54 protein-coding genes, 5 tRNA genes, 4 riboswitches and 2 other annotated features (2 of these 65 cut by a window edge) are annotated in these 57,671 nt (G+C 28.7%); of the genes, 20 read left to right on the top strand and 39 right to left on the bottom strand.

The genetic code is table 11. From position 1 onward, the window contains the following. From EJL03_RS07810 to sleB, 5 genes are all read right to left on the bottom strand, one after another. Positions 1–381: the 5' portion of a lysophospholipid acyltransferase family protein gene (locus EJL03_RS07810; RefSeq protein ID WP_125153410.1), read on the bottom strand. It extends 321 nt beyond the left edge of the window; only the first 381 of its 702 coding nucleotides appear in the window; the start codon lies at positions 379–381; its stop codon lies beyond the left edge, outside the window. Positions 382–419: 38 nt separating this feature from the next. Then, complete coding sequence (gene queG / locus EJL03_RS07805) at positions 420–1,403, bottom strand: tRNA epoxyqueuosine(34) reductase QueG (RefSeq protein WP_125153409.1); 984 nt, start codon at positions 1,401–1,403, stop codon at positions 420–422. A gap of 23 nt (positions 1,404–1,426) precedes the next feature. Then, positions 1,427–1,990 (bottom strand): serine O-acetyltransferase EpsC, encoded by a 564-nt coding sequence (gene epsC / locus EJL03_RS07800; protein ID WP_125153408.1) that lies wholly within the window; start codon positions 1,988–1,990, stop codon positions 1,427–1,429. 18 nt (positions 1,991–2,008) lie between these two features. Further along, positions 2,009–2,920: a cysteine synthase A gene (gene cysK, locus EJL03_RS07795; protein ID WP_125153407.1), complete on the bottom strand. Its 912-nt coding sequence runs from the start codon at positions 2,918–2,920 to the stop codon at positions 2,009–2,011. Positions 2,921–2,975: 55 nt separating this feature from the next. Then, positions 2,976–3,206 (bottom strand) — a binding site (T-box leader). Positions 3,207–3,268: 62 nt separating this feature from the next. Next, entirely contained in the window at positions 3,269–3,973 is a 705-nt protein-coding gene (gene sleB / locus EJL03_RS07790; protein ID WP_125153406.1) for a spore cortex-lytic enzyme, read from the bottom strand. A 186-nt stretch (positions 3,974–4,159) separates the two neighbouring features. On the opposite strand from sleB, the gene EJL03_RS07785 reads away from it, so the two are divergent. Then, a complete protein-coding gene (locus EJL03_RS07785) occupies positions 4,160–4,984 on the top strand; it encodes a MerR family transcriptional regulator (RefSeq protein ID WP_125153405.1) in 825 nt (274 codons plus the stop codon). Between the two features lie 600 nt (positions 4,985–5,584). Next, positions 5,585–6,781 carry an MFS transporter gene (locus EJL03_RS07780; protein ID WP_125153404.1) on the top strand — a complete coding sequence of 399 codons (1,197 nt, stop codon included), beginning with the start codon at positions 5,585–5,587 and terminating at the stop codon, positions 6,779–6,781. A gap of 115 nt (positions 6,782–6,896) precedes the next feature. On the opposite strand, the gene EJL03_RS07775 is transcribed toward EJL03_RS07780, so the two are convergent. Further along, entirely contained in the window at positions 6,897–8,162 is a 1,266-nt protein-coding gene (locus EJL03_RS07775; RefSeq protein ID WP_125153403.1) for a magnesium transporter, read from the bottom strand. 354 nt (positions 8,163–8,516) lie between these two features. Then, positions 8,517–8,685: riboswitch (M-box (ykoK) riboswitch) on the bottom strand. 200 nt (positions 8,686–8,885) lie between these two features. Beyond that, the gene (locus EJL03_RS07770) at positions 8,886–11,279 is read right to left on the bottom strand and encodes an ASKHA domain-containing protein (RefSeq protein WP_125153402.1); all 2,394 of its coding nucleotides are present in this window, start codon (positions 11,277–11,279) and stop codon (positions 8,886–8,888) included. A 132-nt stretch (positions 11,280–11,411) separates the two neighbouring features. On the opposite strand from EJL03_RS07770, the gene EJL03_RS07765 reads away from it, so the two are divergent. Together EJL03_RS07765 and EJL03_RS07760 are read left to right on the top strand one after the other, a co-directional pair. Next, positions 11,412–12,050: a cobalamin-dependent protein gene (locus EJL03_RS07765; RefSeq protein WP_125153401.1), complete on the top strand. Its 639-nt coding sequence runs from the start codon at positions 11,412–11,414 to the stop codon at positions 12,048–12,050. A 148-nt stretch (positions 12,051–12,198) separates the two neighbouring features. Further along, entirely contained in the window at positions 12,199–14,055 is a 1,857-nt protein-coding gene (locus EJL03_RS07760) for a YgiQ family radical SAM protein (RefSeq protein WP_125153400.1), read from the top strand. A 45-nt stretch (positions 14,056–14,100) separates the two neighbouring features. Here the strand turns inward: EJL03_RS07760 and EJL03_RS07755 are convergent, their stop codons facing one another. Next, positions 14,101–15,039 (bottom strand): YegS/Rv2252/BmrU family lipid kinase, encoded by a 939-nt coding sequence (locus EJL03_RS07755; RefSeq protein ID WP_125153399.1) that lies wholly within the window; start codon positions 15,037–15,039, stop codon positions 14,101–14,103. 108 nt (positions 15,040–15,147) lie between these two features. Further along, complete coding sequence (locus EJL03_RS07750) at positions 15,148–15,576, bottom strand: CBS domain-containing protein (protein ID WP_125153398.1); 429 nt, start codon at positions 15,574–15,576, stop codon at positions 15,148–15,150. Positions 15,577–15,741: 165 nt separating this feature from the next. On the opposite strand from EJL03_RS07750, the gene pssA reads away from it, so the two are divergent. Then, positions 15,742–16,254 carry a CDP-diacylglycerol--serine O-phosphatidyltransferase gene (gene pssA, locus EJL03_RS07745; RefSeq protein WP_125153397.1) on the top strand — a complete coding sequence of 171 codons (513 nt, stop codon included), beginning with the start codon at positions 15,742–15,744 and terminating at the stop codon, positions 16,252–16,254. Positions 16,255–16,291: 37 nt separating this feature from the next. Here the strand turns inward: pssA and EJL03_RS07740 are convergent, their stop codons facing one another. The 4 genes from EJL03_RS07740 to EJL03_RS07730 form a co-directional block, all read right to left on the bottom strand. Next, complete coding sequence (locus EJL03_RS07740) at positions 16,292–16,624, bottom strand: hypothetical protein (RefSeq protein ID WP_125153396.1); 333 nt, start codon at positions 16,622–16,624, stop codon at positions 16,292–16,294. A gap of 80 nt (positions 16,625–16,704) precedes the next feature. Further along, positions 16,705–16,872 carry a hypothetical protein gene (locus EJL03_RS16045; RefSeq protein ID WP_164509036.1) on the bottom strand — a complete coding sequence of 56 codons (168 nt, stop codon included), beginning with the start codon at positions 16,870–16,872 and terminating at the stop codon, positions 16,705–16,707. A gap of 3 nt (positions 16,873–16,875) precedes the next feature. Then, entirely contained in the window at positions 16,876–17,421 is a 546-nt protein-coding gene (gene rbr, locus EJL03_RS07735; RefSeq protein WP_125153395.1) for a rubrerythrin, read from the bottom strand. Between the two features lie 63 nt (positions 17,422–17,484). Beyond that, positions 17,485–19,137 carry a nucleoside kinase gene (locus EJL03_RS07730; RefSeq protein WP_125153394.1) on the bottom strand — a complete coding sequence of 551 codons (1,653 nt, stop codon included), beginning with the start codon at positions 19,135–19,137 and terminating at the stop codon, positions 17,485–17,487. Between the two features lie 122 nt (positions 19,138–19,259). On the opposite strand from EJL03_RS07730, the gene EJL03_RS07725 reads away from it, so the two are divergent. The 3 genes from EJL03_RS07725 (at position 19,260) to fba (ending at position 21,446) form a co-directional block, all read left to right on the top strand. Then, positions 19,260–19,937, top strand: a complete 678-nt coding sequence (locus EJL03_RS07725; protein WP_125153393.1) for a DUF421 domain-containing protein — start codon at positions 19,260–19,262, stop codon at positions 19,935–19,937. 16 nt (positions 19,938–19,953) lie between these two features. Further along, entirely contained in the window at positions 19,954–20,334 is a 381-nt protein-coding gene (locus EJL03_RS07720) for a DUF4363 family protein (protein WP_125153392.1), read from the top strand. A gap of 167 nt (positions 20,335–20,501) precedes the next feature. After that, positions 20,502–21,446: a class II fructose-1,6-bisphosphate aldolase gene (gene fba, locus EJL03_RS07715; RefSeq protein ID WP_125153391.1), complete on the top strand. Its 945-nt coding sequence runs from the start codon at positions 20,502–20,504 to the stop codon at positions 21,444–21,446. Between the two features lie 39 nt (positions 21,447–21,485). On the opposite strand, the gene EJL03_RS07710 is transcribed toward fba, so the two are convergent. Next, the gene (locus EJL03_RS07710) at positions 21,486–22,520 is read right to left on the bottom strand and encodes a nucleoid-associated protein (protein WP_125153390.1); all 1,035 of its coding nucleotides are present in this window, start codon (positions 22,518–22,520) and stop codon (positions 21,486–21,488) included. Between the two features lie 148 nt (positions 22,521–22,668). On the opposite strand from EJL03_RS07710, the gene EJL03_RS07705 reads away from it, so the two are divergent. Then, entirely contained in the window at positions 22,669–22,872 is a 204-nt protein-coding gene (locus EJL03_RS07705) for a cold-shock protein (protein ID WP_125153389.1), read from the top strand. Positions 22,873–23,000: 128 nt separating this feature from the next. Here EJL03_RS07705 and EJL03_RS07700 read toward each other — a convergent pair whose 3' ends face one another. Then, positions 23,001–23,279 (bottom strand): spore coat protein, encoded by a 279-nt coding sequence (locus EJL03_RS07700; protein ID WP_125153388.1) that lies wholly within the window; start codon positions 23,277–23,279, stop codon positions 23,001–23,003. Between the two features lie 25 nt (positions 23,280–23,304). Further along, on the bottom strand, positions 23,305–23,511 hold the full coding sequence (locus EJL03_RS07695) for a hypothetical protein (protein WP_125153387.1): 207 nt from the start codon (positions 23,509–23,511) through the stop codon (positions 23,305–23,307). A 215-nt stretch (positions 23,512–23,726) separates the two neighbouring features. On the opposite strand from EJL03_RS07695, the gene EJL03_RS07690 reads away from it, so the two are divergent. The 7 genes from EJL03_RS07690 (at position 23,727) to leuS (ending at position 30,320) form a co-directional block, all read left to right on the top strand. Next, positions 23,727–24,272: a class IV adenylate cyclase gene (locus EJL03_RS07690; protein ID WP_125153386.1), complete on the top strand. Its 546-nt coding sequence runs from the start codon at positions 23,727–23,729 to the stop codon at positions 24,270–24,272. Positions 24,273–24,275: 3 nt separating this feature from the next. Then, positions 24,276–25,160, top strand: a complete 885-nt coding sequence (locus EJL03_RS07685) for a DUF5685 family protein (protein WP_125153385.1) — start codon at positions 24,276–24,278, stop codon at positions 25,158–25,160. After that, positions 25,144–25,755 (top strand): J domain-containing protein, encoded by a 612-nt coding sequence (locus EJL03_RS07680; protein ID WP_125153384.1) that lies wholly within the window; start codon positions 25,144–25,146, stop codon positions 25,753–25,755. The genes EJL03_RS07685 and EJL03_RS07680 overlap by 17 nt, the downstream gene beginning before the upstream one ends. A gap of 22 nt (positions 25,756–25,777) precedes the next feature. After that, positions 25,778–26,293, top strand: a complete 516-nt coding sequence (locus tag EJL03_RS07675) for a hypothetical protein (protein WP_423243338.1) — start codon at positions 25,778–25,780, stop codon at positions 26,291–26,293. A 169-nt stretch (positions 26,294–26,462) separates the two neighbouring features. Further along, positions 26,463–26,538, top strand: a tRNA-Gln gene (locus tag EJL03_RS07670). A gap of 109 nt (positions 26,539–26,647) precedes the next feature. Beyond that, a riboswitch (TPP riboswitch) is annotated at positions 26,648–26,757 on the top strand. A gap of 81 nt (positions 26,758–26,838) precedes the next feature. Next, the gene (gene thiT, locus EJL03_RS07665) at positions 26,839–27,522 is read left to right on the top strand and encodes an energy-coupled thiamine transporter ThiT (protein WP_125153382.1); all 684 of its coding nucleotides are present in this window, start codon (positions 26,839–26,841) and stop codon (positions 27,520–27,522) included. A 91-nt stretch (positions 27,523–27,613) separates the two neighbouring features. Continuing rightward, positions 27,614–27,821, top strand: a binding site (T-box leader). A gap of 60 nt (positions 27,822–27,881) precedes the next feature. Further along, on the top strand, positions 27,882–30,320 hold the full coding sequence (gene leuS / locus EJL03_RS07660; RefSeq protein ID WP_125153381.1) for a leucine--tRNA ligase: 2,439 nt from the start codon (positions 27,882–27,884) through the stop codon (positions 30,318–30,320). A 39-nt stretch (positions 30,321–30,359) separates the two neighbouring features. On the opposite strand, the gene yjbM is transcribed toward leuS, so the two are convergent. Further along, positions 30,360–31,148, bottom strand: a complete 789-nt coding sequence (yjbM, locus tag EJL03_RS07655; protein ID WP_125153380.1) for a GTP diphosphokinase — start codon at positions 31,146–31,148, stop codon at positions 30,360–30,362. A gap of 170 nt (positions 31,149–31,318) precedes the next feature. Here yjbM and EJL03_RS07650 point away from each other — a divergent pair, with 170 nt between their 5' ends. After that, on the top strand, positions 31,319–32,194 hold the full coding sequence (locus EJL03_RS07650) for a DUF2225 domain-containing protein (protein ID WP_125153379.1): 876 nt from the start codon (positions 31,319–31,321) through the stop codon (positions 32,192–32,194). Between the two features lie 269 nt (positions 32,195–32,463). Here EJL03_RS07650 and EJL03_RS07645 read toward each other — a convergent pair whose 3' ends face one another. The 5 genes from EJL03_RS07645 to EJL03_RS07625 form a co-directional block, all read right to left on the bottom strand. Then, positions 32,464–33,150, bottom strand: coding sequence for a metallophosphoesterase (locus EJL03_RS07645; protein ID WP_125153378.1), 687 nt, complete (start codon positions 33,148–33,150; stop codon positions 32,464–32,466). A gap of 5 nt (positions 33,151–33,155) precedes the next feature. Next, positions 33,156–33,422, bottom strand: coding sequence for an EscU/YscU/HrcU family type III secretion system export apparatus switch protein (locus tag EJL03_RS07640; RefSeq protein ID WP_125153377.1), 267 nt, complete (start codon positions 33,420–33,422; stop codon positions 33,156–33,158). 23 nt (positions 33,423–33,445) lie between these two features. Beyond that, entirely contained in the window at positions 33,446–35,023 is a 1,578-nt protein-coding gene (locus EJL03_RS07635) for a hypothetical protein (protein ID WP_125153376.1), read from the bottom strand. A gap of 107 nt (positions 35,024–35,130) precedes the next feature. Further along, positions 35,131–35,745: an ECF transporter S component gene (locus EJL03_RS07630; protein ID WP_125153375.1), complete on the bottom strand. Its 615-nt coding sequence runs from the start codon at positions 35,743–35,745 to the stop codon at positions 35,131–35,133. A 90-nt stretch (positions 35,746–35,835) separates the two neighbouring features. Then, positions 35,836–35,950: riboswitch (FMN riboswitch) on the bottom strand. An 83-nt stretch (positions 35,951–36,033) separates the two neighbouring features. Beyond that, positions 36,034–38,193: a Tex family protein gene (locus EJL03_RS07625; RefSeq protein WP_125153374.1), complete on the bottom strand. Its 2,160-nt coding sequence runs from the start codon at positions 38,191–38,193 to the stop codon at positions 36,034–36,036. 223 nt (positions 38,194–38,416) lie between these two features. On the opposite strand from EJL03_RS07625, the gene EJL03_RS07620 reads away from it, so the two are divergent. Continuing rightward, complete coding sequence (locus EJL03_RS07620; protein ID WP_164509034.1) at positions 38,417–39,652, top strand: M28 family metallopeptidase; 1,236 nt, start codon at positions 38,417–38,419, stop codon at positions 39,650–39,652. An 18-nt stretch (positions 39,653–39,670) separates the two neighbouring features. Here the strand turns inward: EJL03_RS07620 and prfB are convergent. From prfB to EJL03_RS07565, 11 genes are all read right to left on the bottom strand, one after another. Next, a protein-coding gene (prfB, locus tag EJL03_RS07615; protein ID WP_125153372.1) for a peptide chain release factor 2 occupies positions 39,671–40,778 on the bottom strand; the annotation gives its coding sequence in 2 pieces (ribosomal slippage) (positions 39,671–40,699 and positions 40,701–40,778; 1,107 coding nt in all). A 90-nt stretch (positions 40,779–40,868) separates the two neighbouring features. Then, positions 40,869–43,379, bottom strand: a complete 2,511-nt coding sequence (secA, locus tag EJL03_RS07610) for a preprotein translocase subunit SecA (protein ID WP_125153371.1) — start codon at positions 43,377–43,379, stop codon at positions 40,869–40,871. A 163-nt stretch (positions 43,380–43,542) separates the two neighbouring features. Continuing rightward, complete coding sequence (gene hpf / locus EJL03_RS07605) at positions 43,543–44,073, bottom strand: ribosome hibernation-promoting factor, HPF/YfiA family (protein WP_125153370.1); 531 nt, start codon at positions 44,071–44,073, stop codon at positions 43,543–43,545. A 431-nt stretch (positions 44,074–44,504) separates the two neighbouring features. Then, positions 44,505–45,110 (bottom strand): ComF family protein, encoded by a 606-nt coding sequence (locus EJL03_RS07600; RefSeq protein WP_243108675.1) that lies wholly within the window; start codon positions 45,108–45,110, stop codon positions 44,505–44,507. 44 nt (positions 45,111–45,154) lie between these two features. Next, complete coding sequence (locus EJL03_RS07595; protein ID WP_125153368.1) at positions 45,155–46,180, bottom strand: hypothetical protein; 1,026 nt, start codon at positions 46,178–46,180, stop codon at positions 45,155–45,157. A gap of 56 nt (positions 46,181–46,236) precedes the next feature. Next, complete coding sequence (recD2, locus tag EJL03_RS07590) at positions 46,237–48,465, bottom strand: SF1B family DNA helicase RecD2 (RefSeq protein WP_125153367.1); 2,229 nt, start codon at positions 48,463–48,465, stop codon at positions 46,237–46,239. Between the two features lie 151 nt (positions 48,466–48,616). Then, a complete protein-coding gene (metK, locus tag EJL03_RS07585) occupies positions 48,617–49,792 on the bottom strand; it encodes a methionine adenosyltransferase (protein WP_125153366.1) in 1,176 nt (391 codons plus the stop codon). Positions 49,793–49,865: 73 nt separating this feature from the next. Continuing rightward, positions 49,866–49,968: riboswitch (SAM riboswitch) on the bottom strand. Between the two features lie 161 nt (positions 49,969–50,129). Continuing rightward, a tRNA-Tyr gene (locus tag EJL03_RS07580) sits at positions 50,130–50,215 on the bottom strand. A 5-nt stretch (positions 50,216–50,220) separates the two neighbouring features. Beyond that, positions 50,221–50,296: transfer RNA gene (locus EJL03_RS07575), tRNA-Thr, on the bottom strand. 18 nt (positions 50,297–50,314) lie between these two features. Beyond that, positions 50,315–50,400 (bottom strand) — tRNA-Tyr (locus EJL03_RS07570). 5 nt (positions 50,401–50,405) lie between these two features. Beyond that, positions 50,406–50,481 (bottom strand) — tRNA-Thr (locus tag EJL03_RS07565). A gap of 340 nt (positions 50,482–50,821) precedes the next feature. Here EJL03_RS07565 and EJL03_RS07560 point away from each other — a divergent pair. Both EJL03_RS07560 and yyaC read left to right on the top strand, forming a co-directional pair. Beyond that, positions 50,822–51,541: a PP-loop family protein gene (locus EJL03_RS07560; protein ID WP_125153365.1), complete on the top strand. Its 720-nt coding sequence runs from the start codon at positions 50,822–50,824 to the stop codon at positions 51,539–51,541. Between the two features lie 48 nt (positions 51,542–51,589). Then, positions 51,590–52,132 carry a spore protease YyaC gene (gene yyaC / locus EJL03_RS07555; RefSeq protein WP_125153364.1) on the top strand — a complete coding sequence of 181 codons (543 nt, stop codon included), beginning with the start codon at positions 51,590–51,592 and terminating at the stop codon, positions 52,130–52,132. Positions 52,133–52,275: 143 nt separating this feature from the next. Here yyaC and mreB read toward each other — a convergent pair whose 3' ends face one another. The 6 genes from mreB to EJL03_RS07525 form a co-directional block, all read right to left on the bottom strand. After that, positions 52,276–53,307 carry a rod shape-determining protein gene (mreB, locus tag EJL03_RS07550; protein WP_125153363.1) on the bottom strand — a complete coding sequence of 344 codons (1,032 nt, stop codon included), beginning with the start codon at positions 53,305–53,307 and terminating at the stop codon, positions 52,276–52,278. A 99-nt stretch (positions 53,308–53,406) separates the two neighbouring features. Further along, a complete protein-coding gene (gene spoIIID / locus EJL03_RS07545) occupies positions 53,407–53,661 on the bottom strand; it encodes a sporulation transcriptional regulator SpoIIID (protein ID WP_125153362.1) in 255 nt (84 codons plus the stop codon). A gap of 108 nt (positions 53,662–53,769) precedes the next feature. Further along, on the bottom strand, positions 53,770–54,495 hold the full coding sequence (locus tag EJL03_RS07540; RefSeq protein ID WP_125153361.1) for a M23 family metallopeptidase: 726 nt from the start codon (positions 54,493–54,495) through the stop codon (positions 53,770–53,772). A 288-nt stretch (positions 54,496–54,783) separates the two neighbouring features. Then, a complete protein-coding gene (spoIID, locus tag EJL03_RS07535) occupies positions 54,784–55,821 on the bottom strand; it encodes a stage II sporulation protein D (protein ID WP_125153360.1) in 1,038 nt (345 codons plus the stop codon). Positions 55,822–55,905: 84 nt separating this feature from the next. Continuing rightward, a complete protein-coding gene (gene murA / locus EJL03_RS07530) occupies positions 55,906–57,165 on the bottom strand; it encodes a UDP-N-acetylglucosamine 1-carboxyvinyltransferase (protein WP_125153359.1) in 1,260 nt (419 codons plus the stop codon). A gap of 24 nt (positions 57,166–57,189) precedes the next feature. After that, positions 57,190–57,671 carry the 3' portion of a YwmB family TATA-box binding protein gene (locus tag EJL03_RS07525; RefSeq protein WP_125153358.1) on the bottom strand. It continues 205 nt past the right edge of the window, so 482 of the gene's 687 nt are visible here — the last part of the coding sequence; the start codon falls outside the window, past its right edge — the gene reads right to left on this strand; its stop codon occupies positions 57,190–57,192.

Raw genomic sequence — 57,671 nt, 5'->3', positions numbered from 1 at the left:
GAATATTAATATATTATTTCCACCTTTTAAAGTTTTAATTATTCTTGAAATTGCATCCTTATCTGCAGTATTAGGCTTTATAGGTATGGTTTTAGTCATGTTTATCCCTAAACTTGTAAGAGGATTATTAGAAAGTTTTATTCCTGCTACAAAAGTTATATCATATTCTTTTAAAACTTTATTTAAAACCAAAGCATCTGAGTTACTTAAGTGGTTACATATAAATAATATTGGTTTTTCTATATTTTTTATATTTTCTATTCCATTTACTTTTAAATTTGCATATTTATTTATATATCCATATAATACTTTCTTAGATACAACTTCCAATAATCCCTTTGGTAAACAAGAAATTAATTTTATTGCTGTAGGCGATATCATAAATGCTCCACCTTTCATTATATCAATCTATAATTAAATTATAATTTGTAAACCCTCAAAAGTCTACTATAATAATCGTTTAGGTATTCTGACTTAAAAGGTTTATTTTCAGTAGTATTAACTTTATCTTTAGAAATTTTATTTATTAATGCATTCCTAATAAGTATATTCTTACCTCTCCACCCACAAGAAGTTTTAGCATATTTATTTTTAAAACTTTTATTGTCCATTCTTATTAATTCATCTACATCTATATTCTCCATAAAATCATAGGGAGTAAAATCATTTATATTAGAATAAGATACTTCTCTATTATATGGGCATATATTTTGACATGTATCACATCCAAAAATTCTTCCATTAAATTTATCAAACCAAATATCCTCTATATTCTTTCTTTGAGTAATATATGACAAACATATATTGGTATTACATGTATTAGTATTTATAGCCTTTGTAGGACATTTATCTATACATAATTTACAGGTCCCACACTTGCAATAAATTTTTTTATCTTCTTCTAAATCTATATCCGTAATTATTTCTCCTAAAAATACATAGGATCCATATTTCTTAGTTATTAGCATATTATTTTTCCCAATAAATCCAATACCACAAAGATTAGCTATGTATCTCTCAGGTAATGCATTACTGTCAACAAAATATTTTGCCCTTCCTCCTATACTCTGTATATATATACATATCTTATTTAAATAATTTGAAACTACTCTATGATAATCCATGCCTAAAGTGTATTTCGAAAAATACATATTTTTTTTATTAATACTATTAGTGAATATATAAGGAAAGGCAATAGAAATTATTGCCTTTCCTCCATAAAAATACATATTAGGATTTATCCTTTTCTCTATATTCTTTTCTTCAAACTCATTTTCTAAACCCTTATCTTTTCTATATAAAAGTAGCTTTTCAAGTTCTACAAGTTTTCTACACTTTGTAAATCCTACTGTATCTAAACCTAAAGTAGTACAGTATTTTATAATTTTTCTCTTAAGTTCCATTTTTTCATCTCCAATAAACTTTATTAGTTTATATTTGATCTATACTCATTCATTTTAACAACTATATCATTATTATTCTTTTTTACTACCTTCCCCGGAATTCCTACTACCGTACAGTTATCAGGTATATCTTGAAGTACTACAGAGTTTGCACCTACCTTTGAATTGTTTCCTATATATATAGGTCCTAATACTTTTGCTCCACTACCAATTAAAACATTGTTTCCTATTGTGGGATGTCTTTTACCTTTATTTTTACCAGTCCCCCCTAGAGTTACTCCATGATACATTACTACATTATCACCTATTTCAGCCGTTTCTCCTATTACAACTCCCATACCATGATCTATAAACAATCCCTTACCTATTTTAGCTCCTGGATGAATTTCTATACCTGTAAAATGTCTTGAGATTTGAGAAATAAGTCTTGCCATAAAATACATTTTATATTTATAAAAAAAGTGAGCTATTCTATGATTTATTAATGCGTGGACACATGGATATAATAAAAATACCTCTAGTCTATTTCTAGCTGCTGGATCATTCTTCATTACAACATCTAAATCATATTTTAATTTTTTAAACATAGAAACCTCCCTTATCTACTAATCGTAGATTCCCGTGGATAAATATTTTTCTCCCCCATCTGGTGCAACGGTAACTATTTTCTTACCTTTCCCTAACTTTTTAGCCAATTTTAAAGCTATAGCTATATTAGCACCAGAAGATATTCCTACTAATATCCCTTCTTTTATTCCCATATATTTAGCATACTTAAATGAGTCTTCATCTGACACAGTAATAACTTCATCCACTATATCACCATTATATATCTCTGGTATAAAATTTGCTCCTATTCCCTGTATTCCATGTGCGCCTGCTTTACCACCAGAAATAATTGGAGACTTTACAGGTTCCACTGCTATGACTTTTATATCTTTATTAAATTCTTTTAGTCTTTTCCCAATTCCTATTAAGGTGCCAGCCGTCCCAACTGATGCTATAAATGCACTCATATCTGGAATATCTTTTATTATTTCCTCAGCAGTAGTTTTATAGTGTTTTTCAGGGTTGGCTAAATTTGAAAACTGTTGAGGAATAAAATATCCTTTTTTCCCTTTTATTATCTCTTCCGCCTTTTCTATTGCTCCCTTCATACCATACTGTGCCTCTGTAAGAATTAACTGTGCTCCATAGGCCTTAATCATATTTCTTCTCTCAACACTCATGGAATCAGGCATAACTATTATTACTTTATATCCTTTAAGTTTTCCCACCATAGCAAGTCCTATGCCTGTATTACCGCTAGTAGGCTCTACTATTGTATCTCCTTTAGATATAATACCCATATCTTCTGCCTTTTCAATCATTCCAAGTGCAGCTCTATCTTTTATACTTCCACCTGGATTAAATTTTTCCAATTTTATATAAACCTCTGCCATATCCTCATCAACTAAATTATTTAGTTTCAAAATTGGAGTATTGCCTATCATATCTAATGAACTTTCATATATCATAAATAACTCCCCCTTGTTTTACTATTTTAAGTTAAATAAAAACTCCGCCTCTAATAATAGAGACGAAGTATATCTTCGCTATTCCACTCTAAAAAAATATGGACTAGAAATTCAAGCACAAATCATGCTCTATCACTATAACGGGTGATACCGATGCAGCCTACTAACGTTCGGTGCACTACTCCAGAGGGCACTTCATATACATTATTTATAGAAATCCTTTCAGCTTATAGATTTCCTCTCTGAATATTTTATGTACATTACTTTCCTCTTTCAATGTATTTCAGACTAATTTACTATGATTTCATATTTTCATTATATTAAAAATTTTAAATTTGTCAACCCTAATTATTCGCAAAATCTATGTTTTCCTATAACTTTTATTAAAGGTCTAGACCATATCCAAGAACTGGTAGCTGTTACAGGGTTAAAATAATACATTGCACCACCTGACGGATCCCATCCATTTAAAGCATCTATAGCCGCTTTAACAGAAGATTGCTGTAGTTCTGCATTTATTTGGCCATCAGCTATAGCAGTAAATGCTCCTGGCTGATAAATAACTCCAGCTATACTTGATGGAAATCTTGGATCTCTAGTTCTATTAAGTACAACCGCACCTACTGCAACCTGACCCTCATAAGGTTCTCCCCTGGCCTCTCCATTTATAAGTCGTGCAAGTAAATTCACGTCCTGATTATTAGTTGAATTTCCTGAAGATCCTCCCGTGGTACTAGATTCATTTATCCCGAGGGCAGCTAATGTTGCATTTCCTGTTATTCCATCTGCTGTCAAACCATTTTTAGATTGAAATTTCTTTACTGATGTGAAAGTTTCATATCCATATATTCCGTCTACATTTCCACCATAATAACCCCAATTTTTTAATCTCTTTTGTATTTCATATACACTTCCACCTCTAGAACCATAATAATATGTTGCAGCCTGAAGTGCTCTACCATATGGAATAAAATATACATATACACCTACGAAAGATATGATAGCTATCATAGTATACATGATTGCTCTTTTAAACGTAAAATATTTTTTCATAATAATACACCCCTCAACTAATGATGCTGTATTTCTTACATTATTTTTACCTAAGAATTAAAAAAAATACATATAAATTGTATTTAAAATTATTTATAACATTTTATTTTTTCTCTTGACTCTTAAGTAGCTAGAGGGTTTATTATTGTAGTATAACAAATATAGGCCTATAGGAGTGTTTTAATTATGTTTAAAATTGGTGAATTTTCAAAGCTAAATAAAGTATCTATAAATACACTAAGATACTATGATGAAATTGGCCTTTTAAAGCCAATAAAAACAGATATAGAAAGTGGATATAGATACTACTCTGCAAAACAACTTCCTAAATTAAATAAAATAATTGGGTTAAAAGATTTAGGTTTTTCACTAAACGAAATTTTAAGAATAATAAACAACAATGCAAATAAAGAAATAATATTAAATATGCTTGATCAAAGAGAAAAGGAAATTACTAGCACCATGAAAGGTGAACAAATAAAACTTAGTAAATTACATTATATAATTAAAAATTTAAAATATGAGGAGGGAGTTACTATGTTAAACTCTAATGTTATTATAAAAGAAATTGAACCTTTGAAGGTAATTTCTCATAGAAAAATAATTAATGATTATTCCTGTCAACATAACTTATGGATTTCCCTTAAAAAATTTATAAATGAAAATAATTTAAAAGTATCCTCCCCTTGGTTATCTATTTATCATGATGAAGGATTCAAAGAAAAAAATGTAGACATAGAAGTATCTGTCAATTTAATAAGTAATACTACAGGAAATACTGAATTTATAGTAAAACAATTGGAACCTATAAAAAAAATGGCCTGCATTATCCATAAAGGGAGTTATGAAACTTTATCTGAAAGCTATAGTATACTTCAAAATTGGATAGAGGATAATGGCTATATAATCTTTGGTAATAATAGGGAATTATATTTTGAAGGGGAATGGTCCACTAAAAGTATTGATGAATATATTACAGAAATTCAAATACCAATAAATAAAAAATTATAAAATTATAATTTATCCTATTAACTTAATAAAAAAGATTACAAAAATAAATTAATTCTAAAATTACATTTTATATAAATCCCATTTTAAAAAACTATAAACAAATTATATTTATAATTAAATAAAGGTATATCCTTCTAATTAGGATATACCTTTTCATTTTTATTGTTAATTAATTCTATTTTATAAGAATATTAAATTATACTTAGATAAGTATTATACTAAAAATTTAATATTATTTTTTTATTTGTTAAATTATAAATATACCTATATAAAACTTTTAAAATTCAAAAAGTTAATATAATTACAATAAATGAATCAATGAAAATTTAATCAATTTACCCTATATTTTTACATTGTTTTTCATTTTCATGGTGCTAAAATAAAAATATATAAATTACTTAATAGTTAAAAAGAGAATACTATTTATATGTATAATAGATACTATATAACTACAATAATATATTTGTTAAAACTTATATAATTACAAATTTTTTAAAATGTTTCTACTCTGTTTAATTACAATAACTTTTTAATGTATCACTCAATATTTTAGAATAACTTTTATTTAAAAATAAAAATATAGGAAGTGTTTAAAAAAATATGATGAAAAAAAGATTATGGACTAAGGACTTTGTCCTGGACACTATGATAAACTTTTTAATTTATCTTGCGTGTTATCTTTTATGGGTAATAGTAAGTTCATATGCAATGAATAACATGCATGCATCTACAAGCATTGCAGGACTAGTCTCCGGTATTTTTATCGTCGGTGGGGTAATAGCACGTATTTTGACAGGTAAATTTGTTGATCAAATAGGAAGAAAACAGGTTTTAATTTTCGGTATTATTTTTTATTTTATTACTACTTTACTTTATTTAGTCTCAGATAATATTATTGTGTTTATTGTCGTACGTTTTCTACACGGTATTGGCTTTGGTATATCTTCTACCACTGCTGGAACTATCGTGGCAGATATAATTCCCCCTGAAAGAAGTGGGGAAGGTATTGGATATTATGCACTTAGCGTTACCTTGGCAACTGCCATTGGTCCTTTTATAAGTATGATGCTTATGCAATATGCAAGCTTTAACGTAATCATAGTTTTATGTTTAATAGTTATTATTATTTCTGGCATAGCTACCTACCTTTTAAATGTACCCCAGCCAATACTAACAGAAGAACAGATAAGCGCTATGAAACAATTCTCACTTAACAGTTTCATTGAGAAAAAGGCTGTTCCTATTTCTATTGTTACGATTTTTGTAGGTATTTGCTATTCAAGTATACTAAGTTTTCTTGATCCATTTACACAAAATGAAAATTTACAAAGTGCAGGAAATTTATTTTTCATAGTCTATGCAGTTTTTATTTTAATTTCCAGACCAGTTACAGGTCGTATGTTTGACAAGAAAGGTGAAAATTTTATTCTCTATCCTGCTTTTATTATGTTTGCTTTGGGCTTAACTTTTGTAAGTTTAGCAAATACCGGTTTACTCCTTCTTATTGGTGCTGCTTTTATTGGTCTTGGTTATGGAACATATACTCCGTGTGGTCAAACAATTGCAGTACAATCATCACCCCGCCATAGAATGAGTCTTGCTACCTCTACTTTTTTTGGCGCATTAGATGTTGGTACTGGAGTTGGTCCTTTATTATTAGGATCCATTATACCATATGTAGGATTCCGAGGCATATTCAGATTTACTGCAGTGGAAGTTATTATTTGTTTAATTTTATACTATTTTTTACATGGTAAAAAAAACAAATTAAATAAACCTGAAAAAAGAATTATTTAATTTAAACATCTATCTATTATAAAATTATTACTTTTAACTCTATATTAAAAAGGCTTTATATCAAAATTAAATTTTGATATAAAGCCTTTTATTTTTGATAAAAGTATATTATAAATTATCCTGCTCTTTTGAATCTTTTTTTCCACGTCGGGGCCAACACATCCTCTATTATATCATTAATTACTACTATTCCACATAACTTATTGTCTTCAGTTACAACTGGTATTGATAATAAATCATACTTTATAGCTACCTCAACGGCATCATCTATACTCTGATTATCATTTATTTTTATGGTATCTTCGCTCATTATATCTAACAATTTCTTATCTGTAGGTGCAACAATTAAATCTCTAAGTGAAATCATTCCTTGCAACTTTTCAAATTCATCCACTATATATATATAATAAATTACCTCATCGTCTGGTTTTATTTCTCTTAAAAGTTCTATAGTTTCCTGCGTTGTTATATTAATATTAAAAGATATAAAATCTTTATTCATTATACTTCCCACAACTTCTTCCTTATAACCCATCAGTTCTCTAACTTCTTCTGCATCATCTTTTTCCATGGTAAGTAGTATTTTTTCTTTAGTCTCCTCATCTACTTCCTCTAAAATATCTGCAATTTCATCATTTGGCATACTTTCCAATACCTCTGCAGTCTTAGATTCACTAAGATTTTCTAAGATATCTGCCTGAACTTCTGGCTCAATCTCTTCTAATATATTTGCTGCTAAATCCTCGTCGATAGTTTCAAATATTTTTTTCCTATATTTTGTATCCATTTCCTCAAGTATATCTGCTACATCTGCAGGATGTAATTTAGATAATTTTTTATATGATACTGAGAGTTTTAATCTATCATCAATCATATCTAAAGACTCTACATTATCCCATATTATCAAACTATCACTTGGCTTTGATCTAAATACTTTATATAATCCCTTTACTACTGATTCTAATCCAATTCTTCTACCTAGTGCTAACATCCCTGTATCAACAGCTATAACCTTTAAATCCCCTGCTATTTTAGCAATTCTTAAGTCATTAACTCTAACTAATTTCTTACCATTTATATCTACTATTTGTTTATCTAATAACTGTTTAGATAAAAGATATGAATAAGTTCTAGGGATTATTTCTCTAGCACCCTTTACCTTAATAGACATTTTTCCATTTTCGTCTTCATAAAAATCTATAGCTTTAAATTCATAGTTGAAAATTTCTCCACTCTTCTTAAGTTTATAACCTATTGCTCTTGGTAGACCTTCATCAGTTATAACATAAATATCCCATAATTTACCTATGTTATCACCAAAATCATCATATACCTTTTTATAAAGAATTTTACTTAAGAAGAAACTTCCTACTTTTTTCATAATTCTCCCCCCTCTTTGTAGAAGGACATTTATTATGAATAGTAGATAATTATTCATTTAAAACAATCATCAAATACATCTATAATTTTATACAAACCTTTTTTAATATACTTTTCATATAAAATTAAGAAAAATTTATTCTTAAGGTTAATATTTTTTATATTTAATATAGAAATTTGTCATTAACCCTTTAGAATAACACTTACTATATTAATAAGTGTCCCCCTACAAAACATATTAAATTTTTAAAATTTGTCCGACCACTACGAGGGCCACTTTCCATTTAAATTCACCACCTATAAAAATAGATAAATAAAAAAAGAGCTCTAAAAGGCTCACTAAAACAACTTTAAGTAATAAAATACTCGTTGAGTTTTAGCACTATATAGCTTTAGATAAAAACTTATCCAGCTACATTAGATAGAACCTTAATCCGGTAATACCTGCTAACCCATTGGCATCTCTCGATGTTTCCGGGCAGTAGCGTATATCTATATAGGAGCCTCACCTAACTAAAATAATTGTATCGAAATTTTTACTCTATATTCTATTATATTACTTAGTAAATAAAAATCAACTCTATAATAGTAAATTTATTTAAATTTCTTCATTATCTCTACTTAGTGACATGTTCCTTTTTAATTACTTCAAATTCTATATTATTTTTCTGATTTACTTAACAAACCGTAATTTGACTTAATAAAATTATTAATACATTACAATTTAAAACAACATATTATCAATAAATAAATCATTAAAATTCTTTTCTCTAGAAATATCTACATAATGAGTTTTACTTATAATTTCTTTTAAAGTCTGGTTATGATCTTTATTTAATATATACTGAATACAACCACCTAAAGAAGTATTTCCATACAATTTTACCTTCTTCTCTAACTTGCAAGGAATTATCCCTATATTTATAGCACTATCTATATCAATACTATTTCCATATCCTCCTGCTAAATAAATATTAGATATATCTTTATACTCACATCCATATTTTTTTATTAATATTTCAATACCAGACCTTATTGCAGACTTAGCCAATTGTACTTCTCTTATATCTTTTTGTGTAAATACAATACCATTTTCTTTAGATATAACTAAAGTCTCATTACCAATCAACCTCCCGGTTTCGTCTATAATATCATTTTTAATCCCTTCCGAAACTATATCAATAACTCCTGATCCACATATTCCTATTGGTTTTTTATTATTTATAGTAATATTCTCAAATTTATTATCCTTGATCTTTGCTTTATATATAGCCCCATCTACCGCATCCATTCCACAATATATATTTCCACCTTCTAAAGCTGGTCCCGCAGCTACAGACGTACACAATATTCTCTCTTTATTTCCAATAACTATTTCTCCATTAGTACCTATATCTATAAGTATAGATATATTATCATCCCTATACATTCCGCTATTTAGTATTCCACAAACCACGTCTCCACCTACAAAAGCTGAGATATTTGGTAAAATTGTTATCTCTCCATTTACTATATCTTTAAATAAATCCTTGCATTGTATATTTATTAAATCTTTAGTAACTATATTAAAAGGATATTGTCCCATGCTTTCACAAAATAAACCTAAAAATAGATGTACCATTGTTGTATTTCCTGAAACAGCTATATGATATATTTTATCTAATTTAATATTAGAGGAATGACTTAATTTTTCTATTCCTTTTTTTATACTATTTCTTATAGCTTCGGTAAGCTTTTCTAAGTTTTTTCCACTATACTGTATTCTAGATATAACATCTAATCCAAAACTCCTTTGTGAATTTATTATAGTACTATTTGAAACAACTTCTCCTTTTTGAAGATTTATTAAACTTAAGGCTATTGTAGTTGTTCCTAAGTCTACTGCCACTGCAAATACTTTTTCATCTTCCTTTGAAAATACATCCAAAACCCTTTTTTCCCTTACCAAAAGGATTAAATTTTTTTTATTATATAGTGAATTTTCACATTGATCTTTGGATTTTTCATTTATAATTGTGGATAATTTCTTTAAAACATTTAAATTATAAACATAATCAACAGCCAATTTTGAATTTATCCACTTTGTTAAGCTTATTCCTTTTATATCCTCCATATTTATAAAAATATCCTTTGTTTCTATATGAGGTCTTATAATAAGGTCTTTGTGAATAATACTTGTTAGTATATTAAACCTTTCATTAGGTATTTTTATTGTAATATCCTCCTTTAAATATGATCTACATGCAAGACAAATACCCTCATCTAATTCCTTTCTAGAAAGTTTATTAAAATTTTCCTCTCCAAGCTTTACTACACCTTTCACCACAGTAACCTTGCATTTACCACAATTGCCTTCTCCTAAACATGGGAATTTATACTGTATTTTTTTATCCAATAGTATATCCATTATCGTATCGTTTTTTTTACCCTTAAAAAATATTCTCTCATCGTTATTTTTAATAATGGTTACATCTACTAATTCATTATATGCTTTTTTCCTATATGTGCACTTATTATTGTTACATTTTATACAACTATTATCTACTTGAATACTCTCTTTATAAGTAGCCACACCATATACCCCTGCCATAGACTTAATAGGATTTAACATATAACCTTCCGTCAAATTTATTCCTATACTTTTACCATTCACTTCATTAAATATATAACTTTGATATTCTAAAGGCATTCCTTCATCCCCAGGACATTTATAAGATATAATCTCCAGCCCTTTTTCTTCTAATTCTTTACGTATATTTTCAAATATTATATTTTGAAAATTAAATAAAGCTTCCACACATATACTATCTAATAAAATAGCTTTAGTGTAATCTTTAAAATCAAAATACTTCTGAATTTGTTTACTCAAATCTTCTCCGAGAGTAATTAAGCTCATATATAAACCAACACAATTTTTAAATTCATTTATACTTTTTAAATTATTATAATTAAAATATTTATATATAGCTTTAGGTTTTATTAAATCTTTAAATACGTTAATAACCTTGGTATACTCTCTATCAATTATTGTGTAACTTTCATTTCCTTTTATACAACCTATATTTTTAAAAACATTTTCCTTTTCTATAATAATATTAAACTCATAATTTCTTTTCATATAAATCACCTACACAATTATTATATTACGAATTTTACTATATTAAATAGTTTTTTCTATACAATAACTTTCATGTATACTAAAATTAAATTGAATTAGGATTTTGAAATCATGTAAAAGGAGAAGATTATTATGGATATATCTGAGATTTCTAAATATGTACAAAGGGGACGCTGTAAAACGGTTAAAACATTAGTAAACCAAGCTTTAGAAGAAAACATGGATGTGAAAATCATATTAAATGAAGGCCTTATACATGGTATGGGGATTATTGGTGAAAAATTTAAAAGAAATGAAATATTCCTTCCAGAAGTTTTAATAGCATCTAAAGCTATGAATAGTGGCATGGAAATATTAGAACCTATCTTATCAAAAACTGGAGTGAAACCTATAGGCAAAGCTGTAGTAGGTACAGTTAAAGGGGATATTCACGATATAGGAAAAAATTTAGTTAAAATGATGCTAAAAGGAACTGGTATTCAAGTAATAGATTTAGGTACAGATGTATCTTCTAATATGTTTATAGATAAAGCTAAAGAAATTAACGCAGATATAATATGTATGTCTGCTTTATTAACTACTACTATGCCTAGTATGAAAGTTGTTATTGATGATTTAAAAGAACTTGATTTAAGAAATAATTTTAAAATTATGATTGGTGGTGCACCTGTAACACAAGAGTACGCTAAAATTATAGGTGCAGATTTTTATACTTCTGATGCCGCTACTGCCGCAGAAACTGCCAAAAATATTATCTTAAATAATTTTTAAAAATATTATAATAAAAATTTTTATATTATTTATTAATTGTTACTGTATATTTCCTACATGATTATGTTATTTATTATTTGATTATGTTAATATTATTAAATGAACCCTTTAGGTATAATAATATTTTTAGAATGGAGATATAATTTTTATGAATTCAAGCAATAAATTTTTGCCCATATGTAAAAAAGATCTAATGCAAAAAAATATTAAGCAATTAGATTTTATAATAATAACAGGTGATGCATATGTAGATCATCCTTCTTTCGGCACTGCAATAATAAGTAGAGTATTAGAAAGTCAAGGATACTTAGTAGGTATAATTTCTCAACCTGATTGGCAAAATGTATCTAGTTTTAAAATCTTAGGAAAACCAAAATATGCGTTTTTAGTAAACTCAGGTAATATAGATTCAATGGTAAATCATTATACTACTTCTAAAAAAAAGCGACATAAGGATTTATATTCCCCTGGAGGAGAATCAGGCCATAGACCAGATAGAGCCGTTATAGTGTATAGTAATAAAATTAGAGAAGCTTATAAAGATGTTCCTATTATAATAGGTGGAATCGAAAGTAGTCTTAGAAGATTTTGCCATTATGACTATTGGGATGATAAAATAAGAAGAAGTATTCTCTTAGACTCTAAAGCAGATCTGTTAATATATGGTATGGGGGAAAAAACTATAGTTCAAGTTGCAGATTTATTAAAATATGGTATGCCTTTTTCAAACATTACTAATGTAAAAGGAACTGTTTATCTAACGAAAGATATAAGTAATATTAATGATTTTATAAAAGTTCCCTCTTATGAAGAATGTGTAAAAGACAAAAAAGCTTACGGAGAAAGCTTTAAACTTCAATACTATGAACAAGATGCTGTTAGGGGTAAAACCTTAGTTCAAAAACATGGCGATAGATATATAGTTCAAAATCCTCCTCAGATTCCATTAACCACTGAAGAAATGGATGAGGTATATTCTTTACCCTATGCTAGAACCTATCATCCAATTTACCAAACAAAAGGTGGAATACCAGCTATACAGGAAGTTAAATTTTCAATTACTAGTCATAGAGGTTGCTTTGGCTCCTGCTCCTTTTGTGCATTAACCTTTCATCAAGGAAGGGTTATTCAAAACAGAAGTCAACAATCTATAATAGATGAAGCAAAAATTCTAACAGAAATGGAAGACTTCAAAGGGTATATTCATGATATAGGTGGTCCAACTGCAAACTTTAGACATAGAGCATGCAAAGTACAAGAAAAAGTAGGTACCTGTAAAGATAGACAGTGTATGTTTCCAAAACCTTGCAAAAATCTTATTGTAGACCATAAAGAATATTTAGATCTTTTAAGAAAAGTACGAAAACTTCCTAATGTTAAGAAGGTATTTATACGTTCTGGAATAAGATTTGATTATCTTATTTTGGATAAAAATCAATCCTTCTTTGAGGAATTATGCAAATATCATATAAGTGGTCAATTAAAGGTAGCTCCAGAACATATAAGTGATAAAGTTTTAAAACTCATGGGGAAACCTACTAAGGATGTATACGAAAAATTTGCTAAGCGATACCTTACTATAAATAAAAAAATCAATAAGAAACAATTTTTAGTTCCCTATCTAATGTCAAGTCATCCAGGTTGTGAACTAAAACATTCTATTGAGTTAGCAGAATACATAAAAAAAATGGGATATACTCCCGAACAGGTTCAAGATTTTTACCCAACGCCAGGTAGTCTATCAACGGTAATGTATTATACCGAGTTTAATCCTTTAACTATGCAACAAATTTATGTACCCAAAAAACAAAAAGAAAAAAATATGCAAAGGGCATTATTACAGTTTACTATCCCTGATAATTATAAACTAGTAAAAGAAGCCTTAGAAAAAAATGATAGATTGGACTTAATAGGAAATAGTCCTAAATGTTTAATTAAAAATACTGCCAACTACCATAAAAATACTAAAAAAAGTTTTTCTAAAAAGAAACTAAATAAAAAATAATAATTAAAGCGTACAATAAATGTACGCTTTAATTATTATTTAAAACTATATATGAATAGACTTAATTAATTTGGGTCTTTTAGGATTTATTCTTTCCTTTGTATTTACAACACCTAAAATTTTTAATCCACCCTTTATACATTCTATAGTTAAAGGAAAGTCTGGACCCCTTTCACCATCTATATCTGTTACAATGTTTTCATGACACTCTATATGAAGCTTATCAGTCTTAAAATATAAAAGGCAATTTACATCTTCTAAATGGTCCCCTCTTAGCATCTTTATAAACAAAGGAATAATATCTATAATCATAGTTGCTTTTATGATTATAACATCTAAATATCCATCATCTATTTCAGCTTTATAAGCTAGATTGAAATTTCCAGCCGTTTGTCCATTGAATACAAGCATCAAATACATATCGCCATCAAAATTTTGGTGATCAGATTCTACTTTAATTTTTAACTTCCTAAAATTAGGTAATTGTTCAATACCTTTTACATAATAAGCTAATTTCCCAATAGTATTTTTTAAATTAACATCAGTTTTTTGTGACACATCAGTAAATAAACCAGTGCTTGCCACATTTAAAAAATATTTATCATTTATTTTCCCTATGTCCACTTCTTTTGGCCTAGTATTCAAAATTTGTTCACAGGCTTCTTCAATATCTTGAGGCATACCTATAAATTTGGCAAAATCATTAGCAGTACCAACAGGTAATATAGCTATAGGTATTTCTATACCTAGTCCCTTCATATGATTAACTACATTATCTACGGTGCCATCTCCTCCTGCTACTAAAATATACTTATAACTATCATCAATGTCTTCAAAAGCTTTACATAAATTATACTCCATACTTATTCTATAAGGTATTACAGTATATCCATATTTTTGATGAATCATTATCACCTTGTCTATATCTGTTATAATGGCATTTTCTCCTGAATATGGATTGTAAATAAACTTTACTTTGTTCATACTATAACTCTCCTGTTTTCGTAATATGTACACTTACTATTTATTATAACATTATATACAATAAATCCACAAGATTACTAAAAAAGTATCTCCTGTGGATTTACTTTTTTAGATATTTGGACTACTTGGTTCTGATATACTACTTAATGCCTCTCCTGCATTATCGCATAAATTAGGTTCTACTGAAATATCCCCTAAGGAAACCATTCCTGATATATTGTTATTTTCTACTACTGGTAATCTTCTTATCTGTCTTTCACTCATAATTCTCGCTGCTTCGTGTACATCCATATCTGATTTAATAGTAACAGGATTTGAAGTCATAATATCTCTAACCGTTTGTTTCTGAACATTTTCTCCCTCTGCTGCAGATCTTATAGCTATGTCTCTGTCAGTTATAATACCTATGACCTTTTCACCGTCACATACTGGAAGAGAACCTATATTATGTTCTTTCATTAATTGTGCTGCATGTTCAACTGTATCCTGACCATTTAAAGAGGCAACACTCTTTGTCATAACATCTTTTATTTTCATAATTCCACCTCCTAAAATAGTTTCCCCAAAAACTCAATGTAATATTAAAGGTAATATAATACTATTTATATACCTCTTGTAAAGTTTTCATAAAAAATCTATAATATTTATTAAGTTTATACTTATAATAATAATTGTTACTATTTTTTTAGGAGTGATACTTTAATGTCAAAAAGTACCATACCACATATATTTACCCTAGGTAATTTATGTTGTGGAATATTATCACTATTAATGACCTTACAAGGCAACTATAAAACTGCATGTACTTTCATATTATTAGCCGCCTTGTTAGATAGATACGATGGTCGAATAGCTAGATATTTAAATGTGTTTAGTTCCCTTGGAAAAGAATTAGATTCTCTTGCAGACTTAATTTCATTCGGTGTAGCACCTTCTATCCTTTTATTTAATATTTATACATTTTTAGAGTTTGGATTTATAGGATATATACTAGTATTAATATTCCCCATTTGCGGTGCATATAGACTGGCACGATATAATGTAACATCCTTCAATGGAGTTTTTTCAGGAGTCCCAATAACCGTAGCTGGATCAATATTAGCCATATACTCATTTTTAACACTAAATAAAACACAAAATAAAGTAATTCCTGTTATTTTGTTACTTATATTATCCTATCTAATGGTAAGTAAAACTTCATTTAAAAAATTATAAAAAACAAAGAATAACCTATTTTATTTCTATAAACAGGTTATTCTTTTAGATCTATTTGATCCTCAATTTCACTTTGTATAAACTTATATTCCAATTTGCATTTCATAACTTTAGCCTTTAGTTCACAATAATTAGTATATGCACAAGAAGTATTATCCAATACACATATGAGCTCGTCTATAACGTCTCCTAATTCGTTTGCTCTATCAAGTGCGTGTTTTACATCCCCTCTTTTGGCCAATGCTATGGAATTTAATTCCCCAGCACCTCCTATAAGTAATCTATATGCATTAACAAGTTTACATATTAACTCCGCTAAATTATTTATATCACAATAATAATCCTCTACTATTTTCCTACGCTTATTCATTTACCACCCACCATAAATTAATATATATTATTCCTATTAATCTATATTGATGGACAGCGGAATTTATTCCTCTCACCTAATTACAAATTTGTCATTTCTTCAATATATTCTTTATCTATTTTCTTAAAAACATCTTCATATTCAAATTGTCTTTGTAAATCGTCACATTCTACTAATGTAACCTCTTGTACGGCTTCATCTGTAGTAAATACAGGAACGAAATAATAATCAGGATACACTAAAAACATAATTTATTCCTCCCTGTAATTAATACAATATGGTTTAAAATAAGCTCTAGGAAATTTACAAAGGGGGCATACTGCCGGTGCCTCTTTTCCCACATGAATATATCCACAATTCATACACTGCCACATAGAATCTTTTTTACTTTTAAACATAGTTCCATTATTTACTCTTTCATATAGAGTATTAAATCTACGTTCATGGTCCTCCTCTACTTCAGCTAATTCCTTATAAAAATCTGCTATTTCCTCAAATCCTTCTTCCCTTGCAACCCTTTCAAAATCCTTATATAATTTTGAGCTTTCAAAAGCTTCCCCCTCTGCTGCATCCTTTAAGTTTTCTTTTGTACTTTTTACAAGACCTAAAAATCTTTTAAAAACCTCTCTAGCATGAGCTTTTTCATTACCTGCCGTTTCTTCAAATACTGATGCTATATACTCATAGCCCTCCATCCTAGCCTTTTCTCCATAAAAAGTATATTTATTTCTTGCTCTAGATTCCCCTGCAAAAGTTTTATATAAGTTTTGTTCTGTTTTGCTACCTTTTAAGTTCATAATTAACCTCCGTAAAAATATCTTCATAATATTATATTCTACAAAGGATTCAATTGTTACTTGTCAATATTTATAAAAACAACTTCCTCCTATAAACTCTCTTAGAATAGAATTTTCTGGAACATAATTTGTGTCCACATCTTTAAAAAAGTGTAAAAAACTTTTTAATCTTAACGCCTCATAATATACAACACTATTGGGTTTGATTTTACTTAATTCTTTTAATGCAAATCTTTTTAAAACGCATAGTTCATATACTAAAGTAGAATTAAACATAACATCCGCATTTTCCTGGTATACAAAAATATTTTTTTCCTCTCCTCTTCTTATAGATGTCCACATTTTTAACGTTTCCTCTCCTCCATAACCTCTTGAAAGATAGTCTCTTACTATTCTCCTAATTATTCTTACATCCGTAGTAGCTATTCTATTATGATTATCTAAATTAAGCTGTGTTAATGCGCTTATATATATTTTAAATTTGTTTTCTTTAGGTATGGATTTAGTTAACATTTCGTTTAGTCCATGTATTCCTTCTAATATTAATATTCCATTATGAGGAAGCTTTATTTTACGGTCTATCCATTCCCTTTTTCCAGTTTTAAAATTATAGCTTGGTATTTCTACTTCATTGCCTTCTAATATATTTTTAAGATGAAAGTTTAAAAGTTTTAAATCCAAAGCATATATAGACTCAAAATCATACTCCCCATTGTCATCTACAGGAGTGAATTGTCTATCAACAAAATAATCATCCATACCAAGAGGAACTGGCACCAATCCATTTACCCTAAGTTGAATACCTAGCCTTCTTGCAAATGTAGTTTTCCCAGAAGAAGAGGGTCCTGCTATTAATATAATTTTTACATCTTTTCTCTCACTTATCATATCCGCTATATAAGCAGCTTTTTTTTCGTGTAATGCCTCTGCCACTCTAATTATATCTATAATTTCTCCACTATCTACTTTATCATTTAACGCTCCTACATCAGCAACATCAAGTATATATCCCCATTCTTCAGTTTCTTTAAATATCTTTGAAAGCTTTTTGTGTTCTACAAATTCAATAATTTCTTTAGGATTATTCTCTGTTGGATATCTTAATATCAAACCAGGAGCATAATACATTAAATCAAAAGTCTTTAATATCCCTGTTGAATAAGCCATAGATCCATAAAAATAATCAAACCTTCCATCTAACTCATAAAGCTTAACTTCTTTTGAAGCTACATGATTTAAAAGTCTTACTTTATCATCCATTCCATAATCTTTAAATATTTTTATAGCCTTTTTTTTCACCATAGAAACTTTTTTTATAACTATATTCTTTTCAATAGTCTCCTTCATTTTACATTTGATTTTAGAAAGATCTTCATTAGAAAGAGGTGTATCTTTATGAATTTCACAATAAAGCCCCTTACTTAATGAATGTTCTATGACTATTTTACTTTTTGGGAATACATCCAGTACTGATTTTATTAAAACAAATTGTAAAGTCCTTACATATGCTTTCATGCCTATATTGGTATCTATATGAATTAATTCTAATTTACCACTTTCCATAACTTTACTGCTTAATTCATATATATTTTCATTCACTTTAGCTAAAACTACTGGTAAATCGCTTTTATCATCCTTTACAACATCATACAACTGGGTGCCTTCTTCCACTTTAAATTCCCTTCCATTATTTAGAGTAAGTATAAAATTATTCATGAAATCATCCCCCATTTCTTAGTATGTACTACCATTATACTTTAATTTTTCAGAAAGTAATTAATTTTACTTATATTTTTCACATTTTAAGAAAAACTATATGCTATGAAAGGGTGATTATCTTGTTTACAGTATTAATAAGAACTATTATATTATATTTTATTGTAATATTTTCCATGAGACTAATGGGAAAAAAACAAATAGGTCAATTAGAACCATTTGAGCTAGCAATAACCATAATGATATCTGAGCTAGCTTCATTACCCATGCAAGATACAAGAATTCCTTTAATACATGGTATTATACCTATTATAACTTTGTTACTACTACAAACTATTTTGGCTATTATTCAATTGAAAAGCGAAAAGTTTAGGAAAGTAATAAATGGCCAACCAAGTATTTTAATAAAAGACGGTAAAATAGATATAAGTCAACTAAGATATCAAAGATTTAATTTAAATGATTTAATGGAAGAACTCCGATTAAAAGGATATTACAACATAGAAGATATAGAATATGCGATACTAGAAACCAGTGGTCAACTATCTATTATTCCTAAAACTAGCTTAACCCCAGTTACAAAAGAAGATATGAAAATTGAAAGTTCCCAAGATTTACTTCCTATAACTTTAATCTTAGATGGCAAAATAAACTATGATAATTTAAAACTAATAAATAAAAACCCTAGCTGGCTTAATCATAAATTAAAGCAAAATAATATAAAAGAGCCAGAAGAAATATTTTTAGCATTATTAGATTCTAAAGGTAAATTTTATTTTCAAAAAGATATAAAAAAATAAGTATAGGTGATATATTATGAAAAATGTTTTTATCTCTTGTACCACATTTGTGGTAATGATATTTTGTATACTATTCTCTATTAATTATTTAAACAAGATATGCAATGAAATGTCTGATATAAATTATAAGCTAGAACAAAGTATAGAATTAGGGAATTGGAGGCAATCAAAAAACATTGTATCTAATTTAACAAATAACTGGGAGAAATTCTCTGATAAATTATCAATATTCGTTAATCATGAAGAGCTTGATAATATAAATAGTGAATTAAGTAAATTAACACAATATATTAATTATAAAAATAAAGATGAATCTATGGCTAGTTTACATTCAATAAAATTTTTTATTCAGCATATATCAAAACTTGAAAAAATAAATATGCAAAATATATTCTAAGTAAACCTTTAAAATAGATATACTATACTAATTATTCCTATATACCCTATATTTAATAATAATATTTTAATATTTATAGTAAATTAATCTAATATGTTTTATAATGTATCTGTAAAGGAATATTTAAAATATTAAATAAATAAAAATAAGTGGAAGGTGGAATATATATGGCTTTAGTAACAACCAAAGAGATGTTTAAAAATGCTTTTGAAGGTAAATATGCTATAGGAGCTTTCAATATTAATAATATGGAAATAATTCAAGCCGTAGTAAATGCTGCAAAAGCTGAAAAATCCCCAGTTATACTTCAAGTATCATCTAGCGCTTTAAAATATGCAGGTCCTAAATATTTAAAACATATGGTAGATGCAGCTATTGAAGAAACTGGTATAGATATAGCTCTACACCTTGACCATGGTGCAAATATGGATCAAGTTAAACTAGCTATTGAATCAGGTTTTACCTCTGTTATGTTTGATGGATCACATCATGAATATGAAGAAAATGTTAAATTAACTAAGGAAATTGTGGAATATGCTCATAGTAAAGGAGTAGTAGTTGAAGCTGAACTTGGAAAACTAGCCGGTGTTGAAGATGAGGTTAAGGTCTCAAGTCATGACGCTACATATACTGATCCAGACCAAGCTGTAGACTTTGTAAAAAGAACTGGTGTGGATTCACTAGCTATTGCAATAGGAACTAGTCATGGAGCTTATAAGTTTAAAGGAGAAGCAAAGCTAGACTTTGATAGATTATCCCTAATTACAGAAAAATTAGAAGCAGATGGCTTTAAAAACTTCCCAATAGTTTTACACGGTGCTTCATCAGTGGAGCCAACATTTGTAGCAATGTGTAATGAATTCGGTGGTGAAATTGGTGGTGCCAAGGGTGTACCTAATGAAATGTTAAGAAAAGCAGCATCAATGTCCGTTTGTAAAATAAATATGGATACAGACTTAAGACTTGCGATGACTGCATCTGTAAGAAAATTCATGGCAGAAAATCCAAAAGAAATTGATCCTAGAAAATATCTTGGTACAGCTAGGGAAGCAATTGAAAATTTAGTAGAAAATAAAATCAAAAATGTTTTAGGTTCCTCTAATACACTTTAATGGTTTATTTAAAGAGCATCTCCTAGGAGATGCTCTTTTTTATTTTTCTATATAATTTATGACATTTTTAATAACTATATCTATAGATCCATCACCATGTCTATGAATTTGAAACCTATTTATATCATTATAAGCTTCCTCATTTATATATAAGTCTATATCCCTATCTATCTTTAATCTTATTCTCTTAAATTTTTTCTCTACCCAATTTTTATCTATAGCTACACAGTCCCCTACACCTTCTGAAGACACATATTCAACAAAATTTGCTTTAGCATCTTTATTATCACCAAAAATATCTTCTGAAACTTTATATATTGAAACATTATCCTCTTCTTTTAATGTCTTTTTTATCTTACTTCTTAATTTTTCTGCCTCATCAGCATTTTCTTTAAGGTTGGCCCTTGTCCACTGTTCTGTTGCTCTAACAAAGGTTTTAGTCATGTCCCTTTCATTTTCAATTATTTTACATCCTAAATACTTATTAATAAAATAATTGGCACCATAATCTTCATCCTTACTCTTCTTTTGCTTATCTATAATCATTAAGTCAAATTCATTATCTTCTCTTACAGGTTTTATAAAAGCACATTTTTGTATCTTTTGTGAACTTATAGGTAATCCTGTTAATTCAGGTACTATATTTATTCCTACCTTATCTTCTACAAAGTTCACACTATGAGTATAGTTTTTTACATAGTCCATTTTCATTATAACTATCATAGGTCCATATTCAGTTGATATAGAGACCACTATTAAATCACAGGATGGTATATTTCCATTAGATTGCATTAATATAAATAATTGTCTACCCATTTCCTTAGAAACTTCTACTAAATCATTTTGTCCATTTAAATACTCTTGACTTAGTTCTTTTACTATATTTCTTTCATTATTAAACACCGCATATTTTAACTCTTCATCTTTTAAGCATCTTTCTAAGTGTTTTAATAAAAAATTATAAGTTTCTTCATCCAATTTTAATTTATATTCATTTAATATAGGTTCATCTGAATTATTATCCAAAATATGAATAACGGCTTCATTGATATTAACTTCTTTTATGTATTCCAAAATACTTACACCCCTTATAAAAATTTAAACTTTTCATATTTAGTTTATCAAATATAAATTTTATTTCAAAAAATATTTTTTTATTTAGTATATTTTTTGATGAATATGGAAATATATAATTATAAAAACATTTATGGAGGCATTATTTATGGTAACAGGTATTGTAAAGTGGTTTGATAATGATAAGGGTTATGGTTTTATTACTACAGATGATGGAAATGATGTATTTGTTCATTATTCTGCAATAAAAGAAGATGGCCCTAGAAAAAGCTTAAATGAAGGGCAGCAGGTTACTTTAGACATTGTAGATAGTGAAAAAGGACCTCAAGCTTCTAATGTACAAAAAATTTAAAAACCACAATTTTTTAGTGCTAGATGAATAATTTTTTTATTCATCTATTATACTAAATGCAATTAAAAGGCTACTGGTATGTATTTACCAGCAGCCTAAACTATTTAAAATTTCTAATTTAATATTTATTATTTTAACTCTTGTTGCATTTGTGTACTTTGAGATTTAATTTGCTGTACTTCGTTATCTGGAGCATCCTTAGTTGGATACCATCCTTTTTGTCTCATGGCATCAAAAACTTTATATTGAGTATCTTCTGCATTTCTAAAATTATTTAACAAAACATTTCTAAGGTTAGGACATGATGTTTCTGTTATTCCTGTACTGTATGCAGATATAACCTGTTTTTCTGTAGCTAATAAATCATTCATTAAATCCTTTTCACTTAAATTTGGTGAAGTTTGCATAACAAATCCCTCCTACTTATAATTTTTACTGATGACTTTCAAGATAAGTTTTTAATTCATTAAAATTCTGTTTATGAATACCGGCTGACTGATTGCATAAATCTTTTAGCTGCTGATCTGTACAATATTGACCATATAAACTAAACTTTTTATTCATTAAAGCCTCATAATTTAGTTGGTCTGATATTACCTTTAAATTATTAGCTTCTATCTGTTTATTTCCACTATTCATAGATTAAACCTCCCTTAAATCTTTATAATATTAATGACGTTATTATTGTTCCCGAAGCAGCATTTAATATTTATTAATGTGCAAGGTAATTTATTGTTTATTTTATTTAATTAACATTTTTATAATTTTTTATTAACAATTATAAAAATATGTATTGCAATATGCATTTGCATATTAATTATGCTATAATCACAATATAATAAGGAGTGAGAATTTTGGAAGAGTTAGAAGTAAAAATTTTAGATATAGATGTAGATTATATAAGAAAAAAAGCCTTAGAACTAGGTTGTAAAAATGTTAAAAAAGAGAATCAAATCAATAACATATTTGATTTTCCAACTAAAGATTTATTGAAAATGCAAGGATATGCTAGGATAAGAATAGTAGAAGATTTATTAAATAATAAAAAGAAATATTTCATGACTACAAAAAGAATATTAAGTCAAAATAAGTTCAAAATAATGGATGAAAATGAAATAGAAATTTCTGATGCAGTAGAAGGAGAAAATATATTTAACTCTCTTGGATTAAATCTAATCCAAAGTATAAAAAAATATAGGGAGAGTTATCAATATAAAAATTCCTTAATCGAAATTGATATAAATGAAAAATCATTTTGTCCTTTCCCTTATATAGAAATAGAGTCTCCTAACGAAAATCAATTAGAAGAGTTAGTATTATTACTTGGATTCTCTATGAAAGATACTACTTCCAAAAATATATATGAACTTATAGAAATTTTTAAAGGTAAAGGATATTAATCTATGTTTGGATATGTTACTCCTTGTAAGATGGAATTGAAAATTAAAGATTATGAAAAATTTAAGGCATATTATTGTGGTTTATGCAAATCCATAAAAATAAACTATGGAAATATTCCCAGAGCTACTTTAAATTATGATATGACTTTTTTAGCCATTCTATTAGATTCATTAAACAACCATAAATGCTGTTATGAAAAACAACATTGTTTAGTTCATCCTATGAGAAAAAAAGTTATATTACTAGAAAATTCTTCACTAAAGTATGCTGCCTTTTGTAATACTACATTATCTTATTATAAATTATTAGATAATGTTAATGACGATAATTCAATTAAAAGTAAACTTTTTTCTATACTATTAGGTAAATATATAAATAAATCCATGTTGAACTTTAAAGTTCATGCTGAATATATAGAAAAAAAACTTACTGAATTGTATAATTTAGAAAATAATAATCATTGTATAAGCCTTGATTCTATAAGCGATCCTTTTGCTGATCTTACAGGTTATATAATCTCTTCTTATATAAAAAAAGATGCTTCATTAAAAAAAGATTTATATAATTTAGGCTATAATTTGGGTAAATGGATATATATAATAGATGCTTTTGATGATTTAGAAAAGGACTTGAAAAATAAAAAGTTTAATCCCTTAAATGTACTATTTAATGAAAATAATTTATCTTATAATGAATTATATGAAAAAATATACATGAGAATAAATTTTACATTAACTAATTGTGCTAGACATTGTCTATTATATTTACAAAAGTTAGATATTAAGAAGAATAAAGAACTTTTATATAATATACTACAATACGGTTTAATGGAAAAAATGGACAAAGTTTTTAAAAGGAGTGAAATACATCATGACAAATCCCTATGAAATACTTGGATTAAAAGAAGGTGCATCAAAAGAAGAAATTAAAAGGGCTTATAGAGAACTTGCAAAAAAATATCATCCAGACCAATATGGAAACAATCCTTTAAGAGAATTAGCTGAAGATAAAATGAGAGAGCTAAATGAAGCATATGATTTACTTATGAAAAATTCTGATAATAATTATAGTTCAAATTCTTATAGAGGTTCTGATAATAATTATTCTAATAATAATTATACTAATTATCAGTCCATAAGAATGGATATACATAGCGGTAACTTTTCTCAAGCAGAAGCAAAATTAAATGGAATCTCCATTAAAAACGCAGAATGGAATTATCTAATGGGTCTTGTTAATTTAAAAAAAGGTTGGTATGATGCTGCATATAATTATATAAGAACAGCTTGTAGTATGGAACCGAATAATCTAGAATATAGAGAGGCCTTTAATCAAATAAATCGTATGAATAATTCTTATAGGCAACCTTATTATAATAACAGAAATGGATCCGATAGAGATTTGTGCAGTATATGTACTACTTTATACTGTATGGATTGTTGCTGTGAATGCTGTGGCGGTGATTTTATAAGTTGTTGTTAGTTTAATTTGGGAGATGATTATCTTGAAAACTTCTTCACTAACTAAAGGTGGGCTTTTATCAGGACTAGGTTTTATACTTACTTATTTAAGTACTATATTACCTACAAATAAGATGTTTGTCTTAATATTAGCCTCCTGTTTAATTCCCCTAACAATACTATTAACAAATTCAAAAACAGGTTTTATTGTATATATAACTACTAGTTTACTTAATATTTTACTTATTGGGTTCAAGGGACAAGTATTTTTATATATTATATTTTTCGGATTATACGGAATAGTAAAGCTATTAATTGAAAAATTAAGGAAAATGTATTTAGAAATAATTTTAAAACTTAGTTTTCTTAATATTTGTTTATTTATCACCTATTTTCTATATAAAACTCTTTTTATCAATATAAATATTAATAAATTTCCTATAGATTCAAACAAAGCTATTCCAATATTTTTAATAATATGTCAAATAATATTTCTTGTATATGATTATGCTATTACATTATTTATAGCTACTATAAATAAAAAGTTAAAACATATATAAGGTTTTCAATATGAAAAATTATAATTATATTCACAAATTGTCTATTTATATCATTTTTTTCATATATATATGAAAAAACATAAAAAAACTGTTGACAGTTTTAAATAATTTGCTATAATAATAAATGTCGGTAATGAAATTGAAAATCGATGATTTATTATATTAATAATGCCCATTAGCCAAACGGTAAGGCACCTGCCTCTGGAGCAGGCACTGTGTTGGTTCGAATCCAGCATGGGCAGCCAAAGAACTCTTATATAGTAAGAGTTCTTTTTTATTCTCATATTAATTTTACATAGAACTTGAATAATTTTAAATTTTAATATAAAATTAGATGTGTATATAATATTAAAAAATATATGCTAGGGGTGCCTTTAAAGGCTGAGAATTAAATAATAGTATTATTTATAACCCTTATACCTGAACTGGGTAATGCCAGCGTAGGAAAGCTTCTATTGGTTATTAAATCATATTCCAACAGGAGTATGATTATTTTTTTGACTAATACTAGCTTCCTTAAAAAATACAAGGAGGTTACTATTATTATGCAAACTTTTACAGACATAATTAACAACTTTACATCTATTAACATTGTAAAAAATATTCAGGAAATTATCTCAAAACCAACAAGTATACTGACCATAATAGGTTTAATTTTAATTATATTGGTAATAATTAAGGTTAAAAAGATAAAATTAAATACTAAAATTATATGTGAAATAGGTATAATGCTTGCTCTGGCTACAGTGCTTAAACTATGTAGAATATATCATTTCCCACAGGGTGGAAGTGTAACTATAGGTAGTATGGTTCCTATCCTATTGATGTCACTTCTCTATGGTCCTGAAATAGGATTTTTAACTGGTGGCTTGTTCGGAATCATTACTTTAATTATGGATCCATATATTCTCCACCCAGCACAAGTTTTATTTGACTATCCTCTACCTTTCTTATCTTTAGGTATAGCAGGATATTTTAAGAAAAATAAATTATTGGGTTGTGGTGTGGCAATATTCTCAAGATATATATGTCATGTAATATCCGGAGTTATATTCTTTGGATCATATGCCCCAAAAGGGACATCACCACTTATATATTCCCTTACTGTAAACACAAGTGTAGTGGGACCAGATGGACTTATATGCCTATTAATTATTTCTTTACTGCCAATAGAAAAGCTATATACATTATTAAATAATAGAAATCATGAAACAAACATTACAAAATAATACAAATTAAATTTTTAAAATTAACAATACAAATAAATGCTTCTTGACAATATTAAACTAATGTTATAGAATTTTATATAAATTTATACTTAAAAATACATTGAACAGGAGTAGTAATTTCCCTATCACTTTTAGAGAACTGTTGGGTGGTGCAAAACAGTAGTGATATATATGAACTCGCCTGGGAGTTTACCTGTTAAAACAGGTACGGTTATTCCGTTATAATAAACAAGTGAAGGTCTAAGCATTTAGACTTTAATTAGAGTGGTACCGCGGAGATTCTATCCTTCGTCTCTTAAATTGAGATGTAAGGATTTTTTTTATGAACAAATTTAAATGAATATAAAGGAGCGATAACAATGGCTAAGTATGGAACTTCTATCGATAAAAAGTGGCAAAAAATATGGCAAGATTCAAATTTATATAAATTTGATAAAAACAAAGACGGTAAAAAACTATATGTCCTTGAAATGTTTTCTTATCCATCAGCTAGTAAACTCCATGCAGGTCACTGGTTTAATTATGGACCTGTAGACTCTTGGGCAAGGGCTAAAAGAATGCAAGGATATAATGTATTTCAACCTATGGGTTTTGATGCCTTTGGACTTCCAGCTGAAAACTACGCAATAAAAACTGGCATCCATCCTAAAGACTCAACTATAAAAAATATAGCTTCTATGAAAGATCAATTAAGAGCTATGGGAGCTATGTTTAACTGGGAAAATGAAGTTATAACTTGTGAACCAGATTATTACAAATGGACACAATGGGTCTTTTTAAAACTCTATGAAAAAGGTTTAGCATATAGAAAAAAAGCCCCAGTAAACTGGTGCCCAAGTTGTAACACTGTACTTGCAAATGAACAAGTTATTGATGGAGTCTGCGAAAGATGTAATACAGAGGTAATTAAGAAAGATTTAACACAGTGGTTCTTAAAAATAACAGACTATGCAGAAGAATTATTAGAAAAACTAGAGGATTTGGATTGGCCTGAAAAAACTAAATCTATGCAAAGACATTGGATAGGCAAATCTACAGGTGCAGAAGTTACTTTTAAGGTAGATAATTCTGATGTTGAATTTAGCGTATTTACTACAAGAGCTGATACATTATTTGGTGTTACTTATGTAGTTTTGGCACCTGAAAACCAATTAGTTGATAAACTAACTACAAAAGATAATTTAGCTTTAGTTAAAGAATATAAGGATAAAGCTAGTAAACAATCTGAAATTGAAAGACAATCCATCACAAGAGAGAAAACAGGTGTTTTCACAGGTAGCTATGCTATAAATCCTGTTAATGGCAAAAAAGTACCTATATGGGTTGCTGATTATGTACTAAACACTTATGGAACAGGTGCAGTTATGGCAGTTCCTGCTCATGATGAAAGAGATTTTGCTTTTGCTTCAAAATACAATCTTCCAATAATAAGAGTTATAGATGGTGGTGAAAGTTTACCATATACAGAATCAGGTAAATTATTAAATAGTAATGAATTCGATGGTATGATCTCAGAAGATGCTAGAAAAGCTATAATTCAAAAACTTGAAAAATATAATCTAGGATGTGAAAAAATAAATTATAGATTAAGAGACTGGTTGATTTCAAGACAAAGATATTGGGGATCTCCAATTCCCATTGTATATTGCGATAAATGTGGTATTGTACCAGTTCCTGAATCCAAACTACCAGTAGAATTACCATATGATGTAGAATTTGATCCAGATGGTAAATCACCACTAGCAAAGTCAGAGTCATTTATAAATACAACTTGTCCTGTTTGCGGTGACCATGCAAAAAGAGAAGCTGATACATTAGATACATTTATGTGTTCATCTTGGTATTATTTAAGATACCCTGATAATAACAATAGCAAAAAAGCTTTTGACACTGAATTAATAAATGAAATGTTACCAGTGGATAAATACGTAGGAGGGCCTGAACATGCTTGCATGCATCTTTTATATGCGAGATTTATAACAAAGGCATTAAGAGATATGGGATACTTAAATTTTGATGAACCATTTACTTCTCTTACTCACCAGGGATTAATTCTTGGACCTGATGGACAAAAAATGAGTAAATCAAAAGGAAATACTATTTCTCCAGATGAATATATAAATGAATTCGGTTCAGATGTATTTAGAATGTATTTAATGTTTGGTTTTGATTACACAGAAGGTGGAGCTTGGAGCGACGACGGAATAAAATCTATAGGAAGATATATAGATAGAGTAGAGAGAATATTGGCAGGTTGCAGAGAATATATAAATAATCCTAATAATGACAAAAAAACATTAGATAAAGCTGAAAAAGAATTAAACTACGTAAGACATTTCTCAATAAAACTAATAACAGATGATATAGACAAAATGCAATTTAATACTTGCATAGCAAGACTAATGGAGTTTACAAATGCACTATCTAAATATATCACTGAAGAAAAGAAAAATGCCGCTTTCTTAAATGAATGTATACTTGATTTTATTAGACTATTAGCTTCTTTTGCACCTCACTTTAGTGAAGAACAATGGTCACTTTCAGGTATAAAAACTTCAGTGTTTAATGAAAAATGGCCAATATTTGATCCTAAAGCATTAATTAAAGATGAAATTGAAATAGCTATTCAAATTAATGGTAAAGTTAAATCTAGAATTAATATAGCTTCTGGATTATCTGAAGAAGCCATTAAAGAGGCAGCTTTACATTCAGAAGACGTAAAAAAACACACCAATGGTAAAAATATAATAAAAGTTATAGTTATAAAAGGACGACTTGTTAATATAGTTGTTAAATAAAAATAGCCTGTGTATGCTAATCTATACACAGGCTATTTTTTATTTAAACATTTCTATAGTTTTTTCAGTGGCACTTAGTAAATTATTAAGTTCAAATACTTCCCCTTCCTCAATAAGTTTATTAAGCTGACTTTGATATCTTACTGATTCTATTGATTTTCCTATGGATGATAATATAAGTATGTTATTCATAATATCCGATACTATGTTAGATTTTACTTCAAATAATTTTTGGGCATCCTTTATTTCATCCTTTATTTCAAGCATTTGTTGGTCTAATTGAAATGCCGAATCTGCTGCTCCCTTTAGCTTGTATTTTATAGCTTCTGGTATATCATGCTTATATTTATAATTTAAGGAATGTTCAATTGTAGCCCAAAAATTCATAGCTAAAGTTCTTATTTGGAATTCTGCAAGTATATCCACCCTACCCTGTGCCATGTTAACAGGATATTTTATAACCACATGGTAACTTCTATATCCACTAACTTTTACATTTGCTATATAATCTTTTTCATACATTATTTCCATATCATTTCTTTGTCTTATAAGTTCAACAACCTTCTGTATGTCATCAACAAATTGACACATTATCCTTATACCAGCAATGTCCTCCATTTCATACTCAATTCTATCTAAAGGTATATCAAATTTATTTGCCTTTTCTAACATACTTGATATTTCTTTTACTCTTCCTGTTACAAATTCTATAGGTGAATATTCATTTTTTCTTCTATATTCCGTTCTTATGCTTCTAAACTTCACCTTTAATTCTTCTACTGCTTGTTTGTATGGGATCAAAAATGTCTTCCATTCTCTCATTGCCATACTTTTCACCCCTTTAATGTTATTTTTGGCTAATAATAAGCAACTATTCATACTTTTAATATAATTATAATACAATAAGATTGAATTAATAATACATTTTCATCCTAATCTTTGATATAATAACACTATACAAAATTTGCTAAAATAATTATAACTTCACAGGTGGTGCAATGAGTAAAAATATTTTTTCAGAACTTGAGAATCTAGGATTTAATAATATTAAAAATCTAGAAATATACAAAAATTCTAGTGGTGATAAAATCATGGAAAGTAATGAACCTAAAAAAAATACATTATCTCCTCTTTATAATAAAGAAATTATTTGTCCTGTTTGCAATAATACTTTTCAAGCAAAAGCAGTAAAATCTTCATTCTATAGAATGCTTAAAAAGGATTCTGATTTCTTTATAAGATATTCTTCCGTAAATCCATACTTTTATGATGTATGGGTATGCAATAATTGTGGCTATGCTGCTTTAAAAAGAGACTTTGAAAAAATTAGAGACTTTCAAAAAAGTTTAGTTAAAGAAAAAATTCAATGTTTATGGCACGGAAAATCTTATCCTGATGTCTATAATGTAGATATTGCTATAGAAAGATATAAATTAGCACTTTTAAATTATATCATTATAGATGCAAAATCTAGTAAAAAGGCTATGACATGTTTAAAAATAGCATGGATGTATAGATTAAAAGAAAATATAGAAAATGAGCTTTTATTTTTAAAAGAAGCATTAAATGGCTTTAACGATGCTTATTATAATGAAGATTTTCCTATTTACGGTATGAATAAATTTACTACGATGTACTTAATAGGTGAATTAAACAGAAGAATTGGTAAAGAGGATACTGCTTTAATATGGTTTGGTAACGTTATAACATCTAATCTAGCCTCTTCTAAAATTAAAGATTTAGCCAGGGATCAAAAGGATATTATAAAAGAAAAACAAACTTCTGAAAACAACCCTAATCCAATAAAAGAGAATCCAGATAAAATCCCCACTAAGAAAAAAGGTTTTCTTTCAAAATTATTTAACAGAAAGTAAAGCATGTAGCAATAGTTTTAATACTACATGCTTTAAAAACTATTTTTTTCTTTAATATATCTAAAAGTTCAGTTCCTACAAATAGTACTAAAAAATTTAATCCACAAATATCTACTTTTTACTCCACAATATCCCCACTTTTTTATTATTTGATTTAATAGTTTCGTGGATTATTTATTATATTTTACTTTCTTCATTCTATAATCATTTTATAATTTTATTTTATAAAAAGAATATAGCAATAGCTGTGAATATAAAATTTACAAAGCTTATAAAATCCTTGTAGGTTTAAAATCTAAATAATCACAGGACGTTAGTATGTATTCTATATTATCTATATTCCCTTCAAAGACTCTTTCCTTAGAAACTCCATGAAGATGGCCATATATTACCTTAGAAACATTATATTCTTTAAATATATCTATAACTTCTGATTCTTTTATTTTATCATTAGTTGGTGGATAATGAAGCATTACAATTATTTTTTTATAACCATCTTGTACTGCCTTATCTAAAGATAACTTTAATCTTAAAATTTCCCTATTATATATCTTTTCATCATGTTTAGTAAACTTATCTCCTCCAGGACATACCCACCCTCTAGTACCACATATAGCATAATCATTATATGTAAAATAATTATTTTGTATAAAATTCATATCACCATACAAATTGTTTAACTTAGTTATACTAGTCCACCAATAATCATGGTTCCCTCTAACCAATATTTTTCTTCCTGGCAAATTATGAATCCACTGAAGATCCATCATACCTTCTTTCATTTTCATAGACCAAGATATATCTCCTGCTATTAAAACTGTATCCCTATTTGTTATGAGTTCTAACCAATTTTTCTTTATTTTTTCCTCATGATTACACCATTTTTCCCCAAATATATCCATAGGTTTATCTGTAGTAAATGCCAAATGAAAATCTGCTATTGCATACATTGCCAATATATTCACCCTCTGTCTATTTGTTGGTCTACATCCATTACATAAGCTATAACTTTAGCTACAGCATCATATAATTCATAAGGTATCGCACTATCAATATCCACACTAGTAAGTAAATTAGATAGTTCCTCGTCATAAACTATAGGCACACTATTTTCCTCTGCCCTCTCTATTATCTTATCTGCCACATACCCCATACCAGCAGCAGTAACTACTGGAGCATCATATCCATCAAACTTTAAAGCTGCTGCTTTTTTACTTTTCATACCCATTCCTCCTTAGATTCAGGAGATACTTATACCATAACATTCAATGTGGTAATATCATTATCTTGGAAAAAATCCCTACAACCAGTTAGACTTACTTCCTCTTCCCTCTCTTCAATACTAATAGATATATTATACCCTGTATCATCTAGACTGTTCAATATATTATCCTTGCCATAATCTAAAATTTTCATCCATCTTCTATCACATTTTATCTTTATATCCATTTTCATATTGTTTACACTTATAAAACCATCAACTACTCCCATATTTAAAGTTTTTATAGAAGTAGCTATTTTAGCGTTTTTACTATCTATTTTTTTACCTTTTCTTCTTTCATCCTTTATTATAAGTTTGCAATCATACATAGAATCCTTTATATCAATAGGAACATCTAAATAATAATATTGATTTGACACGGTATTAAATATTTTAAAATTACTTATATCCTTTTTTATAACCTGTATCAATCTGTCAAATATCTCAGGAATAAACTCCTCTTTTTTCTGTAAAAATTCCTTTATAGTATTTTTCATATCCTCATTTTTACAACTGATCTCTTTTTTTACGGAGGTACTTATATCCTCAAAATAATTTTTTTTAGAATTTAAAACTATCTTATCTGTATCTTTGTCCAATTCTTTAATATTTACACTTAACTTTTCATAATCTTGTCCCACCTGGCTATTTCCTTTAGTAGTTTCTAATTTTAACTTTAAAGTCTCTTCTCCCAAATTATCCTTTAAATTAATTATTCTTTCTTCTCTTTTTATTAGTATATTATTATCTTTGATTTTATTTTTATCACTTATTTTTTCTAAGGTATTTAAAACTTCATTACCCTCGCCTTCTAAAACCTCAGTATTATTTAACATATTATTACTACTTTCATTTTCCATAAGCCTTTTTAATTTATCTAAGCTATTAAATACAACCTTAGATCCTTTAAATACTTTATTGAAACTTTTTATATTTTCTTCGGATAATTCCACATCATTTTCAAAAAAAGTTAATAAATCATCCTCTGTTATATTTTTTAATTCTCCAAAAAAACCTTTTAGTATTTGCTTTGTATTTTTATATTCTTGAGAATTTATATCATATCCCCTGTTATCTAAATATTTGTCTATAAATTGTTCTTCATAAGAGGGGTCCTTATTTATTCTATTTATAAAATCTGTAATCGTTTTTACTTTTATAATATTATCTTTTGTAAGAGGCATATTATACTTTATCATTTTTTGTAATAGGGGATAGTCCTCTTTGTTTATCTTTATATTTTGTTGTTTTAATATATATTCTATAGAATCTTCACTTAAATTTTCATCTGACTGCCTATTATTTAAAATTTCTAATAATATTTTCCCTTCCTCAAACCCATTAACTTTAAACCTTATATTACCAGAAGGTTGATAATCAAGTGGTATTTTTAACTTGGCAGGGAATTGCCATCCTTCCATCATTCTTAATAATACTTCACTATTCCCCTCATCTAAATTAATAACTCTTGCTAAAAAAACCTCTCCTATTTCAAAAGAAAGTTTACTTATCAATTTTTTAGCATCTACACTATTATATAAACTATTAACATTCCAAATTCCTGCCATGAAAAACACCTCCAATTTATTATCGTCTACTTAATAATAATACTAAGTATAATAAAGGTTGTTGGCATAATACCAACAACCTTTATTATATTTATATATATATTTTTTTAATTTACAAAACCTTTTTCATTTTCATCCTTATGAAGAATTGGTGATATTTTTTTATAGGTACCCATAGTTATACAAGATACAAATATTCCCTTAATTATGTTAAAAGGAACTATAGACCAAAGAATAAAGCCATTTATATTTGTAATGGATGGATTAACCTTATGTGCCATTGAAACAAAGTCTTCTATTGGAATATGAAGTACTTTCTGATATAAAGGTAATAGTAAATATATATTTAATACCCCTGCTGCTATTGACATAAATATAGTTCCTAAAGCTAGTCCAATAAAAGCTGACCTTCTACTCTTATTCTTTTTATATACATAACCAGCTACTAGAACCATTACAGATCCAACTAAAAAGTTAGCTAGTTCTCCTACAAAGGCAGTTTTGGTAGCAAATATTCCATGAAGTATGTTTTTAAATAACTGAATTATTACTCCTTCTACAGGTCCTAATGCAAACGCTCCAAGTAATGCTGGCAAGTCACTTATGTCTATCTTTAAAAATTCTGGAAACAAAGGCACAGGTAGTTCAATATACATAAGTAAAAAACCGATAACAATCAATAATGATACCTTAATTAATCTGCCTAATTTTTCATTTCTCATAATTACACCCTCCTAATTCTTAACTTTTAGGATAGTGGCATAATATAAAAAGCCCTGATAAAAATATATCAGGGCATAAAAACAACAATATTATACCTTCTCCCATCCAGACTATACTGTCGGCTCTGGAATTTAACCAGATCTGCCTTTCGGCTCGCGGGCTATAACCGCCGGTGGGGAATCACACCCCGCCCTGAAGATAGTTATTAAACTATTTTACTATAATTTATTATATTCTATTTTTATTAAAAATTCAATATAAAACTAAAAGTAAATATTGGTTAATTTCTACTCTTCTTTCATACTCAAGGCTATTCTTTTTCTCTTTTCATCTATTTCCAATACTCTAACCTGAACTATATCTCCTACTTTAACTACATCTAAAGGATGCTTAACAAAACTATTTGATAGCTGACTTATATGAACTAACCCATCTTGATGTACTCCTATATCTATAAAAGCACCAAAATCTGCTACGTTTCTTACAGTACCCATAAGTAACATACCTGGCTTTAATGAAGCTATATCTGTAACTCCTGTTTTAAATATAGGTTTTGGTAATTCCTCTCTTGGGTCTCTTCCTGGTTTTTTCAATTCTTTAATTATATCTTTTAAAGTTAAAACTCCTATTCCCAATTTATCAGCTAAATCATTTATTCCTATATTATTAACTCTATGTTCTATATCCAATAACTTATTATTTTTTAAATCTTCTATAGAATAATTCAATATAGTTAATAATTTTTTTGCTCCATCATAGGATTCCGGATGTACTGAAGTATTATCAAGGGGTTCCTCACTTTCCATAACTCTTAAAAATCCTGCACATTGCTGAAAAGCTTTTGCTCCCAATCTTTTTACTTTTAAAAGTTGCTTCCTATTTTTAAATTTACCAAATTCTTCTCTAAAGGCTACAATATTTTGAGCTATACCTGAATTAATCCCAGACACATATGAAAGTAGTGATGGGGTAGCAATATTTAAGTCTACTCCCACATTATTTACACAGTCCTCAACTACACCTGTTAAAGACTCATCCAATTTTTTAGTAGCAACGTCATGTTGATACTGTCCAACTCCTATAGACTTAGGATCTATCTTTACAAGTTCAGCTAATGGATCTTGTAATCTTCTTCCTATAGATATAGCACCCCTTATTGAAACATCTATATCTGGATACTCTTTTGCTGCAAGTTCTGAAGCAGAGTAAACAGATGCTCCCGCCTCTGAAACTATAACATAATAAAGTTCCATTCCTTTTTCTGCTTTTACTTCTTTTATAAGTCTTGCTATAACCTCTTCTGATTCTCTACTGGCAGTACCATTTCCTAATGAAATAACGTCTATATTATAATTATAAACCAATTCCTTTAGCTTCCTTATTGATCCTTCTACGTCATTTTGAGGTGCAGTAGCATAAATTGTAGATATGTCTAAAAGCTTTCCTGTATCATCTAATATGGCAATCTTACAGCCAGTTCTAAAACCTGGATCATATCCTAAAACTACTTTACCTTTTATAGGCGCTTGCATAAGTAATGATTTTAAATTTGCTTTAAAAATTTCAATAGCCCCTTCTTCTGCTCTGTTAGTAAGTTCTGATCTTATTTCTCTCTCTATAGAAGGATATATCAATCTTTTCAATGAATCACTTACACTTTTCTCTAAATGTACATCTGTAATATTATTTCCCTTTAATATTTTAGACTTTAAATATTCTATTATTTTATCGTTATCAACAGTTATCTTAACCGATAGTATTTTTTCTTTTTCTCCTCTATTTATTGCAAGTATTCTATGAGATGGGATACTCTTTACTGCCTCAGTATACTTATAATACATTTCATATGGAGTGGGTTCTTTACTTTCACCTGAAGTTTCTATTAAGCCTTCCCTGTTTATTAAATTTCTTATCCACTTTCTGTATTCTGCTTCATCAGAAATAATTTCACTTATAATGTCTTCGGCGCCCAAAAGAGCTTCTTCTGTTGAATTTACACCTTTATCCTCATTTAAAAATTCACTTGCAAACTTCTCTAGATCTCCTTTAAATTCTCCATTTATCATAACTTCTGCTAAGGGTTTTAATCCTTTCTCAACAGCTATAGTTGCCCTTGTTCTCTTTTTAGGTTTAAAAGGTCTATATAAATCTTCTACCTCTGTTAATGTATTACACTTTAAAATGCTATCTTTTAACTCCCCTGTTAATTTTCCTTGTTCATCTATTATTCTTATAACATCCTCTTTTCTTCCTTCAAGATTTCTTAAGTATGTAAGTCTTTCAAATAAATTTCTAAGAACCACATCTGTAAGTCCACCTGTTACTTCTTTTCTATATCTAGCAATGAAAGGAATAGTATTTCCTCCATCTAATAATTCAATAACATTATCCACCTGTTTTGTCCTTATATTTAATTCCTGTGATAATTTTTCTTGTATACTTTTCATTTCACCCTCCACACTTCCATTTTAATCCACAATTCTTTTTATTAAAATTATTGTACAACAGTTATATACTGTTTTGCAATGTAATATATTTTAAATGACAGTAGTTTTAAAGGAGATATTAATGTATAGAAAAGTTCATAACTTTTTAATTACCCTATGTTTAATAACCTTTTATTTTAATTTTAATCTATTTATAACAATAAAACCCTTTAGTAGCAACAATGTGATAAAAAATATTGAATATTTATCCTCTCAAGAGCTAAGAGGTAGGTTGCCTGGAACAATTGAAAATATACAGGCCGCCCAATACGTAAAAGATAAATTCATAGAAAATAAACTTAGTCCCTTTAATAATAATTATTACCAAAGCTTTCAATATTATTATCCCGAGAGAATAGAAGGTGACCCATACTTAAAAGTTTTTAATGTTGATGGTGAATTAATACGCAATTATACATACGGTAAAGATTTTAAAGAAGATTTAATAAATTTTAGAAATAATAAAATAAGATTTAATAGAACCGCAAATTTAGTTTTTAAAAATGATTTCTTCACTATTTCTCAAGGTAAAGATGAAGTGCTATTTTTCACACCAGAAAAAGATAATCTTTCTTTTAGAAGCTCTTTTATGTATAATGCAAAAATGGATATGTATGTTATGGTTACTAAATCTACACGTGATGAATTAAAAAAATTCATTGACTCAGACTTTACAATAGAATGTTTTATTCCTTATAAAATATCCAAAACTAATCTATACAATATTACTGCAATGATAAATGGTGTAAACTCCGATAAATCTCCTATAGTAGTATCATCACATTTTGATCATGTAGGAACAGATTTATCTAATATAACCTATCCTGGTGCATTAGATAATGCATCTGGTACTGCTTTTGTAATTGAAATGAGTAAATATATAAATTCTTTAGGTAAACCTAAGAGGAATATTTTATTTTTATCCTTCAATGCAGAGGAATTCGGATTGATAGGCTCTACAGAATTTGCAAAAAAATATTATTCTTTATTAAAAAACAGTAAAATATTTAATTTTGATATGGTTGGTACAAATAATTCTGCCCCTCTTTGTATAATGGGTGGTAAAAAAGATTCTGTATGCTCACCAATTATAAAATCTGTTTCTGATACTTGTTCAAAAGAAAAAATTTATTTTAATTATCTCTTTGATGATTCAAGTGATCATTACTCCTTTAGAAAATTAGGGATAGACGCTATAACTTTTATAGATAATGATGTAACTAGAATTCACACACCTAATGATAAAGCTACATTCATAAGCAGTAAATCTATAGATAGATGTTTCAAAGTAGCCTCAAAGGAAATAATTAAAAATGCCTTTGATAACGATCCTTTTATACTTTACAATAACGAATTAACATTAGCTTCTTTAATGTTTATAATTATATTATTCATTTTAGAATGCAAAGATATGGAATAAAGGTGCTATATAGCACCTTTATTTACTATTTTGCTTTAAATATTCAGTTATAAACAAGTCTATTCCTCCATCCATTACTAAAGATAGATTGCTAGTCTCCGCACCTGTTCTATGATCTTTAACTAAATTATATGGGTGAAATACATATGATCTAATCTGACTTCCCCATCCCATATCTTTCAATTCTCCTGCTAAATCCTCTATTCTTTCCTTATGTGCAGCTTCTTTTAATTCTATAAGCTTCCCCTTTAACATCTTTAAAGCTGTTTCTTTATTTGAATGTTGGCTTCTTTCATTTTGGCACTGAACTACTATGCCTGTAGGTATATGAGTTATTCTTATGGCTGACTCCGTTTTATTTACATGTTGCCCTCCTGCTCCACCAGAACGGTAAGTATCTATTCTTAAATCATCTGCTATTATTTCTATATCTTGACTTTCGGTAAGTTCCGGTAGCACCTCTAAGGATGCAAAGGAAGTTTGTCTTTTACCATTAGCATTAAAAGGAGAAATCCTAACGAGTCTATGTATTCCTTTTTCTGCTTTTAAATATCCATAAGCAAAATCTCCACTTATTTTTAAAGTTACACTTTTTATTCCTGCCTCGTCTCCAGGTAAAAAATCTAAACTATCTACTTTAAATCCTTTTTTTTCTGACCATCTTGTATACATCCTAAGAAGCATTTCTGTCCAATCCTGTGCATCCGTTCCCCCTACTCCTGCATGTAGAGTTATTATGGCGTTATTTCTATCATATTCTCCAGATAAAAGGACTTCAACTCTAAAACTTTCAACTTCTTCTTGTAGGTTATTAACTTCCCTAATAATCTCTTCTACGGAATCTTTATCTTCTTCTTCAGACATTAATTCTATAAAAGTTTTATTATCCTCTATTCTAGACAAAAATTCATTATATTTTTCTACTCTACCTTTTAGGAATTTTTCTTTTTGAGTAATTTTTTGTGCATTTTTTATATCTTCCCAAAAATTCGATTCCTGCATTTTATTTTGCAATTCTTCTACTTTAAGTTTAATATAAGGCAGGTCAAAGTGAACCACCTATCTCTTGCAAAATATTTTCAAGATTAGTAAGAATAACTGTAGCTTCTTCTAATTCTAAAATCATTTAATCAACTCCTTATTGTTTCATAAATAAAATGGAGAACTAAGTTTTTATAAATTATAACTTTAAATTCTCCATTCTTATTATCCTATATTAAGCTTCTCTACCACAACAATTTTTATACTTCTTTCCACTACCACATGGACATGGGTCATTTCTTCCCACTTTATTTTCTTTTCTCACTGGCTGTTTCTTTGTTCCATCTGAACCATCATAATTTGTTGATGTTTCTTTAGCTACTCTTTCTCTTTCTGGAGCCCTTTGTATCTGAACATGGAATAAATACTTAATAGTTTCACCCTTTATGTTATAAATCATCTCTTCAAACATTTCGCTACCTTCAAACTGGTATGCTTGAACAGGATCTTGTTGCTTATAAGCTCTAAGGCCTATTCCCTGCTTTAAATGCTCCATATCATCCAAATGATCCATCCATTTTGTATCAACAACTCTTAAAAGAATAACTCTTTCTATTTCTCTCATTTGTTCTGAAGAAAATTCTTCTTCTTTTTCTTTATACATATTGAATGCTATACTATAAAGTTTTTCTTTAATTTCGTCATTAGATAATTTGCTTAAATCTTCCACCTTAATATAGTCTTTTGGTAAATAAATATCTTCTAAGTATCCTATGAGATTTCCAAGTTCTCTTTCATATTCTTCCTCAACCCCAGATATATGTGAATCAACTGCAGAATAAATTAATCCTTTTATCATTTCTTCCACTTGTTCTTTTAGGTCTTCCCCTTCAAGAACCTGGGATCTTTGTTTATATATTATTTCTCTTTGTTTGTTTATAACATCATCGTATTGAATTAAAGTTTTTCTTATATCAAAGTTATTTCCTTCTACCTTTTTCTGTGCATTTTCTATAGCATTACTTACCATTTTACTTTCTATAGCTTCATCATCGCCAAGACCTAATTTTTCTACAACACCTTTTAATTTCTCTGACCCAAATATTCTCATTAAATCATCTTCCAATGATACATAAAATCTTGATTCACCTGGGTCACCTTGACGTCCTGAACGTCCTCTTAGCTGATTATCAATTCTTCTTGATTCATGTCTTTCTGTTCCTATTATTTTTAATCCACCAGCTTCTACTACACCTTCTCCAAGTTTAATATCTGTACCACGGCCTGCCATATTCGTAGCTATAGTAACCATACCGTATTCACCAGCATGAGATATTATTTCAGCTTCCTTTTCATGGTATTTAGCATTAAGAACCTGATGTTTAATACCCTTTTTCTTTAACATTTCAGATATAAGCTCTGATTTTTCTATACTTACGGTACCTACAAGTGAAGGCTGACCTTTTTTATGTGTTTCAACTATTTCATCAACAATAGCCATAAATTTTCCCTTGGCAGTTTTATAAACTAAATCAGGTTGATCAATTCTTATAACAGGTTTATGAGTTGGAACTACTATTACATCAAGTCCATATATCTCTCTAAACTCTCCTTCTTCTGTTTGCGCTGTACCTGTCATACCTGATAATTTTTTAAACATTCTAAAATAATTCTGATAAGTTATAGTAGCTAAAGTTTTGGACTCTCTTTCAACTTTAACCCCTTCTTTAGCTTCTATAGCTTGATGTAATCCATCACTGTATCTTCTTCCTTCCATAACTCTACCAGTGAATTCATCAACTATCATTACTTCTCCGTCTCTTACTATGTAATCCTTATCCATCTTCATCATATAGTTAGCTTTTAATGCCTGAACCACATGATGCTGTATTTCCATATTATCTGAATCAGCATAATTTTCCACTTTAAAATATGCTTCCGCCTTTTTAACTCCTTCATCGGTAAGTATTACAGAATTAGCCTTTTCATCTACAGTAAAATCCGTTTCCTTTATTAATGATTTGGCAAAATAATCTGCCACTTTATAAAATTCAGTGGACTTTTCTCCTTGACCTGATATAATAAGAGGTGTTCTGGCTTCGTCTATTAATATAGAGTCTACCTCATCAACTATTGCAAAGCTTAATCCTCTTTGAACTCTCTCTTCTTTATAAACAACCATATTATCTCTTAAATAATCAAAACCAAATTCACTGTTTGTTCCATAAGTTATATCACAGTTGTATGCTTCCTGTCTTTGTGTTTGATCTAAATCATGTAGTATTACTCCAGCAGTAAGACCTAAAAACTCATATACTGGTGACATTAAATCCCTATCTCTTTTTGCTAGATAATCATTTACAGTTACTATATGAACGCCATTTCCAGCTAAAGCATTTAAATACGCAGGAGCTGTAGCTACTAATGTTTTTCCTTCACCTGTTTTCATTTCCGCTATTCTTCCCTGATGAAGGACAACCCCTCCTATTAACTGCTCTCTATAGTGTTTTAATTCTATAGTTCTATAGGCTGCTTCTCTTACTACAGCAAATGCTTCTACTAATATGTCATCTAATGTTTCACCGTTTTTTAATCTCTCTTTAAACTCATCTGTTTTAGCTCTTAACTGCTCATCAGTCATAGCTTGCACTGATGAATCTAGGGTCTCTATTTTATCTACTATTGGAATGATTCTTTTAACTTCTCTGTCGCTATATGTACCAAAAATTTTTTGCAATATTCCCATTCTTTTCATCCTCGCTATTATAAAATTCTATAATATAGTATACCTTATAGATTATAACATCTAATTAAATGCTATTCAACTTATCTGAAAACAAATACTTAGTTAATTTGTAAATTTTTCATAAATATAATAATAAAAAAGAGAGGTATAACCTCCCTTTTATTTAAAATTCTGGCTCTATAAGACCATAGTTTCCATCTTTTCTTTTATATACAACATTAACCTCTCCGTCATCTGCACTCTCATATACAAAAAAGTTATGTCCTAAAAGTTCCATTTGTAAAACAGCTTCTTCTGCTGACATAGGTTTAATGGCAAATTTTTTAGTCCTTACTATACTAGGCTCTTCTGCCCCTTCTTCTTGTATTATATCAGGTATAAATTGGAACTTTAAAGCGCCCTCATGGTATCTCCTTTGTAACTTAGTTTTTTGTTTTCTTATTTGTCTTTCTAATTTATCAACTACTAAATCTATAGAAGCATACATATCTTCAGTAGATTCTTCTCCTCTTAATATTACTCCATTGAAAGGGATTGTAACCTCTATTATTTGTCTAGCCTTTTGAACACTTAATGTAGCATGGGCCTCTACATCAGGACTAAAATACTTTTCTAGCTTTTCTATTTTTTTCTCCACAACGCCTCTTAATGCTTTTGTAATTTCAATATTTTTTCCTGTAACAGTTATTCTCATATCTTCAGCCCCTCTCTTTACTCTATATAGAGTAATGTTTGTTTTGTTACTTATATTCTAATACTTAATAGCTTAAATAACAAGATTAATTATTCTAAATTTACAAAATATTAAATAAATTAAACTTTCATTTATTTTAATTTTCTAACTATTTTACATTTAATTAATTTTACTAAAAATTAAAGCCTTTGTTTTACAACAAAGACTTCAAACTATTAAGTCAGCTGACCTGATCTTTGACCCCACACTCGCCTGCTGGAGCTTTTGCTACTAGGAATTAACCCCTCACTACTTACCCTCTCGCATAAAACGGCAGGACTTACTTCTAAGCCGCACCATGATCATTAAACATTTTATTTAACTTACGTGGATCGTTTTGCCTGCGACTGGCTTCGACTTTCAACCACAGACCTAACTTAATACACTAAAAATTATACATCACTTTTGGCTGCAGTCAAGATAAATATTTCCTTTGCACCACTATCAGATAAAGTCTTCGCACAATAAAAAGCTGTAGCTCCAGTGGTTATAACATCGTCAACTAGTAAAACATTTTTATTTTTAATTTTATTTATACCCTTTAGATAAAAGGAATCTTTTATATTATTCCATCTATCTTTTCCACTTAAACCTATTTGATCCTTTGTACCCTTTGACTTTTTTAAACAACTACATACAGGCTTATTAATTTTATCTCCTATATTCTTTGCCAAAAATCTGCTCTGATTATATCCTCTACTTTTCAAAGCTTTATGGGATGAAGGAACATAAGTAATTACATCTACAGGTATATCCTTTTCCTTTATTTTAACTATCATAAGATTTGCTATTTCTTCTCCTGCCTTAAAGTCACTTTTATATTTTAATGCTAAAATCAACTCAAGCATACTGTAAGAATAATAACATACACTATTACATATAAATTTATAGTTATAACTTTCTATTGTGAATTCTTCATTGCAAAATTTTAACCTCTTCTTACATAAATTGCATAAATAAGAATCCTTTGTAATATCTCTACATAGTGCACACTTCAAATCATTATCATATACAATAGAGCAAAGACAATCTTTAATATAATTTACATATTTAATAATCCTAAATCCCACGCTTCTTTATTAAAACGCCTTGTAACTTCCTTAGCTTTATCCATATGATATGTATTTTCATTAGCTAAGAAAATTACTTCTCCTTTCCCACTTTTATCTTTTCCGCCAGCCTTACCACAAAAGTATACTAAATTTTTATAATTAAACGCTCTATTGTCTGCAAAAAACACCATTACATCCACATTTTTTATTTCAAATAACCTTTCTTCTAAGTCATCTGTTATAATAATACTATTTTTCATTTTCATGTAATTATTTAAAATCTTCAAATCAGTATCTTCCAAAGAAAAATATATTAAACTATTTCTTAGTCTTTTGCAATAAATATTTAAATAATTAAACACATTATCTAATTTATCTTTATCTGGTACATAAATTACAGCTTTTCTTTCACACTGACTACACCATTTAATATATTCATATACTAAATAAGGAATATCCTTATTTAAATCTATCTTTGTAAGTATTATTCTTGGTTCAATGATTGGATTTTTATCTTTATTTACTGGCAATAGTAATTCTTTGCCTCTATTAAATATTTTATCTGTGGAGTACGCAATAAATTTAGTCTCATCACTTCCAAGTGTAACAATTAATTTAGCAATATCACAGCTTTCATATTTGGATATACTTCTTATATCATCATATATAACTAAATCAAATTTTTCTCTAATATTTAGTGCCACTTTAAAATTGCACACTATTAAATTAGTATGAAAACTCATAGAACCACTTCTAACATAGGAATACTTTCTAAATAAAGTGTTCCTTTTAATTTCATTTAATAATTCTATACATCCATCTTTTTCATTAGTAATATACAATATTTTTTTACCTAAATTTGTATAATTTATAATGCCTTTTATAAATATTTCTGATGTATTATAAGGTACAGTAACTATATTTAAAAATTTATCCTTACCTTTAATCCATTTATCTATTGTAACTTCAACTTTATTGGTGTTTAGATTATATTTAAAATTTTCATAAGCAAACATAATAATACACTCCAATTTATCTATTACTTATTTCTCTATAAATAAAATTTAAAAATCTATTTTTCTATGGCATCACTGTTTAATACATCCACTATTCTCCATTTAAGAAGAGAATATCTATCAAAGCTTTTATTATTTTCGATCATAAATTTCATAGCATTCATAACTCCTACTATTACAACTAACTTTTTTGCTCTAGTTATTCCCGTATATAAAAGATTCCTATTCATGAGTAACGGTGGCCCCATATATGTAGGCATAATTACTACTGGAAATTCACTTCCCTGGCTTTTATGTATTGTTATAGCATAAGCTAGTTCTATTTCATCTAAATATGTATCCTCATAAATAACTTTTTTTTCCTCATCAAATACAATAGTAACCCTATCATTTTCTTCGTCTATATCTTTTATATACCCAATATCTCCATTAAATACACCTACCCCTTCATTTTCACCCGTTCCATAAACCCTTTTCCACTTAATAGTATAATTATTTTTAGTCTGCATTATTTTATCCCCAACTCTAAATATACTATTTCTAATTACCTTTTCTTTTTTATTTTTATGGGGTGGATTGAGCACCTCTTGCAACCTTTTATTTAAATTTTCTATACCCAAAACCCCTTTTCTCATAGGAGAAAGAATTTGTATATCTTTTGAAGCCTTCCAATCCTTATTATAATTTGGGAGTCTTTTGGCTATAAGCCCAATTATTATATCTAATATATTATTATTATCTTGGCAGTTTATAAAATAAAAATCTTTATCTTTTTCATTAAGTTTTGGCATTTCTCCATTATTTATTTTATGTGCATTAATTGTAATCATACTCTTAGAAGATTGTCTGAATATGTCTTTTAATCTTACTACTTTGACACAACCGCTTTCAATTAAATCTCTTAATACATTTCCTGGCCCTACGGATGGGAGTTGATCTACATCTCCAACTATTATAACTCTAGTACCCATAGAAATAGCTTTAAGTAGATTATGCATAAGTAGTATATCAATCATTGAAGCCTCATCTATTATAACTACATCGCACTCTAAAGGAGTATCTTCTGACTTTGAAAACATATTTCCCTCTTCTTCACCTGCCCCCATTTCTAAAAGCCTATGTATAGTTTTAGCTTCCCTTCCTGTGGCTTCTGACATTCTCTTAGCAGCTCTACCAGTAGGAGCACCCATAAAAACTTTAAATCCATGTTTCTCAAAAATATCAGTTATACAGTTTATTATAGTTGTCTTTCCTGTACCTGGTCCCCCTGTAATTATCTCAATTCCATTACACAAAGCCCCTTTTATAGCCTCTTTTTGTGAAGATGCAAATTCAATTTTATTATTAGCTTCAAACTCTTGTATCTCCTCATCCATATTTATTTCTAATTCATCATATTTACACAATGATAAAGTTATAATTTTTTTAGTAACTCCTAACTCACAATAATAATATGGTATTGTAAATACACATTGTTTGCCTTCTACATTTTCAATCTTAATTTTTCCCTCAAAAGCATTTTGTATTATATTTTTTTCTATATCCTCTTTTGAAACTAATAAAACATCTAAACATTTTTTTATTAGTATTTCCATGGGCATATAAGTATTTCCTAAACCGCAAAATTGATTAATTACATATTTTATACCACTTTCTATTCTAAAGGGGGAATTAGGTTCTATTCCTATACTTCTAGCTATTTTATCCGCTGTTTTAAACCCTATCCCTGATATTTCCTCTGTAAGTATATATGGATTATCCTTCACTATGTTTATAGAATTTTCTTTAAATCTTTTATAAATCTTTATACACTGGTTAATAGTTACACCATAATTTTGAAAAAAAATCATAATATTTTTTAGCTCTTTTTGTTTACTAAATGACTCATAGATTAATGCTATTCTTTTATTTCCTATTCCTTCTATTTCCTTTAACTTCTCCACATCGGTTTCTAATATATCCAATGCCTTTTGGCCGAATTTTTCTACTATTTTTTTTGCAGTTACAGGCCCTATCCCAGATATAACCCCTGAAGCTAAATATCTTTCTATGCCCTTTTCAGTATTAGGAACAATCTCTTCATAAGTTTCAATTTTAAATTGTTGTCCAAATTGTGGATGCATAACCCACTGTCCCTCTATCCTTAAATTTTGTCCCTCTGTTATATAAGGCATGCATCCTACAACTGTTATTATATTATTTTCTTCTTTTATTTTTGCAACTACATAACTATTTTCCTCATTTTTAAATATTATGGAGTCTACAATTCCCTGTATCTCTTCCATAAAATCTCCCCTAATTCTTTTTTATATATTATAGCATATCACATTATAATTATCCCATGTATACAAGCTTTACATACATTTTTCTCAATAAAACTATAAGTTTGTACTAAAATAAAACCAGTAGCTTAATGCTACTGGTTTTATCTATATTTTATAAGTATTTTTTTATATCTTTAACCTTATCTAACTTTTCCCATGGAAGATCTAAATCTGTTCTTCCAAAATGCCCGTAAGCTGCAACCTGTTTATATATAGGTCTTCTCAAATCCAACTCCTTAATAATAGCAGAAGGTCTTAAATCAAATACTTTATTTACTATTTCTACAATTTTATCATTTGATACTCTTCCAGTATCAAATGTATCTACCAATATTGACACTGGCTTAGCAACTCCTATCGCATATGCAACTTGTATTTCCAATTTATCAGCCACACCAGCAGCTACTAAGTTTTTAGCAACCCATCTAGCCGCATAAGCAGCAGATCTATCAACTTTAGTTGGATCTTTTCCTGAGAATGCTCCACCACCATGTCTGCCATATCCACCATAAGTATCAACTATTATTTTTCTTCCTGTAAGACCAGCATCCCCTTGAGGTCCTCCCACAACAAATCTACCTGTTGGATTTATGTAGTATTTAGTACCTTCATCTAATAATTCAGCTGGTATAACAACCTTAATTACATTTTCCATTAAATCCTTTTCTATTTGTCCCTTTGTAACATCTGGGCTATGCTGAGTGGATATAACTATAGTATCTACTCTTACAGGCTTATCATTTTCATATTCTATTGTAACCTGGGTTTTACCATCTGGTCTTAAGTAATCTAATGTACCATTTTTTCTAACCTCTGATAATCTTCTCGATAACTTATGAGCCAATGCTATTGGCATAGGCATATATTCAGCAGTTTCATTAGTAGCAAAGCCAAACATCATTCCTTGGTCTCCTGCTCCTATTGCTTCATCCTTATTCATCTCTCCCTGTTTTGATTCTAATGCTTCATTGACCCCCATAGCTATATCAGGTGATTGCTCATTTATAGATGTTAATACAGCGCAAGTACTACTATCAAATCCATATTTTGCTCTAGTATAACCAATTTCCTCTAAAGTGTTTCTTACAATTTTAGTAATATCAACATAACAATTAGTTGTTATCTCTCCTACAACTAAAACCATCCCTGTCGTCACTGTTGTTTCGCAAGCAACTCTTCCATGTGAATCATTTTCAAGTATAGCATCTAATACCGCATCTGAAATTTGATCACAAATTTTATCAGGATGGCCCTCAGTAACAGACTCTGATGTAAATAATTTTCTCATAATTTTTGCCTCCTTTGTCCTCATATAAAATAAAAAACCCCTTCAACAAGAAGAGGTATTTGATTTCTCAATCCTCTTATCTTGCAGAAAAATTCTGCTGGAATTGGCACCGTAGTACTAAAATACTGGTTGCCGGGTTTCATAGGGCCCTTTCCCTCCACCTCTCTTGATAAGAGCTTTTTATATAATTTTATTACTAAGTAATAGTAGCATAATAGAATCAAAGTGTCAATTGAAAAGTTATGTAAATTAATAAACCGTTTTACAATATTCTATGATATATTTGCATTTATTATACCATTAACAGTAAAATAAAAAAGGTACTTAAAAGTACCTTTGGTGGAGGAAGATGGATTCGAACCATCGAAGGCGAAAGCCAACAGATTTACAGTCTGCCCCCTTTGGCCGCTCGGGAATTCCTCCATAAATGGAGCTGGCAATAGGAATTGAACCTACAACCTGCTGATTACAAGTCAGCTGCTCTGCCAATTGAGCCATGCCAGCATATTAAATTTTAAAATGTGGTGGAGGAAGATGGATTCGAACCATCGAAGGCGAAAGCCAACAGATTTACAGTCTGCCCCCTTTGGCCGCTCGGGAATTCCTCCACATATGGAGCTGACAATAGGAATCGAACCTACAACCTGCTGATTACAAGTCAGCTGCTCTGCCAATTGAGCCATGTCAGCATATTATTTTGTTTTTTAGGACGTATTGCATCCTTTCGACAAGAAATAGTATACCGTCATCCTATTTAAAATTCAAATTCATTTATAGGCTTTTACAGCAATTCTTCTCATTATTTCTTAATTTTATTGTATTTTTCTCCTTTTTAGATATACATATCATTTGTTTGTTAAATATTTGTCCTAAAATATTCCTAATATCTTTGGTTCATATATAAGCTTATTTACTGATAACATATCACGCTTTAATAAATATATTTTTACCAAATTAATATATCTTTATTTATAAAAATGGTTATATTATAATTATGTTTATACTTTTATTTTAGATAAGGAGATTAAAATGCAAAAACTATTAAGCAAATTTAGAAAAGCCATTAATGATTTTAAATTAATAGAAAACGATGATAAAATAGCCGTGGGTCTCTCTGGTGGTAAAGACAGTATAACATTACTTAAACTTATGAGCACCTACAAAATATTTTCTCCAGAAAAGTTTGAACTAATAGCTATAACCATAGATCCAGGAACTGGTGCAGACTTTTCACCTATGGAAAAGTTATGTAATGATTTAAATGTTGAATTTCATTTAATAAAATCCGATATAAAAGAAATAGTGTTTGATATTAGAAAAGAAAAGAATCCTTGTTCACTTTGTGCAAATTTAAGAAGGGGAATTTTAAATGATACTGCTAAAACACTTGGATGTAATAAAGTCTCTTTAGGCCATCATAAAAATGATGCAATTGAAACTTTAATCATGTCAATGTTTTATGAAGGGAGAATAAATAGTTTTTCTCCTAAAACATATTTAGACCGAAAGGATATTACCGTGATTAGGCCTATGGTATACATAGATGAATTAGATATAAAGAGCAATGCTAAAAAAAATAATTTCCCTATAATTGAAAATCCTTGTCCAGCTAACGGCTTCACCAAAAGACAATATATAAAAGATTTACTATATTCATTAGAAAAAGATATCCCTGGCTTAAAGAACCATTTACTAACTTCTTTAACTAACACTACGCAATTAAGTATTTGGGATAAAAATAAATTTTAATATTAGGTAGTTAACCTTCATATAAATTAATTATAGGAGGTGTAACTATTGAATAAAGCCAAAGCACATTTCAATGACCCTTTATGCTATTATAAAATTGCTTACTTCATTAAAGATTATATTAATGATAAAACCGTAATTGTATGTATAGGTACAGATAGATGTATTGGTGATTGTCTAGGTCCTTTAGTGGGCACCTTATTAAAAGAAAGACATTTTCCTTTACCAGTGTTTGGAACTGTTGAAGATCCAATACATGCCTTAAATCTTGAAGAAAAATTAAATGGAATAAAAAAAACCTATCCAGATAGAAATATAATTGGAATTGACGCCTGCTTAGGTGATACAGATAACATAGGTGAAATACAATCAAGGGATTACCCCGTACATCCAGGTAAAGGTGTAGGTAAATCACTTCCTAATGTGGGGGATGCCTCTATAATTGGAATCGTAGATGCATCTGAAGGAAATATATTTAATAACAATACTATAAGATTAAATTTAATTCTTAATATGGCAAAGGCAATCACAGATGCAATGTTACATGCCCATTACCTTTATTATTCAGATAAGTGTTATTTCAATTACTAATTAAAATCTCAATTATAAAATAACTACTGTATCTATTTAATAGTATGTAAATACACCTTTTAAAATTTTATAAATACATTGTATCAAGCACAAAGATTTACTTTTAAATAAAATAAGAGCAAAGGTTATCCCTTTGCTTTTATTTAATCAATCAATGTTATATCCTCTCCACTAAAAGTTGTATCCATTTTATCTAGAAAGTCTAACATTTTACCTGTACCAATAGCTACACAAGACACAGGTTCCTCAGCAACAGAAACAGGCACCATAGTAACCTCCTCTATTAATTTACCAAGTCCATTTAAAAGAGCTCCTCCTCCTGTCATAATTATACCCTTATCAGCTATATCAGCTGCTAATTCTGGTGGAGTCTTTTCTAAAACAGAATGAGTACATTCAGCAATAGCGTTTACAGTCTCTCTTAATGCTTGCCTCATTTCCTCTGAGGATACTGCTATATTTTTGGGAAGTCCTGTAATCAGGTCCCTTCCTCTTATTTCCATAGTTGTTTCTTCTTCATGCTTGTACGCAGATCCTATATTAATTTTTAAATTCTCTGCCGTTCTTTCACCTATCATTAATTTATGTTTTTTTCTAACATACCTTATAATGGCTTCATCAAAGGTATCTCCAGCAACTTTAATAGAAGATCTAACAACAATTCCGCCTAATGAGATTAAGGCTATATCTGTTGTACCTCCTCCTATATCTATTACCATAGATCCACTAGCCTTAGTTATATCTAACCCGGCTCCAATGGCTGCTGCTAAAGGTTCCTCTATTAAAAATACTTTTTTAGCTCCTGCATTTTTAGCTGCATCTATTACAGCTCTCTTTTCAACCTCAGTAGCCTCACATGGTATACACACAACCACCCTTGGTGAAACCATTTTTCTCTTGCCACAAACACCACTTATAAAATATTTTAACATTTTCTCCGTTAAATCATAGTCTGAAATTACCCCATCTTTTAATGGACGTAAAGCTACAATATTACCCGGAGTCCTACCTATCATTTGTCTAGCTTCTTCTCCTACTGCCAAAACCCTATTATTATTTTTATCTATAGCTACTACTGAAGGCTCTTGTAACATTACCCCTTTACCTTTTACATATACTAAAACGGTAGCTGTACCTAAATCTATGCCCATATCTGTTCCTACACTGAAAAACATGACTATCTCTCACACCCACTCTTTTGATATTTTATATTACAGAAAAAAATTTGAAATATTTTCTTACTATAACATATATTTATTATAATAGGAATGTGATTAACCTTCAATAGCTTTATACTTCATTTTTGTTGCTTTTCCACCTCTTATATGTCTTTCCGATTTATTATAATCCATTATAATCTTGGCTTCTCTGGCAATTTGAGGATTTATTTTAGGTAACCTTTCTGTCATGTCTTTGTGTATTGTACTTTTACTAACTCCAAATACCTTGGCTGTTTTTCTAATTGTGGCTTTTGAACTTATAATATAATTTGCAACCTCTAAAACTCTTTCTTCGATGTAGTCTTTCAAAGCGCTACCTCCTTAACCCTTCTATTATTTATAAATATGCAGTAACTCACACTTAAATTACATCTAGCTAGCCATTTTCCGATAAAAAATACGGAAAATGGCTAACCTCTAGTACTTTATATATTTTGATGGATTTATAAAGTCACCATTTTTTAATACTGAAAAATGTAAATGATCTCCATATGTTTCATATAAAGCTCTTACTGTAGTTTTACCTACTGCACCTATTTTGTCTCCCTTTTTAACTACTTGGTCCTTTTTAACAATTACCTTTGGATCAAGATTTGAATACACTGTTTTTAAGCCATTCTGATGATTTACTGTAACTTTAACTCCATCAGAACTATCACTTTGAACATTTTCTATTTTTCCATCTAATACACAAAAAACTGGTTTTCCTACTTCACATTTAATATCCATACCAAAGTTAGGTCTATAACTGTTAGTAGACTTCCAAAATACAGGTTCCTCTGAATATGCCCTTGCTAAAATCCCCTCTACAGGCTTTGCAAATTTTGTATCTGTAGTTTTTGATACTGCTGCAGTCTTATCATTATTTTTCTTAGCAGTACTTGACTTTGCCTTTGCCTTTTCCTTTACTTGTAGAGCATTATCATAATCCTTGTATGGCTGCTCCGTATTTTTAGCTGTTTCCTTTTCCGATTGATTCTGAACAACACTTGGTTGCTGAGATGGAAGTTTTTTAGCCTGTTTTGAATATTTTGTTGTAACAATAGCTACAGCTGCTAAAATACATAAGCAAAAGAATAATGCTACATAGAAAACCTCCTTCTTAAAAAAATTTGAAAATTTGTTAGAATATTTTTTATCCATATCAACACCTCCTTTTTGTAGTTTGTCCAGAGATTAGTAAATAATACATAAATTAAATATATTTTTTCTATTTTATTCCATCATTTTTTGACAAAAACTTCTATTTAATATTTAAATTCAATGTCCCAATTTAAAATACACCTTAAAACTTTAAAAATAATTAGGCCATTAGTATTTTTAAATACCAATGACCTCTTAAAACAAGTTTAAAAATCCTTTATTGAAACTAAAAAACACTCAAAATATTATCCTATATAAAGAAAAAAACTGTGAAAAATATCTCACAGTTTAAAACTCTTCTATTGATACCCCATTATAATAATAGGTTAATATTTCATTGAATTTTTTACCAGACTTTCCAAGGGCATTAGCTCCCCACTGACTCATACCCACCCCATGTCCATAGCCTACACATATAATCTCTATATCTTTTTTATTAAATTTAAACGTAAAATTAGCGGAATTAAGTCCCAACATGCTTCTAAACTTTACACCTGATATTGTAGTCTTCCCTAATCGTAATTCTTTAACACTTCCACCCTTTGTTCTATTTTTTATTTTAATATTATTTTTTAAACTATTATTAGAAGCTATTGACTTAGGATAATAACCATTTATTATATTAGAAAAGCTTTTGTAAGAGTACTTAAATGATGTTTTAAACTTAGGTGATGCTTCATCACCTATACTTTTTACACTTTTTAAATAAGGTTCTGCTGATGAAAAAACCTCTGAAGCTTCCTCTGTTTTGCCACTGCTGGTTGAAAAGTAAAATGGTTGACTTATTATTTTCCCATTAAACTTTATTACTTGTCCTTTTGTTTCATTAACAGCTTGTTCTATTTTATTCCAATAATCTTTTCCTTTACTAGTTGGCCAGCCAGATAATCTAACATCTTTATTCATATATACTTGGCAATGAGTAGAATCACATAAATCTGCTCCGTTTGAAGCACTACAATTCCTTCCACCATAAGCATTTACATGACTTAGAGCGTAAGTTCTCGCAGCCACTGCTTGAGCTTTCAGTGCTTCTATATGAAATTCAGCTGGCATTTCACCAGATACAACTCCTTTTATATACTCCTCTAAATCTATTTTCTCTATTTTTTTTTCCTTAGTTCTATATAACTTTATCTTATATACCCTATCTTCCTTCTTACTTTTAATATCTTTTGCCTTAAACCCAATTTGTTTTATACCTTTTAACCCATTAGAGTTGTCTCCTCTTATAAGTAAAAATGAAAGTGCTGTAATAAATAGTATACTTATTACAGTACTTATAAAAAATCTCCTTATATATAACCAAAAATCATCTTTTCTCATATAGTTATCTCCTTTTTTAATCCAAGGTATTATAGTATATATATTAACTATATGAGAACTTTTACCTCCTTATTACTTAATTTTTTATCCGCATACTCTGTATATATTTGCCCCTAAATTCTTTAATTTTTCTTCTATGTTTACATATCCTCTATCTATATGGTATACATCAGTAACTTCTGTAACTCCATCTGCAACTAATCCACATAACACCAATGCAGCTCCTGCCCTTAGATCTGTAGACTTTACTTGACAACCCGTCAATCTTTTTACTCCTTCTACTACTGCACTCCTTCCATCAATTTTTATATTTGCACCCATTCTTTTCATTTCAACTGCATGCATAAATCTATTTTCAAATATAGTTTCAGTTATTACACTAGTACCTTTTATTGAACAAAGTAGTCCCATCATTTGTGCTTGCATATCCGTTGGGAAACCAGGATATGGCATAGTCTTAATATCAATAGGAATAAGGTCACCTGTGCCATCAACTATCATACTTTCTCCATGAACCTTTATTTCTACTCCCATTTCTGTAAGCTTAGCAATGATAGGTTTTAAATGCTGTTCATTTACTCCATTAATTTTAAATCTACTTTTTGTAATTGCTGCAGCTATCATAAAAGTTCCAGCTTCAATTCTGTCATATATAGGTATATGATTAGTACCTTTTAGTTCTTTTACTCCTATTATTCTTATAGTATCGCTTCCAGCGCCAATAATATTAGCTCCCATAGAATTTAAAAAATTAGATAAATCTACTATTTCAGGTTCTTCTGCACAATTTTCTATAGTTGTTTCTCCTTCCGCCATTACCGCTGCCATCATAATATTCTCAGTGGCACCTACAGAAGGGAAATCCAAATAAATATTATTGCCTACCAATTTCTTAGCTTTTGCTTCTACATATCCATGTCCAACACTTATATCTGCTCCCAATGCATTAAAACCTTTTAAATGAAGGTCTATTGGTCTAGTACCTATATTACACCCACCAGGCAAAGAAATTTTAAACTTACCATATCGTGATATCATAGGTCCCATAATCAAAAATGAAGCCCTAAGTTTTCTAACTAACTCACCACAGGGTTCACAATCACAAATTGAAGAAGTATCTATAACAATTTTATTTCTAGTATTGTCTATATCTATATCTGCTGAAACAGACCTTAAAACATCACTAATCACAAATACATCCTCTAACATAGGAGCATTATTTATAATACATTTATCTGAACTTAACAAACTAGCAGCAATAATAGGAAGAACTGAATTTTTGGCTGAACTAATTTTCACTTCTCCACTTAAAGTGTTCCCGCCTTTTACCACAATTTTATCCATTTTTAATCCTCCATATAAAAATTGCTAATAGGAAATGAATATCTCCGGTGTTCCCATTAAAATATAACTTCCTGAACTATAACTACATACTGCAAAATTAAAATCTATTAACTTATTTTTACTACCAAATGAGTGGAATTTTCCTGTATATGCTGTAGTACTATATCCATTATTTATTTTTACAGTGTCAATATTTGCTACACTATTATTTTCTAAAATTTTTACTATTTTTTTATTAGTTTTTTCTAAATTATTATCTTTAATTTCAGATTTTAAATATTTAGAAATTTTTAAATCCTTGTTTTTAAGTACTTCTTGGGTTTTTAATTCCAACTCTTCTAACTTATTTTCATTATTTTTTTCTATAATTTTAAGTGTTATAATATTGTATCCTTCATATTTTGTGCTCTTAATATATCCATTAATCTTATCACTTTCAAAATCCAAACAATATATTTTATCATTTTTTGATATTTTCTTATATTTATTAGAAATATGCAATTGGT

The organism is Clostridium rectalis (assembly GCF_900626095.1).
GTDB lineage: Bacteria > Bacillota > Clostridia > Clostridiales > Clostridiaceae > Clostridium_AS > Clostridium_AS rectalis.
This window is presented reverse-complemented; position numbering and strand designations above follow the sequence as displayed.

Excerpts from the sequence above, each read along its gene's own strand:
- mreB (WP_125153363.1), bottom strand. The coding sequence starts at position 53,307 with ATGTTTTTCAGTGTAGGAACAGATATGGGCATAGATTTAGGTACAGCT.
- rbr (WP_125153395.1), bottom strand. The coding sequence starts at position 17,421 with ATGAACTTAAAAGGTAGCAAAACAGAACAAAACTTATATAAAACTTTT.
- EJL03_RS07765 (WP_125153401.1), top strand. The coding sequence starts at position 11,412 with ATGGATATATCTGAGATTTCTAAATATGTACAAAGGGGACGCTGTAAA.
- pssA (WP_125153397.1), top strand. The coding sequence starts at position 15,742 with ATGTCAAAAAGTACCATACCACATATATTTACCCTAGGTAATTTATGT.
- EJL03_RS07700 (WP_125153388.1), bottom strand. The coding sequence starts at position 23,279 with ATGCAAACTTCACCAAATTTAAGTGAAAAGGATTTAATGAATGATTTA.
- EJL03_RS07595 (WP_125153368.1), bottom strand. The coding sequence starts at position 46,180 with ATGTTTGCTTATGAAAATTTTAAATATAATCTAAACACCAATAAAGTT.
- epsC (WP_125153408.1), bottom strand. The coding sequence starts at position 1,990 with ATGTTTAAAAAATTAAAATATGATTTAGATGTTGTAATGAAGAATGAT.
- EJL03_RS07705 (WP_125153389.1), top strand. The coding sequence starts at position 22,669 with ATGGTAACAGGTATTGTAAAGTGGTTTGATAATGATAAGGGTTATGGT.
- EJL03_RS07635 (WP_125153376.1), bottom strand. The coding sequence starts at position 35,023 with ATGGCAGGAATTTGGAATGTTAATAGTTTATATAATAGTGTAGATGCT.
- hpf (WP_125153370.1), bottom strand. The coding sequence starts at position 44,073 with ATGAGAATAACTGTTACAGGAAAAAATATTGAAATTACAAAAGCATTA.
- EJL03_RS07720 (WP_125153392.1), top strand. The coding sequence starts at position 19,954 with ATGAAAAATGTTTTTATCTCTTGTACCACATTTGTGGTAATGATATTT.
- EJL03_RS07780 (WP_125153404.1), top strand. The coding sequence starts at position 5,585 with ATGATGAAAAAAAGATTATGGACTAAGGACTTTGTCCTGGACACTATG.
- EJL03_RS07775 (WP_125153403.1), bottom strand. The coding sequence starts at position 8,162 with ATGAAAAAAGTAGGAAGTTTCTTCTTAAGTAAAATTCTTTATAAAAAG.
- EJL03_RS07685 (WP_125153385.1), top strand. The coding sequence starts at position 24,276 with ATGTTTGGATATGTTACTCCTTGTAAGATGGAATTGAAAATTAAAGAT.
- EJL03_RS07560 (WP_125153365.1), top strand. The coding sequence starts at position 50,822 with ATGCAAAAACTATTAAGCAAATTTAGAAAAGCCATTAATGATTTTAAA.
- EJL03_RS07640 (WP_125153377.1), bottom strand. The coding sequence starts at position 33,422 with ATGGGTATGAAAAGTAAAAAAGCAGCAGCTTTAAAGTTTGATGGATAT.
- secA (WP_125153371.1), bottom strand. The coding sequence starts at position 43,379 with ATGGGAATATTGCAAAAAATTTTTGGTACATATAGCGACAGAGAAGTT.
- thiT (WP_125153382.1), top strand. The coding sequence starts at position 26,839 with ATGCAAACTTTTACAGACATAATTAACAACTTTACATCTATTAACATT.
- EJL03_RS07770 (WP_125153402.1), bottom strand. The coding sequence starts at position 11,279 with ATGAAAAGAAATTATGAGTTTAATATTATTATAGAAAAGGAAAATGTT.
- leuS (WP_125153381.1), top strand. The coding sequence starts at position 27,882 with ATGGCTAAGTATGGAACTTCTATCGATAAAAAGTGGCAAAAAATATGG.
- EJL03_RS07695 (WP_125153387.1), bottom strand. The coding sequence starts at position 23,511 with ATGAATAGTGGAAATAAACAGATAGAAGCTAATAATTTAAAGGTAATA.
- queG (WP_125153409.1), bottom strand. The coding sequence starts at position 1,403 with ATGGAACTTAAGAGAAAAATTATAAAATACTGTACTACTTTAGGTTTA.
- EJL03_RS07755 (WP_125153399.1), bottom strand. The coding sequence starts at position 15,039 with ATGAACAAAGTAAAGTTTATTTACAATCCATATTCAGGAGAAAATGCC.
- sleB (WP_125153406.1), bottom strand. The coding sequence starts at position 3,973 with ATGAAAAAATATTTTACGTTTAAAAGAGCAATCATGTATACTATGATA.
- EJL03_RS07750 (WP_125153398.1), bottom strand. The coding sequence starts at position 15,576 with ATGAAAATAAAAGATGTTATGACAAAGAGTGTTGCCTCTTTAAATGGT.
- EJL03_RS07625 (WP_125153374.1), bottom strand. The coding sequence starts at position 38,193 with ATGAAAAGTATACAAGAAAAATTATCACAGGAATTAAATATAAGGACA.
- EJL03_RS07760 (WP_125153400.1), top strand. The coding sequence starts at position 12,199 with ATGAATTCAAGCAATAAATTTTTGCCCATATGTAAAAAAGATCTAATG.
- EJL03_RS07740 (WP_125153396.1), bottom strand. The coding sequence starts at position 16,624 with ATGAATAAGCGTAGGAAAATAGTAGAGGATTATTATTGTGATATAAAT.
- EJL03_RS07785 (WP_125153405.1), top strand. The coding sequence starts at position 4,160 with ATGTTTAAAATTGGTGAATTTTCAAAGCTAAATAAAGTATCTATAAAT.
- EJL03_RS07540 (WP_125153361.1), bottom strand. The coding sequence starts at position 54,495 with ATGGATAAAAAATATTCTAACAAATTTTCAAATTTTTTTAAGAAGGAG.
- recD2 (WP_125153367.1), bottom strand. The coding sequence starts at position 48,465 with ATGGAAGAGATACAGGGAATTGTAGACTCCATAATATTTAAAAATGAG.
- cysK (WP_125153407.1), bottom strand. The coding sequence starts at position 2,920 with ATGATATATGAAAGTTCATTAGATATGATAGGCAATACTCCAATTTTG.
- EJL03_RS07630 (WP_125153375.1), bottom strand. The coding sequence starts at position 35,745 with ATGAGAAATGAAAAATTAGGCAGATTAATTAAGGTATCATTATTGATT.
- metK (WP_125153366.1), bottom strand. The coding sequence starts at position 49,792 with ATGAGAAAATTATTTACATCAGAGTCTGTTACTGAGGGCCATCCTGAT.
- yjbM (WP_125153380.1), bottom strand. The coding sequence starts at position 31,148 with ATGGCAATGAGAGAATGGAAGACATTTTTGATCCCATACAAACAAGCA.
- EJL03_RS07680 (WP_125153384.1), top strand. The coding sequence starts at position 25,144 with ATGACAAATCCCTATGAAATACTTGGATTAAAAGAAGGTGCATCAAAA.
- EJL03_RS07730 (WP_125153394.1), bottom strand. The coding sequence starts at position 19,137 with ATGAATAATTTTATACTTACTCTAAATAATGGAAGGGAATTTAAAGTG.
- spoIID (WP_125153360.1), bottom strand. The coding sequence starts at position 55,821 with ATGAGAAAAGATGATTTTTGGTTATATATAAGGAGATTTTTTATAAGT.
- EJL03_RS16045 (WP_164509036.1), bottom strand. The coding sequence starts at position 16,872 with ATGTTTTTAGTGTATCCTGATTATTATTTCGTTCCTGTATTTACTACA.
- fba (WP_125153391.1), top strand. The coding sequence starts at position 20,502 with ATGGCTTTAGTAACAACCAAAGAGATGTTTAAAAATGCTTTTGAAGGT.
- murA (WP_125153359.1), bottom strand. The coding sequence starts at position 57,165 with ATGGATAAAATTGTGGTAAAAGGCGGGAACACTTTAAGTGGAGAAGTG.
- EJL03_RS07650 (WP_125153379.1), top strand. The coding sequence starts at position 31,319 with ATGAGTAAAAATATTTTTTCAGAACTTGAGAATCTAGGATTTAATAAT.